This is a genomic window from Methanothrix soehngenii GP6 (assembly GCF_000204415.1).
In the GTDB taxonomy this organism is placed as follows: domain Archaea; phylum Halobacteriota; class Methanosarcinia; order Methanotrichales; family Methanotrichaceae; genus Methanothrix; species Methanothrix soehngenii.
Genome location: NC_015416.1, coordinates 57,672 through 115,342, shown reverse-complemented (window position 1 = coordinate 115,342; position 57,671 = coordinate 57,672). Strand labels below are relative to the sequence as shown.

Below are 57,671 nucleotides of genomic sequence, written 5' to 3'. Positions count from 1 at the left end.
ATATCCAGGGGAGCGAACATGCCTATCCCAACGTCCTTGCGGAGAAAGCCGATAATCAATGCAGTGGCAGCATCGCTGGGAAGACCCAGAAGCCCGGATACAACCGGCTTCAGCTCCTCGCCTATCAGATGCATCAGTCCGGTCAGATAGAAGAAGTTCATTATGATCATGCCTAGACCGATATAAGGCACTGCCTCTTTCAGGAACTCCCGCACCCGAATAAAGGTCTTCTTCAAAAGGGCTTGTAGATTTGGCATGCGGTAGGGAGGGATCTCCAGGAAGATCTCCGGCGACTCACCGCCAATGAACCTGTGGAGCAGATAGCCTGTGATCACAAAGGAGAGAAATAAGGTGGCATAGACTATGAAGATATACCTCAGGCCATAGGGAGCGAGTATGCCGAATATCATGGCGCTCTGAGAGGCGCAGGGAATGGCCATGGTCATCAGAGTCGCAGCTAGATACCTCTGCTTGGCCGACTCCAGTATTCTGACCGAGAGAACAGCAGGAACGCTGCAGCCCATTCCCAATACACAAGGCAGGATAGCAGCACCATGAAGGCCTATCCTGTGCATGAAGGCATCCAGGATGACGCTCAGCCTGGGAAGGTAGCCGATATCCTCCAGTATGCCCAGCAGCAGATAAAAGGGAATTAAAAATGGCAAGACTATCCCTAAAGGAATATAGAGGCCGGTGGTCAGAATTCCAAAGGACTTTAAGAGCTCTGGACTGCTGCCAATCAATATCTCCCTTAAGAGCTCTGAGCTGACGTATCTATGCACTAAATCGGTTATGAAATTGGAATATGCGATGAATAGGGGATCGGTGACCTTCAACTGCAGAGTTTCGCCCACCTCGATTACCAGACTGAAGGAGAGATATAAAAGCAACAAGGCAATGGGAATGCCCGTTAGGGGCTTGAGCGAGATGTCCTCCAGCCGGTCAAAGAGGGATGGATGCCGATGCAGAACCTTCTGACTCTTCTCAGCTATCTCCCCAATCCGCGCCCAGCGCTGGTCAGAGGATTCAAACTGCACTGGCGGAGGGGTTTTAGCTTTTCCAATGGCCTCCACCAGATCGTAGATTCCCTGACCGCTGACAGCTACTGTGGGAATCACATCCACCCCCAGCGCCTCTGCTAGGATGGCGGTATCGATCTCGATTCCTTTGCGGGTGGCCACATCCCAGAGGTTGAGGGCCACTACGGTGGGAAGGCCTTTCTCCAGGATTTTAAGGGTTAGGTTGAGATTTCTCTCCAGATTGGTGGAATCGATCACATTAACCACCACATCTGCCCCTTGCTCCAGAATGTGGCCTGTCACCTCCTCTACCTTGGATGTGGGCTCGAGCGAGTATACGCCAGGCGGATCGATGAGGGTGGCCATCTTCTCTCCCAGCTTCATTCGTCCCTCCGTATACTCGATCGTGGTTCCGGGGTAATTGGCTGAGACCACCTCAATTCCTGTAAGCCGGGAAAAGATAACGCTCTTTCCCACATTTGGGTTTCCCATCAAAAGGATCTTCAAGATCTATTGCTCCCTTTCTATCGCATCATATGATCTAAAGACTGCAATTAGCAGCCAATTGTAGTTGTCAGCCAAGTCATTCATACCTCATACCTAAGATATACCATTCTTGGATGGCTCTAAGGTATTATATTCATTTAGTTCTTGGGCGATTTGAATTCACCTTATCCCGCTCCCATCTATAACCAGCCATTATAAAAACCTGGTTTGCCATCAAAAAGAATCACTTCTGGAATTTGTCTTATGGCATGAACCCTTGTTGTCGCCTCCAATGACATATGAATTATCAAAAGATAATGCATTGATCAAAATAATAAACGCAAAGTTCAAATAGTATAAAATCTTAATATTCTCAAAAAAATTAGAGAGATATATGCTTGGATCCGGATCCTTTCACTCTAATAAGGGTATGACCCTATTAAGATGTGAAATCTGTTCGGAATTCTGCTGATATGAGGGAGGACGCAAATGCCGATGACGATGTTAGTACCTATTGGAGTTATCATGCTGAGTGGTGCGGTGGGAGGAATTGTGAATGCGCTTGTAAGCGACAATGGCTTCATCAAGCCCAGCGAGGAGAGTGCGGGAGAGGTCACAATAATCCGTCCAGGATTTGCCGGCAACGTCCTCCTGGGAGCAGTTGCCGCCTTCGTCTCCTGGGGCCTCTATGGAGCCTTTGCCAATACCGCTCTATTCGGCACGGTCACGGGAATTGGAACCGAAGAGATCTCCGTTTCCATCTCCTCCATCGCCGGCGCTCTATTGGTGGGAATAGGAGGGGCTCGCTGGCTGACAAATGAGGTGGACAAGAAGCTGCTCCGCACAGCCGCCACCGCTGCCGCCGCCTCCAAAGCGAACTTCGAGGAATCCCGGAAGATCGCCATAGCCACTCCCGCCCAGGCCTTCAATATCGCCAAGAAGATGTACCAGAATGAGCAACCTCGGTCCTGATGGGCCCTTACGATCACAGAGCGCATGTAGGCAATGCAGGCGATGTCTGGAAGCATTTCCTGTTGCTGGAGGTGGCAAATTGCCTCCTCACCCCCGATAGCAGCCTGGTTTATGCAGAAAGCCATGTAGGACGCCCGAAATATGCCTTAAAGCCATCTGGTGATTGGGAGAGCGGAATCGGCAGAATCTGGCCGGCTCTGCCTCTCCTAAAAGATTTTCCTTATTTCAATATTCTAGCGGAATTCAATTCCATCGAATCGCTTAGCTCTCTGCAGATAGAATTCTATCCTGGATCTGCCCTATTGGTGGCAGAACTAGCGAAGAGAAAGAAGGCGGATCTCTTGATCAATATCTGGGATATCGATCCTGCAGTCGGGGCGGCCTGGAATGAATGCCTCGATCATTCTCCTATATCGTTTCATCTGGATGATGGCTTTTCTGGTGTTATGTCCCTATTGAAGAGTTCTTCTCCCGGTCTTCTCTTTATAGATCCTCCTTTCACTTCTCCAGAAGAAAAGGATGCGGCAGAGGAGATCTTCTGCACTGCGAAAAGTCTCGGCTGGACGGTATTATGCTGGCACATGATGGCCACCATCCCTAAAGAGATTCCTTCGTCCTTTAGCGATCAATCCATCGAGTTTTTCGTCAAGTTCTCCCGGATTGGATTGGAGTATGCCGGAGCGGAGGGATGCAGCATTCGAGTAGCGTCTCCAGATGAGACAATGATCCCCCGCATATCTGCCCGGATCAAGGCCTTTCTGCAGATCATCGGATAATAAATAGCTTTCAAATCAAATAATAACATCGGGGTGTAGGGGCAGAGAAGACCCCTCTCCTTCAGGGGAGGGGATGAATCGTGCCCCACCGTTGTGCAGAAAACTATAAACACAATCAACCGCATAAAAAGTATCTATGCTCAAGGCATATAAATTTAGGATCTATCCAACAAAGTCCCAAAGGACGAAGATGGAGAGGACCATAGATCTATGCCGGTGGACATACAATCAGACCTTAGCATACCGAAAAGATGCTTGGGAGAAAGAAGGCAAATCCGTATCCAAGTACGAGACGCACAATCTTCTTCCAGCTTGGAAAGAAGAGAAGCCTGAACTTAACGATGTCTTTTCCCAAACCCTTCAGAATGCCCAGGAAAGGGTGGATCTTGGCTTGAAGGCGTTCTTCCGAAGAGTCAAAGCCGGAGAGAATCCTGGATATCCAAGATTTCGGGGAAGAGGTTGGTACGATTCTTTTACCTATCCTCAGAAGGGGTTCAAGCTAAATGCTGGTAAGCTCTATCTTTCCAAGATTGGTAATATCAAGATCAAGCTCCATAGATCCATAGAAGGCAAAATCAAACGGCTGACCGTAAGGAGAGCTGCGACAGGTAAATGGTTTGCCTGCTTTTCTGTGGAGATCGAAGATCAACTTAAGCCTCCCTGGAAAGTCGGTTCTCTCGTTGGTGTAGATGTTGGTCTGGAAAGCTTTGCGACTCTTTCCAATGGTGAGACTTTCCGAGAAGAGGAAAAGGAACTCGCCAGAGTCCAAAGGAAGCTCTCAAAAGCACCGAAAGGCACTCCAGAAAGAAAGAAAGCTCTTCGGATGGTTGAGCGGGTCCATGAAAGGATCGCTAACAAGCGATACGATTTTGCCCATAAGGTTAGTCGATATCTGGTTAACAGGTTCGGATTGATCGCTTTTGAAGATCTTAGTATTCAAAATATGCTCAAAAACCATTGCCTGGCAAAATCCATCTCAGACGTGGCTTGGAATATGCTTGTGACTCTGACCTCGTACAAGGCTGAGAGTGCCGGTTCGATGGTTGTCTTAGTAGATCCAAGAAATACGTCAAAGATGTGTTCTAGGTGTGGTATCCTAGTCGGAAAGACGCTTTCAGATCGAGTCCACAATTGCCCTCAATGCGGTCTTTCAATGGATCGAGACTGGAATGCTGCAATCAACATACTCAGATTGGGACTACAATCTGTCGGCATCAAATCCGTAGAAGCCCCGGTCTTCTAGGCAGGGGAGTAGTCACCAGATATAATAATCAATACCAAGGAGCTCGAAATGCAGGAATCACTCAATTCAGAATCATATGATAGAGAAGCCTTCTGGCATGATATCAAGGAAAAGTGGCCGGGCAAGTTCAGAGATCTGGAGCGCTTCATCTTCCAGGAAATTCGCCCCGGCAACAGGATATTCGTGGGAACAGGTTGCGGGGAGCCCCAGCATCTGGTCAGATCGCTTCTTGAATTCGTCAAAGAGCGACCCAAAGCCTTTCTTGACGCTGAGCTCATAAACATAGTCACCCTTGGGGTGGCACCATACACGGACGAGAAGTTCCAGAGCAACTTTCGGCTCAACTCCTTTTTCATAGGCGACCATACTAGAAACGCCGTCAATCGGGGCGAAGCTGATTATACCCCCATATTCCTCTCCAATCTTCCCCAGCTGATCCGATCGGAGAGAATACCGCTGGATGTGGCCCTCATCCAGACCACCCTGCCGGACAAGGATGGCAGATTGAACCTGGGAGTGAGCGTCGATATCGTCCGCACGGCGGTGGAGAAAGCGGGAATAGTCATCGCCCAGCCCAACTCTCATATGCCCGCCATTAATGGCGATGGCTGGATCCGGATGGACGACGTGGACTATCTGATCCCCTGGGATGAGCCCCTTCTGGAGTACATAGAGGATGTCCCAGGTGAGATCGCCCAGAGAATAGGAAAATATGTGGCTAGAATAGTGGAAGACGGCTCGACCATCCAGGTGGGATACGGCAGCATTCCCAATGCCATCGTCTCCAGCCTGAAGAAGAAAAAGCATCTAGGGGTGCATTCTGAGCTACTGAGCGATGGCATAGCCGGGCTCATAAGGGATGGGGTGGTGGACAACAGCAATAAAAGCATCAATCCTGGAAAGACCATCGCCACCTTCTGCATGGGCCACCGCTCGACATATGATTTTCTGCGAAATAACGATAGCATAGAGTTCAGGACCATCGACTACACCAACAACCCCCTGATCATCGCCCAGAACAGCAAAATGATAGCTATCAACAGCGCCCTGGAGATCGATCTCACCGGCCAGGCCACAGCAGAGTCTTTGGGCCATAGCTTCTATAGCGGTATTGGCGGCCAGGCCGATTTCATGAGGGGCACGGCTATTGCACCAGGAGGAAAGACCGTCCTCGCTCTGCCCTCTACCGCTCTAGTCACCTGCGCTGATTCCTCAGATGATGAGGCTTCCCAGAAAGGGGGACGAGTCTCCCGAATAGTTCCATTCCTTGGGGAGGGGGCAGGGGTCACATTGACTAGGGGAGATATTCATTATGTGGTAACTGAATACGGTATCGCCTATCTACATGGAAAGAGCATCCGAGAGAGAGCCATGGCCCTAATCGCCATCGCTCATCCCTTATTCCGCCTCTGGTTGATTGAGGAGGCTAAGAGGATGCATCTGATCTATCCGGACCAAGCCTTCATTCCCGGAGTGCAGGGAGAGTATCCGGAAGAGCTGGAGGCATGGAAGACCACCAGGACGGGTCTCGGAATCCTGTTGCGGCCGGTGAAGATCAGCGATGAGCCCCTTCTCAAAGACTTCTTCTACTCCCTGTCCGACGAGAGCATGTACCAGAGGTTCATCTCCGCCCGGAGAGATATTCCCCACCAGGAGCTTCAGAAGTTTGCTGCGGTGGATTACTTCCAGAAGATGGTTCTGGTGGCAACTGTAGAAGAGGATGGTATCGAGTCCATCTGCGGCCTGGGCCAGTATGGCATTAACAGCGATATGTTCACCGCAGATGTGGCTTTGGTAGTAAGGGATGACTGCCAGAACCATGGAATAGGAGGCGAGCTCTTGGCATATCTGACATACCTCGCGAAAAGGCAGGGGCTCCTCGGATTTACCGCTGAGGTCCTGGCAGGAAATGATCCCGTATTCCATCTATTTAAAAAAATGGGTTTTGCAGTCAGCAAGAGGCGCGATTCCGGGGTCTATGAGCTGGTGGCCATGTTTCCCTGACAACTGGTGATGGACCTTTAAAGGATCTTCATAAGGTTCATACAAAACATACTTTTTTACATCATGAGAGCGATCGAAATATTATCCATCGGGATAGTCGATGGAGATCAAGAATCAAAGGGGAGTGTAATATCATATTAAAATCGAGGTGAAGTGGATGAAAAAAGACATTTTTCTAGCAATGTTGAGCATTTTTGTCATATTCATGGCGATATCTGCCCATGGCCAGCAGGGCTTTGACCAGGCTTATACGGACAGTCCGTCTGCGATGGTACCATATATCTCAGAAGGCCAGTATTATGTCGATGGAAGCCTGAATCAATACTCCGAGTTCGATGGATTCGAATTAACTGAGACAGGCTCAAGCTCCAAGGAGAGCACAGTCTACCAGACCGCGGCTCCTTCTGGCGCTCCTGTTCCTGTTGCTCCCAGCAGCCCGGACATCCTGGGGCTGGATATACCTCCAGAATCATCTATAGTGGACTATAAAGAGGCGCCCAGTTCTGCCGGGGCTGAAGACTCACTGATCGCCGCAACTGACTTTGCTCCGACCGACTTCGCTAAAGCAGGCATCGATAGGGCTGACACTTCTGCAACTGGATTCTCTTCCGGCCAGCAGAGAAGAGCGACATCAAGCGAAAAGTCCACTTATCCATCCAGTATCAGCGCCGCAGTCCCAGGTGGAGTGATAGCAAGAAATGAGCTCTATTTGAGCTATGTTCCTCAGACGACAGGAGCTTGCAGGTTATTTGGCTGGCAGCCTATGTGGCTGCAGATTTCCTCTTCCGGCCCATTATGGATCTATGAGTGGTACCCCAATGGAGAGCTGAGTGTAAAATATCTGGGCTATTCCTCTGCCGGATGGAATAAGAAATGGTTCAATGGAGATGTTCCTGGCTGGCATATCCTCCAGTATTACTGCAATGGATGGAGCAACTATATCTACGTATATGTCTACGGCCAGGGCTCCGGCACCTGGACAGATCGGAATTCATATGTTCCAGTGCCGCTCAGCGGGACAGCTGCTGTGACCCTCAGGTCAAGCTGGCTTTTAGGCTATGATGTATACCTTGATGGAGAATATATAGGCACAGAGGGATTCGGAAAGGATCTTTCCGATGGCATTTACAGATTTAATGTGCCTGGGAATATGTGGCATACCATAGTGATCAGCAAGGATGGCGAGAGCTATTGGGAGACAGGGACATTCTTAAGTGGTGCAGCATACAGGTTTACCATTTGATCTGACGATCTGAGCATTTTTTTCATTTTTTTGTTTATTTTTCATTTTTTTGTTTATTTTTCATTTTTTTGTGTAGCATTTCACGCAATCATCCCGCCAACAAGGAGAGAACCTTTTTATCCTCTTTGGCTGCAAATATCCTCTTCCCTATGGATAATAGCATCCTTCTCCTCAGCATGGTGATCGCAGCCATGCTCGTCCTCTTTATAAGCAACCGTATACGGCTCGATCTTGTCGCCATAGTGGCCTGCCTCGCTTTAGCCTGGCTGAGCCTTATCAGCCCATTGGAAGCGATATCAGGCTTCGCCTCAAATGCCGTGGTGGCAATGGCATCGGTGATGATCCTGGGATACGGAATCGAGAGAACCGGGGTAACATCCCGCCTGGCCAGCACTATTATCAAATATGCTGGGACGAATGAGAAAAGGATCATCTCTACTGTATCCATGACCGTGGGCTTGCTCTCCTCAGTGATGCAAAATATCGGAGCAGCCGCCCTATTCCTGCCGGCGATAAGAAGGATAGGTCAGCAGACCTCAATCCCCACTTCCCACCTGATGATGCCCATGGGCTTTGCCGCCATCCTGGGTGGCACAGTAACAATGATCGGCTCTGGACCTCTTATCGTCCTCAATGATCTCTTGCGCCAGAACGGGATGGAGCCCTTCTCCATGTTTGCCGTAACTCCGGTAGGACTGCCTCTGCTCATAGCCGGGGTCGCCCTCTTCGCCCTGGCTGGATCTCGCATCTTCCCGAATAAAAAGGAAAAGAAATGCCAGCTTACAGTGGCTGAGATCTGGGGCATCGACTACGCTATCAAGACTTGCATTCTCCCCCGATCATCCAATCTCTCTGGAAAGACAAGGGAAGAGGCATCATTCAAGATCAAATATGACCTCAATCTGCTTGCCATCCGGAAGAATACTGAGGTGACTGTAGCCCCTTCCCGATATGCTCGCCTGGAGTCCGGCCAGGAGCTGGCCTTCCTCGGATCCAAAGAGGATTTTAATGATTTTATTTCGGCTTCCGGCTGTGTGCCCACTGAAAACCGGAGCAGATTGAAGTCCATCCTGGATAGCGGAGGATTTGGCCTGGCTGAGCTGATCGTCCGGCCAAAGGCCTCGATCATAGACAAAACCCTGCGGGAGATCGGATTTCGCCAGAAGTTCTCCATAGAACCGATCGTTCACTATAGCAAAATGAGGGAGTCAAGATCGGATTTCTATGATACCCCTCTTGCAGCCGGCGATACCATCATCGCCTTTGGATCATGGGACACCCTGAGGCTTCTTGCCAGCCACCAGGATCTTCTGCTGCTCACTCATCCCGAAGGAGAGGAGATTCGCTATAAGAAGGGGCCTTTGGCCGTCATGATATTCATTGCTTCCCTGGCCCTTACCTTTACAGGAATGCCGATCTCTATCGCTCTTCTCACTGGAGCTGTGGCCATGATTCTGGCGGAGATTCTCACTCCGGACGAGGCTTATCACGCCATAGACTGGAAGAGCGTAATTCTCATAGGCGGCCTGATTCCCTTCGGAATAGCGATGGAGAACACTGGAGCTTCCAGGCTCATCGCCAGCTCTTTTGTCGATCTTCTGGCTGGCGCCCACCCAATTGCAGTCATGCTCTCCCTAGCCATCCTCACAACCGCTCTCTCTTTGATCATATCCAATGTGGCGGCAACAGTCCTCTTAGTTCCTCTGGTGCTACTTTTGAGCGCAGGCATAGGGGCGGATCCCAGGGCTCTGGCTCTGCTGGTGGCAGTCTCATCTCAGAACTCCTTTATCCTTCCCACCCATCAGGTGAACGCTCTGCTGATGGATCCCGGTGGATATACCATCAGGGATTACCTCAAGGCGGGAGGCGTTATGACCGTTCTTTTCATATGCATTGAAACAACATTCATCTATTTGTTAATCTGATAAGAGGTGAGAATGATGATCATCCATCAATTTTTCGTCCCCGGCATCGCCCATAGCTCCTACATGGTAGCCGGGAATAACATCTGTGCAGTCATCGACCCAGAACGAAACATCCGTCCCTATCTGGATTCTGCCAAGAAGATGGGTCTTAAGATAACTCATATCCTGGAGACGCACCTGCATGCTGATTTCATCTCCGGCCACCTCGATCTGGAAGAAGCGACTGGAGCCAGGATTTATGCTCCAGCATCTGCGAACTGCGCTTTTCCCCATGAACCCCTAAAAGAAGGGGACAGGATAAAGCTGGAGGATATCATATTCTCGGTGATCGAGACCCCAGGCCACACCCCAGAGCACATCTCCTACATAGCTGCTGACACCAGCAGGGCAGATGACCCTGTATCCCTCTTTTGCGGTGACACTCTCTTTGTAGGAGACGTTGGCAGGCCGGACCTCTTTCCGGGCAGAGCAGAGGAGCTTGCATCATCCCTCTATGATAGCCTGCACGAGAAGATCCTTAAGCTTCCGGACCACTGCGAGGTCTATCCTGCTCATAGCATGGGATCGCTCTGCGGACGGGCGATAAGCGCAAAGAGGAGCAGCACCATTGGCTTTGAAAGAAAATACAACTATGCCCTGCAGATATCCGATCGCCAGGAGTTCATACATTCCCTCACCTCGGATATGCCAGCTGCCCCGGACCATTTCGCTCGCTGCTCAGAGATCAACAGGGTGGGGCCCAATCTCATGAGGAGCCTCAAAACTCCTAAACCTTTGGATCCGAAGGCCTTTTCCAATAGCATAAAATCCGAAAAGGCGGCGATCTTGGACGTACGAAGCTATCCGGCATTCTCCGGCCTGCATATACCTGGATCCTGGCATATCGATCTTGCCGGCAGCTTCGCCACCCAGGCAGGCTGGGTCATACCCCCGAAAAAGGACATCTTCCTGGTGGTTGAAGGGAATGAACAGGTGGACGAGGCTGCTATGCAGCTGCGCCGGGTAGGTCTGGATAGCGTGGAAGCGTTCCTCGAAAGGGGCATGCTGGCCTGGGGAGTGAACGCTATGCCAGTAGATACTGTTCCAATAATAACCCCCAATATGGCAAATGATCTGGTTGCATCGGAAAAGGCGGTTATCATCGATGTCCGGTCAGCGGAGGAGAAGACTGACGATTGCGTCATCGGATCGATTCAGATCCCCTGGCACGACCTCAGAACCAGACATAAAGAGCTATCCAGGGATAGGAAGTACATTGTGATGTGCAGAGGAGGACAGAGGGCGAGCATTGCGGCATCCATCCTGAAGATGAACGGATTTAATAACGTCTTTAATATGGCGGGCGGATTCACCGCGTACCAGAAGCTGGGTATCTGCGCCCTTAACGACTGATCTCTTATGATCGATTGGATAACGATGGATTCATGGTCGCCGTATGTTGTGGGAGCGGGGATAGGGGTCCTCTCCTGGATCGCCTTCCTTCTCTCCGATCGCCCCCTGGGTGCCTCGACGGCGTTTGCCAAGTCTGCCGGTATGATCGAATCGGCGATTAACCGGGAAAATGCGGACCAGATGTCCTACTACCAGAAGATCAAGCCCAAAATTGATTGGCAGTGGATGATCGTCTTCGGCATGATAATTGGATCGCTTCTGTCATCATTCCTCTCTGGCCGTCTTGCGGTTCTGATTGTGCCCCCGATATTCGCTGAGGCCTTCGGAGCTGATGCGCTATTCCGGTTCGCCATAGCTCTGATCGGGGGGATTCTGATCGGTCTGGGGGCCCGTTGGGCTGATGGCTGCACCTCCGGTCATGGCATATCCGGCACTCTTCAGCTATCGCTGGTAAGCTGGATTGCGGTGGTATGCTTTTTTGTCTCAGGGATTGCAGTCGCCGCACTGATCTTTGGATTGGGGATCAAATGAGGGGTGATAAAGATGCCTTTTGAGACGATCAGGTCAAATGGAAGGGCACAGGTCGCCCTCGGTTTCTTATTCGGCGTTATCTTCGGATTCCTCCTCCAAAAGGGAGGGCTGACCGACTATGGGGTGATAGTTGGCCAGCTCCAGCTCACCGACTTCACCGTGGTCAGGGTTATGCTCACAGCCATTCTGGTAGGGATGATAGGGATCCATATCATGAGGTATGCGGGGCTTGTCCGTCTGCACATCAAACCCGGATCGATCGGATCTACCGTTATCGGCGGGCTGATATTCGGGGCGGGGTTTGCTATTCTGGGCTACTGTCCAGGAACCGCTGCTGCTGCATTTGGGTCAGGAGCGATTGATGCCCTGGTGGGGATGGTTGGCATCATTATTGGAGCGGGGATGTTCGCCCGCCTCTATCCTGTCCTGAACCGGTCGGTGCTGAAATGGGGCCCCCTTCCAGAGGGCACAATACCGGAGCTTATAGGCATCAGGCCGATAATCGTCATTGCTGCCGTGGCAGTCTTGATAGTCGCCGTGCTGCGCTGGCTAAGCTTTTAAATAACAATATAACCTAAGCCCGATTGGGCCAAAGGACTTAAAGCATGTACGTCTTGCACTCTCTCTGGGATACCGAGGCATTTTATATCTGGGCTGAATCCTCAGCTCTACCTCTGGTCAATCAGGGCTATTCAGTTAGCAGCGAAGGGATTCCAGCTCATCCATTCTCCTTGCCGGGAAAGGAGCTGAAAACGCAAATTTCCAGGGCATTTCATCTGAATGGCGCCAAGACTCGAGCACTGATTCTCAGGATTCCTTCCGGCAAAAATGGACCTCTTCCCTCGCCCTGGCTATTGAGAGAGGATTATATCTCACAAAAGCCTGCTGGGCTGATCGAATGCGCTGTTGATGTTCTAGCCCTTGCGCCTGACCTGGCAGCCAAATTTCTTCTGGATCTTCCCATACATCCGCTCAAGGGAGTTGTTTATGCTGATTCAATGCGGTTTTGGTCCAGGCTCGCCCTCTATTCCCTGGAGCTGGTGGCAAAAGAGCAGTTTGTGCCTGCGGTCAGAGAAAGATACTCTCTATGGAAGGCGGTGATGGATGAGACCGATCTGGAACGGCTTGATCGCTTCTCAAAAGCCATGCCACCAAGCTGCCAGGCTCTCAGATTGTTCCCCACAGATAAATCCTCTCCAAAAGATCTGGCGAGAAGCTTCGTGGATGAAATGGCCGACTCTCTGGTGCGCGGCAGCCTGGAACAGCTTACACTCCTCCCACCCAAGAGAGGGCGCAGACCGCGAGTGATTCCTCTGCCCCAGCAGTTCTTGCTGTCTCTTACCTCAAAGGACCCAACGCTTGAAGCCTCGACTGAGGAGGTCGCCGCCTTCGCCAAGAAGATGAACTCCTGGATCAGTGAACTCGAGCCGAAAGCGGTGTCTGTACCATTTCGCACCTGCTTCCGGCTGCAAGCCCCGGCGGAAGAGGAGACCTGGAGATTGAGCTTCTTCCTCCAGGCAAAAGACGACCGCAGCCTGATGGTCCCGGCGGGAGAGGTATGGAGGACAAAGTCGGATGCTCTCACCCTCTTGAAAAAGAGCATAAAGAATCCGCAAGAGCAGCTTCTCGCTGACCTGGGCAGAGCAGCGCGACTCTTTCCCCAGCTGGAAAAGAGCCTGGAGACGGCCAGGCCTGCAGAACTGGAGATGGAAACCACAGAAGCTTATTCATTCCTGCGCCAATCGGCTCCTCTTTTAGAGCAGAATGGCTTCGGAGTAATGCTGCCCGCCTGGTGGCAGCGACCCGGCACACGCCTGGGTGTGAAGCTGCAGCTGAGGGACGCACCCAGAAAAGAGGGCAATGCTGGTTCTGCTTTCTTCGGCCTGAACTCGGTTGTGGAATACGACTGGCAGCTATCTTTAGGCGACTATGTTATCTCTCGAGAGGAGTTCGCACAGCTCTCTCACCTCAAGATCCCTCTCATTCAAATAAGGGGAGAGTGGATGGAGCTGAGGCCTCAGGATATCGAGGCGGCCATTGATTTTTTCCATAAGAACAGAAACCATGAGATGACCCTGGCTGAGGCTCTGCAGCTGGGCTTGAATCCAGCCGGCCATCCTTTGCCTGAAGCGAAAACCACCCTTCCCGTGCACGGCATTGAGGCCGAGGGCAAGATCAAAGAGATGCTTTCCGCCCTTTCTGACCCCAGCGGCCATATGGAGCAACTCCCTTCACCCCGAGATTTCCAGGGCACACTGCGGCCCTATCAGCTACGGGGCGTATCCTGGCTCATGTACCTGAACCGGCTCGGCCTGGGAGCCTGTCTGGCGGATGATATGGGTCTGGGAAAAACGATAGAGTTGATTGCATTCCTTCTGCATGAGAGAGAGACTATGAAGGGCCCCGGCCCCACTCTTCTCATCTGTCCCATGTCTGTTGCCGGCAACTGGGAGCGAGAGATCGAGCGCTTTGCCCCCGGGCTGAAGGTCCTCATGCATCACGGCCTGGGACGCCTCTCCGGCCAGGACTTCGAGAAGGCGGCGGAAAAGGCAGATGTGGTTATCACCACCTACTCCCTTGCCCAGAGGGATGAAGAAGAGCTTAATGCCGTATCCTGGGGTCACATAGTACTGGACGAGGCGCAGAGCATCAAGAACCAGTCTGCCCGGCAGACCCAGTCCATAAAGCGCCTGAAAGCCACCCAAAAGATCGCTCTGACAGGAACGCCCGTGGAGAACAGGCTCTCTGAGCTATGGTCGATCATGGATTTCCTCAATCCCGGCTATCTGGGCTCATTCGAATCCTTCCGCAGGGATTTCGTGCTGCCCATAGAAAGATACAATAATAGAGCTCATTCCGAGGCCCTGCGATCTCTCATCCAGCCCTTTGTCCTGCGCCGGCTAAAAACCGACACCACAGTGATAAAGGACCTCCCAGAAAAGACGGAGATGAAGGTGGGCTATAATTTGACGCCGGAGCAGGCGAGCCTTTATGCTGCGGTGGTGGAGGATATGTTATCCAGGATCGAGTCTTCTGAAGGCATGAAGCGCAGAGGTCAGATTCTGGCTGCACTGACCAAGCTCAAGCAGATCTGCAACCACCCGGCGCTCTTCCTGCAGGACGGAAGCCCGCTGGAGGGCCGCTCTGGAAAGCTGTCCCGTCTGGAGGAGATGCTCGACGAGGCCATTTCTGTTGGTGACAGGGCCTTGATATTCACTCAGTTCGCCGGCATGGGGGCGATGCTCAGACATCAGCTGCAGGAAAAGCTCGGGGTTGAAGTCCTCTTCCTGCACGGCAAGACCAGCCGGAAGCAGAGAGAGGAGATGATCCAAAGGTTCCAGCAGGGAAGCTCTCCAATATTCATACTATCACTAAAGGCCGGAGGCTTCGGCCTTAATCTGACTGCTGCCAACCATGTATTCCACTTCGATCGCTGGTGGAATCCTGCGGTGGAGAATCAGGCTACTGACCGCGCCTTCCGCATCGGCCAGAAGAAGAACGTCTTTGTGCATAAGTTCGTCTGTGCTGGAACGCTTGAGGAGAGAATAGACCAGATGATAGAACAGAAGAAAGCGCTGGCAGAATCGGTGATAGGGACAGGCGAAGCCTGGCTGACTGAGCTGTCTGATGATAGCTTGAGAGAGCTGCTTGTTCTGAGGCAGGAGGCAGTGAGCAATGGGAGCGATAGCAGCGATCGGAGCGATAGAAAATGAGCCCCTACTGGAGCTACTATGAACCAGCCAAGCCAAAAGAGGTCAAGAACGGGCTAAAAGCCAAGAGTAAACGAGGATGCATAGGAGAAACATGGTGGTCCAAGCGCTGGGTCAAGACCCTTGAATCCTTCAATCTGGGAGCCAGGCTCACTCGAGGAAAAAGCTATGCTCGAAAAGGGCAGGTTATATCCATAGATGTCAATCCCGGCATAGTGAGGGCCAGGGTGCAGGGGACCGGATCGGAGCCTTATGATGTGGTGATAAAGCTGAAGCCACTGTCGGATGCTGAGTGGGATAAGGCTGCCTCGACTATGGCCTCAAAAGCAGTATTTGCAGCCCGGCTGCTGGGCGGGGAGATGCCGCAGAACATCGAAGAGGCCTTCTCCGAGTCAGGTCTATCCCTCTTTCCCAGTAAGGGCAGGGACCTGAAGACAGATTGCTCCTGCCCGGACTGGTCTAATCCCTGCAAGCATATAGCTGCGGTCTACTATCTTCTGGCAGAGCAGTTTGACTGCGATCCTTTCCTGATCTTCAAGCTTCGAGGGCGAAGCAAAGAGCAGATCATGGAAGCGATGCGCAAGATGCGTTCCGCTGAGGCTGTTGAGGAGGCAGATGGGATTTCGAGATCAAGCCAGGACGCACGGGAGCAATTCAAGCCCTTGGAGGAGTGTTTGGATTGCTACTGGCGGGGAGGTGGCGAGCTTGATCTGCTGGAGATCAATCCAAGAGCCCCTGATGTAAAGGGGGCAGTTTTGGAGAGACTGGGGCCGAGCCCTTTTTACATAGCAGGCGTCAATTTGGCAGCATTGCTCCCCAAGGCCTATGAAAAAGCAGGCAAAGCAGCACTTCAGAGGGCAACTGGCGAGACTGAAAGCAAAGAGATGCAGTAGTAAAGATGGCACTGGCTATGCCACACTTCACGAGCTGGATGCTGGAAGGCAAAAGACTGCTGAAAGCTATTGCCGAAACCTTGATGAGTGCATTATTGACTGAAAGAGCTTGCTCATCCAGTTAACAAATCCCTTAAATGGACTTGTCTTCATATACCTGGACGCGTCCAGGCACCTTCCATAGCTATCGTAGACCTCGAATTTTCCATCTTCACTATGGATGATGCACTCAGCCTTCTCTTTCCTGCATATCTCTCGTGCCAGCCTGATCGCCTCGGCCTTGGTCTGAGCGTGACCACAAGGCCTCCATGCATGGGGCTTCTTGATATCCCATCCGTTTCGGGAATTCTTTACCACATGTCGCTCATTGCGAGCCATATTTTTCTATTAGTGTCTCTAAATATATAAAATGATTTGTTGGGTTTCTGCGAGGGGGCTTTCCCTGGCCATGAATGCTGCAGTGCGCCCAGGATAATTGCGGTGGAGATGAAAGGAGCTGGAGCGGCCGCGGCCATAGAACAGGGCCGGAAGCCAGGGAATTCCCACAAGATTCATGATGATCTGGAAGATATCAGATGTGGCCGCTGCCTTCATAATGGGATGGATCGGGACAGGCTGCCCCGTTCGCCATCAGCTAAAACCACTGGTTTGCGATTGTCTTCGTAATCGATCGGAAAGTTCAGTATTTTATTCATGCAGATTCTCCTTCTCTGGGCTTGTGGCAGCGAAGCTGGCGATGGTTATAGGGATCTGAAGATCAGTGTTACTAATTCGCTTCCTGGACAAATCTCATATTGCCTTTTCATTCTACATCCGGAGAACAATTGTGTCCCACCTCTCAAATCCTCAACGGCCTGCCCAATTGTATCCAAGCCTCCCCGGCGTTGAGGGGGCCAGGGCATTAGCGCGGGAGGCCCAGAGGGCCGACTCGCGGCGCCCACTGAAAAAAGAGATCGCATTTATTGATACTAACCTTTAATCCTGACAAGATTCTGGAAATCGACTAACAAAGATCACTTCTTTCCAATCTCGATGAGCAAATTTGTCCAAAGATTTAATAGTTGGGCAAACCAATCAACTGCAAAAAAGATATCAAATACGGCCAAGATACTCATGAAAATCTACCTGGACGTCTGCTGCATCAACCGGCCTTTTGATGACCAAACCGAAGAGATAATCAGGATGGAATCAGAAGCAGTCCTGGCCATATTAAAGAGGTGCCTCTTGGAGTGGACTCTCATAGGCAGCGAAGCCATAGATTACGAAATCTCCAGAATACCAGATGCCGAGAGGCGAAGCAAAGTGGAACAAATTGCCTCGATATCAAGAGAAAAGACCATTGTGGATGAGTCTATCGTCTCCAGAGTTCGGGAGATCGAGATGCAAGGGCTAATAAAGCCCATGGATGCTTTGCATCTGGCCTGTGCGGAGAGATCAGCGGATGTTATGCTGACCACGGATGATGAGATCTTGAGAGCAGCGATTAGGATGAGCGCGGACATCAAAGTCATAGTCATGAACCCTGCAAGGTGGTTGTTAGATGTCCTCTAAAGTAGATGTCAGAAGCATCAATGAGATCAGGAAGCTGGGGATAGATGCTCTAGCTGAAGCCCTGGGGCCTGTGGATATGGCCAGGTTCCTGCAAAGCTTTGATCTAGGGAGCGGCGATTATACGAAGGAGAGGGCGGGATGGCTGGACCAGAGCCTTGATGAGATCCTCGAAGAGATTAAGAGGAAAAGAAAGGAGTAGATCAAGAAGTCTGGTGATAGAATATCGAAATCTCAATCCTCACAAGTAAAGGGACGGCATTGCCCTGCATGCTGCCTTCTCCTACCGGAATCCAAAAGAAGAATAAAGGCAAAAAAAGAAAAGAGTGAGATGCCTGGAAGGCTTACGCATCAGATGCAGCCGCTGCTTTTGTGATGGGATGGATTTGGAACTGGCTGCCTATGTCGCCGTAGGCTAGAACGCTGGATTTGTGAATACCGAGCCTGGACAACTGGAACCGGCTCCTTAGAGACCTCGATGGTCTGGCCGCCTATTGGTGGAATGAGCAGGCCCCATTGCAGGCGAGCTGCGATCCACTCTTCCAGAGCCTCAATGAAATTTCTGCGTGCATCCTCAACGGTATGACCTGTGGCCCACACACCATCGAGTTCTGGGACATCTGCAAAATATGGCTCATCGCCATTATCTATGACCTTATACTGCACTTTCTCCAAGGCTGCCTGAATATACTCTGTAAACATGGAAAGACCTATAATGATGGATATGTATTTAGCGAGGAGCCTTTTTAAAATAATGCAAAGGAACACAAGTTACTTAAGCGCTCCAGAAAGCCCTGCTATGGAAATTGATCGAGGCGGATAAATGAAAAGCCATACGGACCTGCAATTGCCCTCAGGACTGGAAGGTCTTGCTGATCTGGCCTTAGATTTGCGCTGGACAGTTCGGTTGACGACAGACAGGGTCTGGGAGCTGCTGGATCCCGAGGCCTGGGAGAAGACCAAAAATCCCTATCTCATCCTGCAAAACATCTCAAAAAGCCGACTAAACGAGCTGGCACAAGACGATGCTCTGAGAACGGAGATAAGAGATTGGCAGGAGAGAAACACGAAATTTCTGGCACAGCCAGGATGGTGCGAGGAGCATTTCAATCTGGACTCTGTGGCCTACTTCAGTATGGAATTCGGCCTTTCTGAGGCCCTTCCCATCTACTCTGGAGGCCTGGGAATCCTGGCTGGAGACCACCTGAAGACGGCCAGCGACCTGGGAGTCCCACTGGTCGGAGTAGGCCTCCTCTACCAGCAGGGATACTTCCGTCAGGTTTTGGCCCAGGACGGATCTCAGATCGAGGCCTTTCCTTATAACGATCCAAACAGCCTTCCCATAGAGCCGGTCCAGGACGAGGAGGGAGGCAGGCTCAGAATCAAGATCAGCCTTCCGGGGAGACATCTGTACTTAAGGGTCTGGAGGGCTCAGGTGGGCCGGGTGAACCTCTTTCTCCTGGACTCCAACGATCCTCTAAACAGCCCATGGGATAGGGCGATCACCGCCAGCCTTTATGCTCCCGGACAGGAGCTGCGCCTCATCCAGGAGATCATCCTGGGCGTGGGCGGCTGGCTGGCCTTAAAAAAGATGGGAATAAAGCCTATTGTCTGCCATATGAACGAGGGCCATGCTGCATTTGTAGTCCTGGCCAGAGCCTATAGCTTCATGCATGAGGAAGGCTGCTCATTCCTGGAGGCTCTCTGGGCCACCCGGGCGGGAAATGTATTCACCACTCATACCCCGGTGGAGGCGGGTTTCGATCGATTTGATAGAGATCTTTTGAAAAAATATGCAAAGCATTATACAGACGCTCAAGGCCTCTTTCCGAATGATCTGGTTATAATGGGATTGAAGACCGAGAAGGATTACAGCAGCCCATTTAACATCGCCTTTCTCGCCATTAGCGGGAGCTGCTTTGTTAATGGAGTGAGCAGGCTTCATGCCCAGGTGAGCAAGAGGATCTTTCAGTCCCGCTATCCCCGCTGGCCGGAGAATGAGGTGCCAATTGATTATATTACCAACGGGGTCCATATTCCCACCTGGGATTCTCCTGTGGCCCAGAGATTGTGGTCTTTGAGCTGTCCGACCGGATGCGGTCCGGAAAGCATCGATTACGAGGCAGGAAAGATCGCCAGGCAGAGCGACCAGGATATCTGGAACTTCAGAGCTCTTGCCAGAAAAGACCTAATCGATTATGCTCGCAGGCGTCACGCCCGGCAGATGCAGGAGCACGGAGCCTCGCCTGAGGAGATCGAGGCCGCAAGGCATGTCTTGGACCCCAATACCCTCACCATAGGCTTTGCCAGAAGGGCAACCGCCTACAAGCGCACAAATCTTCTCCTCAGGGACGAGGAGAAGCTGGTCAGTATTCTGACCAATCATGATAGGCCGGTTCAGCTCTTGATGGCCGCCAAGGCTCATCCTGCCGATATCGCTGGGAAGGAGATGGTCAAGCAGATGGCCAACTTCGCCGATCGGCCGGATATAACGGATCGGGTGATATTTCTCGAGGATTACGATATCGATCTGGCCCAGCATCTGCAGGCGGGAGTGGATTTATGGATTAACACTCCACTCCGTCCCAATGAGGCCTGCGGGACGAGCGGCATGAAGGTTCTGGCCAATGGCGGGCTGAACCTCTCCACTCTCGACGGATGGTGGGATGAGGCCTATGAACCACGGGTGGGCTGGCTGCTGGGAGATGAGGGGGATGAGATTGAGTCCCCTGCAGGCTTTGGGCCGGAAAGAGATGATTTAGATGCCCGGAACCTTTACCGTCTGCTGGAGGAGGAGGTAATACCGCTCTTCTACCAGCGGGACGATCAGGGAGTTCCATCATCCTGGGTGGCAAAGATCAAGGCCAGCATGACTGAGCTAACCCCGCGCTATAGCGGCAACCGTATGATGAAAGAGTATGTAGAGAAGGTCTACCAGCCGGCGGCTGACGCCTATAGAAAGAGGGCAAAAGAGGGTGCAAAGCTGGCGAAGGAGCTGGTGGGTTGGCAGAAGCGGATCAACCAATGCTGGAGAGGCGTTCATTTTGGCCACCTGAAGGTGACCGGGGACGAGGAGGATCGGTGGCACTTCCAGATAGAGATATATTTAGGTGATGTCTATCCAGATGATATTCAGGTGGAGCTTTATGCCGATCCTCTGCCCCAATCCAGCCGGGGAGAGCAGATGAAGCCGGCGAGGATCCTTATGGATCAGAGAGGGACGCTTACTGGCTCGGTCAATGGGTTCGTTTACTGCGCTGATGTTCCGGCAAACAGGCATGCAGAGGATTATACACCTCGGATTGTGCCCTATCATCCGGATGCGTTTATTCCCCAGGAGGATTCGCATATCCTATGGATGCGCTGATCAGCCGTTTTGAGATCAAGATCTCTCAGAGATGGAGCCAGCTTGTAGACCTCATCCAAGGCCAATTGCTTTCCTTCCATGGAGATCGCATATCGCATTCCGGGCTCCGCAATCAGTAATGCAATCGGGCTTAATCTGAATCCCAGCAGCCGATCTCCAGCGGCGATGACCAGGATCTTGATGATGGGATAGAGCACTCTGGATCCTGCCCTGATCTCTGCTCCTGCCAGTATATGCGTCTGCATCTTGGGGATCCATTTATTTTTAGTATTTTTATTCATCTATGAGGCACCTCTCCATACAGCCCATTCTCATACAGCCCATTCTCATATAGCTCATTTGCATCCCGCATTTTCATTCAGCGCCCCCAGCCGATAGCATCCTTTAACAGCGATCTCATCTCCTTCTCCCGCAGGGCGGAGATAACCGCTGCTGGGATACGGATGGGACGCATTCTGGCCTCTGCCAGAAGCTCTCCCTCCAATCGCTCTTCTTCAAAGAATGGCTCGATCTGGATATCCGCTCCAAGATAACTGAGAAAAGCTGCTATAGACCAGAGCCTTCCAGTTAATATGGCAGTCTCGGAAGGATCATCAAGCCCTAACTGCAGGTGGCAGCGGATGGTCTTGAAGTGGAATGATCTGAAAAGATCCCGAATAAAATCGATAAAGGCGGGCATGGCTGCCAGCACAGACCGGATCCGGTGAACGCTTATTCCATCGGCATCGCCCTCTTCAATAACCTCCAATTCTCCGCCCTTTTCATCCGAGCCAGGATGGCTTTCATCTTGCCCTTCTTTATACTTTCTCTTGTCTGGTGATCCTCTTTTCGCTATTCCTGCGCTGCCTTTTTTAACTTTCTTAATCTCTTTTTCCTCATCTTTTTCCTTTTCACCCCCGGTTATCGATGCAATAAGATCGAGGGCTGATGGAGCGGAAGTCTCTCTATATAGCAGTCTGATGTTATGCCACGATATCCAGAGCCTTCCCAGAAGCTGGGTCTCCTTGCTTCTCAAGTCACCGCCTGCAGATATTCCCAGCCATGATCCTCTCAGCTTTCCCTCAACCAGTTGCCCCTCTTTGCAGAGGAACAGGCATAGACTTAAGGGAATTATCAGAAGGATTAGCAGGAGGGCGATAAAAAGCATTAGGATTAATGCGGCTGATGTCAAAAGGCTAGGGGACGATATCCCTGTCAGAATTTGTAGGGTCAGTGGCATCAAGAATGCCTCACGCTGAGTTAGATCCTGAAATTGTCCTTTGAAATCCATTATAAGGCATCTATCAATGGCCCTCTATTCGACGAGCACCGCAGTCTCTCGAGAGGATCTCTTCTCTTTCCTATCTTTTTCTTTTCTCTCCTGGGAGGCAGCAAATCTCTCCAGGATAGATTGGGCAGCACTGGCCATCTCAGCCAGGGGCTGGTTGCCTGAGATATGGCCGGATAAAGGAATCACCTTGACACCATCCTCACCGGGAATCCCTTTGAACACTACCACTATGGCGATGGGTATAACTCCCACCCCTCCGCCTGCCTTGACTTTAATGGCCTCGCTCTCCCCTGGTTCCTGGCCAGTGCCAAATCCCATCCCCATCTTGGTGATGGGTATGATGATCTTGTCCTCCAAGTCCATAGGCTCCCCAATTATGTTCCTGGCGGAGAGCACCCTTAGAAGCTCATCCACTGTAGCCCTTATGGCATCGGTGCTCGTCATCTATGTCTCCATTAATAAGATAGTATGCACTATATTTACATCTTCTGGATTGCTGGAAAAGGTATAATTAGACCAAAATCTCTTCAGAAGAGAATAATGTCGGAGGATCTCAGATCAGTCTACAGCCGAGCTCCGGAGATTTTCCAGAGGCTCCGAAAAGAGATCGATAAGGTGATCGTCGGCCAGGACAGGGCCATAGAGCAGCTTTTGGTGTCGATTATCGCCGGAGGTCATGCCCTTTTGGAGAGCAATCCGGGTCTGGCCAAGACTCTGCTTGTGAAGACCACTGCTTCTTGCATGGGCCTGGACTTCAGCAGAATTCAGTGCACGCCGGATTTGATGCCGGCGGATATCACCGGCACCACCATTATAGACGAGATCGGCGGGGGAAAGAAGTTCCGCTTCGAGCCGGGGCCAGTCTTCTCTAATATCGTCTTGGCGGACGAGATCAACCGGGCTTCGCCCAAGACTCAGAGCGCCCTTTTAGAGGCCATGCAGGAAAAACAGGTAACCGTGGGCAACAAAACCTATGCTCTGGACAGGCCCTTCTTCATTTTGGCCACCCAGAATCCCATAGAGATGGAAGGAACCTTCCCATTGCCCGAGGCTCAGCTGGACAGGTTCCTGCTCAAGATCTTCATGGAGTATCCCACGATGGATGAGGAGCTGGAGATCCTGGAGCGGTATACCATCCGGGCGGAGCCCAAGGTCTCACCTCAAGTGAGCAAGGAGGAGGTTATTGCCCTTCAGAAGCTCTGTCGCGATATACCGATCGCGGATGATCTGAAACGGGCGGTGGTTAACCTGGTCCTGGCCACACGTAACTGGGACGGGGTCCAGTATGGTGCAAGCCCCAGGGCCTCCATCGGCCTCATCTTATCGGCTAAGGCCAGAGCATTTCTGCAGGGGAGGAACTATGTATCCAAAGAAGACCTGCATGTAATGGCCTATCCTGTACTCAGGCATAGAATAATATTGGGATTCGAGGCGGAGAGGAAGGGCCTCACCCGCGATCAGGTGGTAGGTGACATCCTGAAGAGCCTATCGCTATGAGATGAATTATGGATACTGATTTCTTCAAAGAGCTGGAGCGATTCACTCTGCTCGTCCGGAAGCGCGTCTCCACGGCATATAGCGGTGGGAGGAAATCGATGCGATTTGGCCACGGCATCAGCCCGGTGGGCTATCGGGAGTATCGCAAGGGGGACGACTTCAAGCTGGTGGACTGGAAGGTCTACGGAAGGACGGAGAAGCTCTTCATCCGGGAGCATGAGGAGGAGAGAAGCCTTGTGGTCCATATCCTCTTAGACAGCAGCGCCAGCATGGGCTATGCCGGAAAGTATGCCTATTCCTCCCGCCTGGCTGCGGGCTTTGCCTATCTGGCCACCATGGAGAACGAGAAATACACTTTGTCGCGTTTCTGCCACCGGTTCTATCCCGGAGAGCCAAAGCGAGGGAGGAGGAACCTGATTTCATCCATTGCCATGCTTGATGATACTCTGCCCCGAGGAAGAACCAACCTGAAGCTGGTCTCAGAGCTTTTTGCCTCCCAGATCAAGACCACCAGCCTGGTGGTGCTGATATCCGACCTCCTGGAGGATACCGAGGATGTGATAACCAGCATCTTTCGCCTCTCCGGACATGAGCTGGTGGTCATTCAGGTCCTCTCCCCGGATGAGATGGGGATGGGATTCGGCGGGGATGTTAAATTCGTAGATATGGAGAGCGGCCTTTCCGTCATCACCCGGGTGACTGAGGGAGAGCGGGCGGACTACCAGACGAGACTGGCAGAGCATAACGAAAAGATCAGAGAAGCATGTGACCAGGTCGGTGCGAACTATTTCCTCTTCCAGACGGACCGGCCGATATTCGATGCCTTCTCTGAGATGCTCACCCGAGCGGTGGTCTGGAAGACATAGGTCATATATATATTCAAAACCATCTCTGGATAATATAAGATGAATAGCGGACTGCCACGCCAATGAAACCGAATAACAATACCATTAAGCTCAATTACGGCCAGGGTTGCCTCGATCTTCTTGCAGGCGAGGAGGCAAAGGTCGTCCTTCCCCAGGAGCTTCCGCCAGCCGGCTCCGGGGAGGTCGAGAGATCCTTAGATCAGGCGGTTGGAAGGAGGCTGGAGGATTTTGCAGGGGCAAGGTCGGCTTCCATTCTGGTCAGCGATATCACCCGCCCTGCTCCCAGCCACCTCATGCTTCCTCCGCTTGTCAAGAGGATCCGGGAGCTGGGTATCAGGAGTCTGTTTGTTGTCTTCGCTCTGGGCACCCATCGAAGGATGACCGTTGCCGAGGAGGAGTATCTCTTAAAGGACTGCATTTGCTTGCCTCATGTTCAGCACGACTCCAAAGGCTGCGTTCCCCTGGGATGGACTGAGCGGGGAACTCCGGTGGAGGTTCTGGAGGCGGTCGCCTCCTCTGACCTGATAGTGGCTACGGGAAATATCGAGTATCACTATTATGCCGGCTTCAGCGGCGGGGCAAAGGCCATTCTCCCCGGGGTTAGCTCCGAGCCCTCTGTGGTCAGGAATCACGAGCTGATGAGGGATCCTGCGGCAACTACCGGGAACCTGAAAAGCCCCGTCCGCCTGGATATGGAGGATGCTGCCCGAATCGCGGATCTGGATTTCATACTTAACACTGTCTTGAATAGCCAAAAGGAGATCGTCCTGTCTACCGCTGGAGACTTCATAAAGGCGCATAGAGTGGGGGCGGCGGCAGTTGACCGGATGTATCGCCGTTATGTGGAGCCGGCGGAGATCGTAGTCAGCTGCGCCGGAGGCAGGCCCAAGGACCTCAATTTATTCCAGGCCCAGAAGGCTTTGGACAATGCCAAGAATGCCGCCCTTCCCGGCGGTACCATCATCCTCTTAGCGGAATGTTGCGAGGGGCTGGGCCATCCGGCATTCGAGCGCTGGGCCTGCGAGGCCTCGTCTGCCGAGGACTGCTGGGAGCGGTTCGGCAGGGAGTACGAGTTTGGAGGGCACAAGGCGGCCTTCCTGGCCAGGGAGTCGATGGAGCACCATCTGATTCTGGTCTCTTCCATGCCCAGGGATAAGGTCGAGATGTGCTTTATGAATCCGGCAAAGACTCTGGATGAGGCTTTGGCCATGGCCAAAGCGAGGCAGGGCAAGGATGCGAGGATGCTGGTCATGCCTTACGGGAACCTGACCCTGGCGGTGGGGAAACGGGCTTCTGCTCACGGATCTTGGCCTTGAGAGATTCATTCTCAAATCTTAATTGCTCATTTTGATCTTGAAGTTGCCGAATGATCTCAGATTTGCTCATGCACTCATTTAAAATATATATATCATTACTTAATATTTATGGTATAATTTATCTCAACATGACTGTACTTTCCAACTTTTTAACAGATTTATAATATTCTCCTGTTAACTCAAACCATAAATTTCCCATAGAAAATTAAAGCTTTTATACTTGGATCAGAATCCCTTCTTCGGGAGTAAAATGATCAAAATAGTAAAGGTACCGTTGCAATTGGAGCCGTTTTTAGATAAGTTTAGGGATCTCTTCACAAAACCGAGTTACGGATCATTTCGAGATCTGTGTGGCGCGTTGAGCGTATGTGATAAATCCAAGACCGTTTCTAACCTTTGTGATACTATGGCAGATTGCAGCAAAGGGAAAAAATCACGTTCTTCATATAATTGGTTCTTTAGCGATGCGAATTGGGATGAAAATGAAGTTGCACAACGCAAGGTGGATCTTTTCATCGATAGTTTATGTTTGAAAGAGAACGATAAACTATTATTAATAATTGATGATACATACAATGAGAAAGAAGGAAACCAAACAGATGGTGTGGGCAAATTTTACGATCATAGTAAAGAAGCCTATATTTGGGGTAACAATTTCGTTACCTCTGTTGTCCAATCAAAAGGACTATTTATTCCACATAAAGCTAAGATGTATATTAAGAATGATGACGAAAATGAGAATTTTAAAACAAAAATGGAGATTGCCTTTGAAGAGATCATCAAACCATTAGTTGTACCAAAAAGCATCGATCTTTATATCGTTTTCGATAGCTGGTGGTTTTCTTCTGATCTATTTAGCAAGTGCCTTAAGCTAGGGCATAATATCGTATGCCAAATCAAGTCTGATAAGAAAGTCGGAATAAATAGGGATATGTATTTCCAAGTCAGAGATCTAGCGAATCAAATTGAAGATAAATTTTTTATTAAGACAACAGTTAGTGTTCGTGGAAAAAAGAAGACCTATTATGCATTTGAAAAGAAGGTAATCATAGACAAGGTAGGTGGAGTGAACCCCTCCGAGTGGACAAAAAGTTAAGCAATGCCGACTCATGGAGGGAAGTGCATGAAGAAGACCAGGCGGCGTTACGACCGGGACTTCAAGATATCAGTATTAGCCGAACTTGAGGCAGGCAAGCCACTTGCTCAGATCGCCCGCGAATATGGCATCCATCCGAGTCTTCCTTGCCGATGGAAGGTAGAGCTGGCTGAAAATCCCGAAAAAGCATTCATGGGTAACGGAAACAAGTACAAAGATCAGGCGAAGATTGCAGAATTGGAGAGACTTCTGGGCCAGGCTCATGCTGAAATTGACCTTTTAAAAAAAGCCTTCGCCATGACCCAGAAGAAGGTCCGCGAGGAGAGACGAAAGCCGATGTTGAGGGACGACATATGATCATTCAGGAAGCTCAATCAGATGGCCTTCTGTTGCCAATATCTCACTCCTGCTTGGCGCTGGATGTGAGTCGCAGCGGTTACTACGAGTGGTTGAAGCGGTCCGAAAAGTTCACTGCGGAGAATAGCGAATCTTCGGATCTGGTTAACCAGATTCAAGAGATAGCTTTGGAGTTTCCTTATTACGGGTACAGGAGAATTACAGCAGAACTTCAAAATCGCGGCTATGCGGTCAACCATAAGCGCGTGCTGAGGCTCATGCGCCAGGAGAAGTTGCTTTGCTATAAGAAGAAGTTCAAGCCGGTAACAACCGATTCCACTCATGGTCTGCCGGTCTATCCTAACCTTCTAAAAGGCAGGGAAATCACGGGACTGAACCAGGCATGGGCTTCTGATATCACTTATGTCCAGCTGCAGCACGAGCATATCTTTCTCGCGGTTATCCTGGATCTCTACAGCAGAAAGTGCATCGGGTGGGAGCTGAGCAGGAGCATAAGAAGCGATCTGGCCATGAGTGCTCTGGCAAAGGCATTGAAGAACCGTTCCAAGGAATCCCTTGAGGGTCTTATTCATCATTCTGATCAAGGCGTTCAGTATGCGTCCAAGGATTATGTAGACTGTCTTAAGGCGCATGACATCCAGATCAGCATGTCGAGAAAAGGAAATCCTTATGACAATGCTTTTGCTGAGAGTTTTATAAAAACACTGAAGGTCGAGGAGGTATATCTCAATGAATATGAGACATTTGAAGATGCATTCAGGAACATATGCAACTTTATTGAAAATGTGTACAACCATAAGAGGCTGCATTCAGCTCTCAATTACAGATCTCCGGTTCAGTTCGAAGTGGAGGTTGCCTTAAATACCATTGCTTAACTATTTGTCCATTATCAGGGGTGCAGTCCATAGGCGAAGTTAAGCTTGTTATCTCCAAGAGAAAAAAAGATAGCACGACAAAATATATAATCAGCACTAATGGATCGCTTTCATTGAAAGAAATACTCTCAATTTACGAGGACAGATGGGATATAGAAACAGCTCATAGAGAGGCAAATCAAAAATTAGGATTTAAAGATTACCAATTAAGAGATAAACACTCAATTGAAAGATTTATTCAAATGGTTTTTTCAGTATGGACTGCAATTCTCTTATGGGAAATAGATAATCCGCCACCTAAAGATGGCTCAAAATCAAGAACGATGGGCGACATGGTCGATAGAGTAAAAATGCAAGCTGTTGGAGAAACATTTGAATTTGTCATGACATATTTTAATTTGCCTGTACCTGATGGGGGATTGCTATATATACTCAAGAGCCTTGGAATGAAGATATGAATAATAAGATAAATTAAAAATTATAAACAAAGGAGAAACTTGGAAAGTACAGAACATGATGTGAAAATTTTTAAACCAATAATCTTTTTCAACCGGATCAGGCGCATCGAAGGATGGAAGGGATAAAATAGGAATTCGTTTGCTCTATTATCGTTCAAGTAAGAGGTCGGGAAAGATGCCGAAGCGTGAAGATATAAACAAGATCATGATCATCGGGTCTGGCCCTATCGTAATCGGGCAGGCCTGCGAATTCGATTACTCTGGCACCCAGGCCTGCAAAGCGCTCAAGGCCCTGGGATACAAAATAGTCCTTGTCAACTCCAATCCGGCCACCATTATGACCGATCCGGGCATGGCAGATGCCACCTATATCGAGCCACTCAATGTCGAGAGGCTGGCCCAGATCATCGAAAAGGAGCGGCCTGATGCCCTGCTACCGAACCTGGGCGGGCAGAACGGCCTCAACCTGAGCCTTGAGCTCGCCCGCGCAGGCATCCTGGACAAGTTCAATGTTATGGTCATAGGGGTGAAGCTGGATGCCATTGAGCGGGGGGAAGACAGGATCATCTTCAAGGAGACTATGAACTCCCTGGGGATCGAGGTACCCAAGAGCACCGCGATCTATACGGTGGAGGACGCAGAAAAGGTAGCCCTGGATCTCGGCTACCCGGTGGTCGTCCGGCCGGCCTACACCATGGGGGGAACAGGAGGCGGTCTGGTCTATAACGCCGAAGAGCTGAGGACCGTGGTCAGCCGGGGAATTGCCGCCAGCCTGATCGGCCAGGTGCTCATCGAGGAGTCGGTCGCAGGATGGGAGGAGCTGGAGCTGGAGGTGGTCAGGGATTCCAAGAATCATATGATCACCGTCTGCTTCATAGAGAACGTGGACGCCATGGGAGTTCATACCGGCGATTCCTTCTGTACCGCCCCCATGCTAACCATATCCCAGGAGCTTCAGGATAAGCTGCAGGACTACTCCTACCGGATCGTTGAGGCCATCAAGGTCATCGGCGGGACCAATATCCAGTTCGCCCACGATCCGAAAACCGGAAGGGTGGTGGTTATAGAGATCAATCCAAGGACATCCCGCTCATCCGCCCTCGCCTCCAAGGCCACCGGCTTTCCCATCGCCTTGATCTCGGCAAAGCTTGCCTCTGGTCTGACCATGGATGAGATACCCTACTGGAAAGAGGGGACACTGGAAAAATACACGCCCTCGGGAGATTATGTTGTGGTCAAGTTCCCCCGCTGGGCCTTCGAGAAGTTCCGGGGCTCAAAGGACGTACTCGGCACCCAGATGAAGGCAGTGGGCGAGGCGATGAGCATCGGCAAGAGCTACAAGGAAGCCTTCCAGAAGGCCATACGCTCTTTGGAGAACAGCAGGTACGGCCTGGGCTTTGCCAGGGATTACAACAGCAGATCTCCGGAAGAGCTTATGATGCTTCTTAAGGAGACTTCAAGCGAGCGGCAGTTCATTCTCTATGAAGCGATCCGAAAGGGTGCCGACATCCAAAAGCTCTATCAGTTGACCCATATCAAGCCCTGGTTCCTCCAGCAGATGAAGGAATTGGTCCAGCTGGAAGAAGAGATATTGGCCTACAAGGGTAAACCACTGGTCGATCTCCCAGATGAGCTTCTCAGTCAGGCCAAAAAAGATGGCTTTGCAGACCGATACCTCTCGAAGCTTCTGGCCGTCCCAGAGGCTGAGATCCGGGCGCGGCGCAAGTCCCTGGGAATTGTTCAGGGCTGGGAGCCGGTACCTGTAAGCGGGGTGGAGAATGCCTTCTACTATTACTCTACATACAATGCTCCCGATAGGACCCCGAGCAGCAGCAGGCGCAAGGTCATGGTCTTGGGTGGAGGGCCCAACCGCATCGGCCAGGGCATTGAGTTCGACTACTGCTGCGTTCATGCCGCTTTTGCCCTGAGGGATATGGGCATTGAGACCATCATGGTCAACTGCAATCCAGAGACGGTCTCCACCGATTATGACACTTCGGATAAGCTGTACTTCGAGCCCTTGACGGTCGAGGATGTGCTCAGCATCTATGAGAAGGAGAAGCCTGAGGGGGTCATCGTCCAGTTCGGCGGCCAGACGCCTCTCAATATCTCCCGGGAGCTGGAGGATGCAGGGGTGAAGATCCTGGGGACATCTGTGGATGCCATAGACCTGGCCGAGGACAGAGATCGATTCAGGATGATGATGGAGGAGCTGGACATACCCATGCCGGAATCGGGAATGGCAAGCAACCTCGACCAGGCGCTGGAGGTTGCCAAGAGGATCGGCTATCCCCTCATGGTGCGGCCTTCATACGTCCTGGGGGGACGGGGGATGGAGGTGATATACGACGAGGAGATGCTGGAGCGGTACGTTGCCGCGGCAGTGGACGTCACCCCAGAGAGGCCCATTCTCATCGACCGATTCCTCGAGAATGCTCTGGAGACGGAGGCAGATGCCCTCTCCGACGGCAAAGAGGCCTTTGTGCCCGCAGTGATGGAGCATATCGAGCAGGCGGGCATTCATTCCGGCGATTCGGCTTGCGTAATTCCGCCAGTGAGCATCTCCGGCGAGCATCTGCAGACCATTGAGGAGTACACCCGCAAGATAGCTCAGAAGCTGCATGTGGTGGGCTTGATGAATATGCAGTATGCCATCAGCCACGATGTGGTCTATGTGCTGGAGGCCAATCCCCGTGCTTCCCGGACGGTGCCGCTGGTATCCAAAGTGTGCAATGTATCGATGGCCAGGATAGCCACCCAGATGATGATGAACAAAAGAATGGACGAGCTGGGGCTGAAGAAGAGAAATATCCCTCATTATGGTGTCAAAGAGTCTGTCTTCCCCTTCAATATGTTCCCTGAGGTCGACCCCCTCTTGGGCCCGGAGATGAGATCCACTGGAGAGGTCCTGGGGCTTGCCGACTCATTCGGCATGGCCTTCTATAAAGCGGAGGAGGCTGCCAAGCCCTCGCTTCCCCAGGAGGGGACGGTCATGATCACCGTGGCCGCCAAGGACAGATCTATGGAGCTGGTGGAGGTTGCGCGGGAGTTTCAGAAGCTCGGCTTTAGAATTATGGCCACCAGCGGGACCAGAGCGGTCCTGAAAGAGAATGGCATCCCGTCGGAGATGATCAAGAAGATCTATGAGGGCCGGCCCAATATCGATGATGCCATCAAAAACAAGGAGATTCAGCTGGTGATAAACACCCCCATCGGCAAGGCCAGCCAGTATGATGATTCTTATATCCGAAAGGCAGCAATCAAATACAAGGTGCCCTATATTACCACCATTGCTGCTGCTTCGGCGGCGGCAAAGGGGATTAGTGCCTCAAGAGCAGGCCATTCAGCAGCGAAATCGCTGCAGGAGTACCACAGTGATATAAAGTAGAATTGAGGAAGGATCTAGAATTCTATCCTTTTCTCAAGTCTTCCTTTTTTTTGGGCTGGATTGAGTAGAAGAAAATCCTGGCAGATCGTCAACATGAAGACGATTGGAAGGATTTGTCTCTGCAGCCTGCCATCAATCACAATATCATAGTCAGCATCTTTTCCCTATGCCACCGATGCACTATAGTAAGGAGATGGCAATGTGGGATAAGCCCAAAAGATGTGTCTGAATACATCTTCAGCCCTTTGTGCCACATCAGCTTCTGAATACAGGCCAACGGGAAGGCCTATATCTTCATTCCATAAAAAGTTATGAATAGTCACTCGCACAGCATCACGGGTCGCTTCCTTATCGCGCCATTGGTCAACTCGGAGCTTTTCCTCCTTAAGCGTTTTCAACAATTCAGCTGCAACTTTTTTGATGCGCTTGATATCAACGCCCTTAAGATCTGGCTTTTTCAGCAGGTCGAAGATGGCCAAAGATTCTTCATCGAGCCCCTCTCGTACTGCTCGGCTTTCTTCTTCGTCGAGTCCTTGGACGAGCTTGAGCAATGCCTCGAAGGTCTGTTCAATTGTTGCCCGGTCCTTCTCGCGGTTATACTCGGCAACGATCTTCTCGTAGTGTTGCTGGAAGTCTGTGCGCAAGGGATTCTGTTGTAGCAGTCTCTGCAATCGGATCTCCACTGCCTGACGCAAGTTCTGAACCACTGTGTTCTTGTATCTCTCGAACTCTTGTTTGAGCCGGACAAAGTCGATTTTACTGATATCGTACGGCTCCCCAGGCTTTGTCGCTGTGTCAGATTGGACATCGATTGCTTCATCCACTAGATGTTGGAGTTGCCTCATGATGTCTGTGATGTCAGCCTTTTCTCGATCCTGCTGGAGGCTCTTGTAAACGATGTTGACCGCATCCCGATCATCACGATAGGCGTTTATGTCCTGAAGGGTGATGCAAGCTCTGAATTTTTTGAAGACCTCCCGGCACATGATTTCAAAGCGCTTGCGCGTCTCATCATTTTCGTTGGCCGCCTCTTTGCAGGCCGCAATAGCGGCATTGCGCTCAAAGCCTGTCTTATGGATTATGTCATCCAGAGGAGCATTCCGCTCATCGAGGAAGGCCCGCACAAAGCTGATCGCCTCGGCCAGATCGGACAGTAGCTCCTCCTCTGGCCTGGCCGGATCGATCTCACCGCCCGGTTCACCATCATCTGGGCGGGGACCTGCAAAGGTTGCCAGCGCTCGACGCAAGTGCTTTAGGATGCCGCAGTAGTCGACGATCAAGCCGTTGTTCTTGCCCTCGTTCACGCGGTTGGCGCGAGCTATGGCCTGCATCAAAGTATGGGCCTTCAGAGGCTTGTCCAGGTAGAGAGTAGAGAGGCTCGGCACATCAAATCCTGTCAGCCACATGGCGCAGACTATGGCGATGCGAAACGGATGTTCATCGGTTTTGAAGGCGTCGTCAAGACTAATCCGCTGCATGTTATGGAACTGGGGCTTGCTGCGCATTGACTCAGACAGGTCGATGCCTTCCTTGATGAGTCTGCGATGGGGAGTTATGTCCAGGCCGCTCTTGCGGAACTTATCGACCTCACCCTGCTCTTCGCTAACCACTACAGCCGCCCGAGTCTCGCGCATCCATTCTATCTGACGCTTAAGATAGATCTCCTCCTGATCATCTGAGGTAGAAGAGAGTCCTGCCTCCAGCTCAGCTATCCGTTCTTCCCAGTGACTGTTGATCAGGTTATACATCCGCACACAGGTTATCTTGTCGATGCAGACCATCATCGACTTCCCATTTTCCCAGGCAGTGGAATAGTGCTGCACGAAGTCCCGAGCTACCTGATCCAGCCGCTTCTCCGCGGTGATAATATGATATTCACGCTTGAGCTCCTTTTCCAGACGCTGCTCGACGTTGATATCGTCTATCTCAAACTCCTCTAGTTTTTCTGCGACGCGCTCGTTGAGGTCGCCGATGGCCACGCCCAGCTTCTCGCCGCGGGCATCGTAGTATAGTGGAACGGTGGCCTTGTCCTCCACTGCCCGCTGGAAGTCATAGGTAGAAACATAATCGCCGAATACCTTTCGGGTGATCTGATCTTCTTTGAAGAGCGGGGTGCCTGTGAAACCGATGAAGCTGGCATGGGGCAGAGCGTTGCGCATATTTTCGGCCAGGGTGCCATACTGAGTTCGGTGCGCCTCATCGGTGATTACGATGATGTCGTCTCTTTGGGTATATCCCTCGCCGGGGTCAATTTTTTGATTAAATTTCTGTATCAGTGAGAAGATGAAGGCCTTGTGCTCGGCCAGCAGTCGGCTCAGGTGGCTGCCGCTGGAAGCGCGGCATTGAACCTGATCGTTGTCAACCACGCCGCAGCCGGCGAAGGTCTTGTAGATCTGAGTATCCAGGTCGTCTCGATCGGTGAGCACCAGAAAGGTGAAGTTGCCGCCGAGTTTGCGATGGACCTTGCGGGTGAACATCACCATGGAATAGCTCTTTCCTGCGCCCTGGGTGTGCCAGAAGACCCCCAGCTTTCCATGCAGCTCTTTGCGCTTACAGACCGCTTCAATGGCCCGGTTGACTCCGAGGAACTGGTGATTTTTGGCCAGGATCTTCTTAGGTTCGCCCCTGGACTCGTCAAAGAGTATGAAGTTTTCCAGTAGATCCAGGAAGTTGCCTTTGTCGCAGATGCCTTTGAGCAAAGTTTCCATGTCCACAGCTCCCGGCTCCTCTTCAGCCAGGCGTTTCCACTCGTGGAAGTGCTCCCATTTGCTGGTGATGGTGCCGATCTTTGCCTGCTGGCCGTTGCCGAACATCACAATGGCGTTATGATGGAAGATGTGAGGGATGGTGTCCAGGTAGTCGGAGAAGTTTTTCTCGAAGGCGGCTTTGAGGTTCTTGTGGATGTTCTTGCACTCGATGAACAAGAGCGGCAGGCCGTTTACGAAGCCGACGATATCCGCCCGGCGACGGTAGAGGTCGCCACGTATCCATAGCTCTCGTACAGCTAAAAAATGGTTGTTGCCCGGCTCGTTGAAATCGAAGAGCTGCATCCGCTCTTTCACCAGCTCGCCTTCATCGTTGCGGAATGCTACCTGCACGCCCTCTCTTATCTGGCCGTACTTCTCCCGGTTAGTGGATGCGAGAGTCTGGGAGGCGATGGTGGCGGTGATCTGGCGCACAGCGTCGTCATATGCTGCGCCGGGCAGGCCGGGGTTCAGCTCTGCCAGCTTCTGGCGCAGGATTCGGGTCAGCACCACCTCCCGATCGGAAGCCCGGCCCAGAAGGCTTTTTGGCCCGAAATCCTCGCTGTTATAAGCATAGACCGATTCCCAGCCGAGCTGCTGCTCCAGGTAATCGGCGGTGGTCTGCTGGACGAGGGTGTCTTCGGTGTAGGTGCTCATTATTGCTCGAATCCATTTCCTATCTGCTTCTCAAAGGCTTGGCGTACTAAGCCCATTACGTATGGCAACTCCTCTAGCTTAACGAGGCCGACTTCCACATCACCATTTCCCCACCGTCCGATGTTTGTTACATCTTTAGCTAGCCCTTTCGGATCGCTTAATTCATGAAATTGAAGGTTCAATGAAAGTCGAAGCCGTTTTGCCTGAGGCACTACATCCACAAAGTTCGTCTCGGCCTTGTAGGCCACATACAATTTGAGAAACTCCTCAGTCACGCATGGATCAAGCGCGAGCACTTCCTTGCGGAACGCATCGAAGAGTGGCCGGACAGGGCTGTTCTCAGCGAGATGGATGTGGTCATCGATAGTATAGACTTCTGGCTTCGGGACACTCGGACGATAGCTCGCCAAAACCTCAGAAGATATATTTGGTGCTCTCCATACATCGCATGCCAGAAATGCTAAGCGTTCCGCCCGCTGTTTGATCTTTGTCTCGTTCCAGCCATCAAGCGTACCCAACTCCTTATTAAGATGCAATGGGCTTTCTTTGAAACCGCCCTCCATGTCGCGCTTCTCAATAAAAGGGTGGTCGCTATACCGGGAGTTATATCCGGTCAGTGTAAGGTTGCCTAAAGTGTGCAGCCATGTTTCCCAGACCCGCTGACAATCCGGACCGAGGGACTCTCGCCATTTGACAGGGAGATTCTCATTCTGCGGCATGATGTGCTCAATAGTATATTCATCGACTGGCACGCGCTCATTTCGTCCGTGGTTCTCCAGGCGTCGCAGCCAGTAAGATCGGCTGCGGAAGTTATAGAGATCCCGCACCATTAGTTCGCGCTTGAACTCCTCATCACCTGGGAGGCGTCGATAGGACGGCAAGTTCAATAGATGCGCCTGGATGCTCTCTAGGTAATGGTCCTTCTTCAATGCTCGACCAAATGTGGCAAACGTCTTGTTGAGAGAGTTGGTGGGGATGGCACACACAACGCGGCGGAAAACATATGCCTCAACAAGACGCACCGCCTGAATGAAATCTGACTTGGGCAAAATGCCATTGGCATAGTCTTGGTAGAGTTCTAGCAGGAAGGGATAAGCGACATCCACCTTAAGCTCACGCAAATCTTGGAAGGCAATAGCTAGATGCTTGTCCTTTTCTTTGCCGAGCGCCATAGCACAAAAGTAGTCCGCGAAGGTATGGATATCGTTGACCAGTGAATCCACGCCAGCGGACTGCACTTTTGGGTCGCGAGCGTGGTCCTTGAAGGCCTCATAAACGGCCTTAACTTTAGGGATCTCGCCAGTCTTGAATGTCAAATAGTGACGCATGAAGCTATCAAATTGGATGCCATAGGCCTCCTGTCCGAAGGCGACTTCCATTGGCCTCCAGTGGTCCAGGTAGAGCCGGGTCTGGTCAGCAGGCTCCAGACCCATCAGGATGAAGTTGCGAATGAGGTCTGCCTGGCTCAGTTCGCGACCGGTGGAGTTCATGCTCTCGAAGATGAGCTGCGGGTTGTCCTTATCACGGCTAAGTGCAATGTCCACAACGACAAGCTTGGCAAGTCCATTACACAGGGGTGCAAGGTCTAAGCCCAATGCACGCACGTGTTCCTCGAAGAAAGCAAAGTTGTCTTGGATGCGCAAAGAAGGTTCTGTCGGCAGAGGTTTCTGCTGCAGAAGGGCGAGCAGACTCTGCTTGTCTGTCTGCCCAAGCAGCAATTTGAAAGCACGCTCCCCATCTTCTAGAGGATTAAGGAGGTAATAGTTACGCAGCTTCTTAGCAGAGAAGCCGTCCACAGGCTCGGTTTCACCAAGATTTCGAGCCAACGCCTCGATGATCAGCATCAAGGTTGTCAAGCGTTGCTGACCGTCGATAACTAGCAATGGCGACATACCGGAGATCTGGTAGAGACCTTTCTGGATATAGACTATGGAGCCGATGAAGTGCGCTGCAATGGCATCGTTGCTGCCAGTGCGCAGAATATCGTCCCAGAGCTGGAGGCACTCGCGCTCTGTCCAGCTGTAAGTGCGCTGGTATATCGGGATGACAAACTGCGGTGACTTCTTGAGAAAATCTAGTAGCTTGGCTTCGGTAGCTTTCATGTCTTTACTTCCTGTTTGTTATCTGCACTGAACGACTTCCAGCCGAGCCGAAGCTCCAGATAATCGGCGGTGGTTTGCTGGACGAGGGTGTCTTCAGTAAAGATGCTCATTCTGCCTTCCAGTGCTTCTGATAATTTGGTCCGTCGGACCGTGGCCGATAAGATGGCTTGTTTATCCGGATTGCAAGCGGAAAGGGGAAATCAATACCAATGATAGCTGCTTCACCAGGCTGGAGATTCGGCAAAAATGAGGATGCTGAGAGATCAATTTCTCCACATGCCCTCTCTACTATTTCTCGATCTCTATCATTTGTAAGTCGGTGGACGACCAAAGTTCCCATTTGACTTAGGACGCCTTCCGTAATATCACGAGGTCGTTGTGTAGCCAGGCAAATACACAAACCGAATTTTCGCCCTTCCTTGGCGATCAGCTCAAAGGCATCCAATCGCGAGAACATATCTTCAGATCCGATCTGACGACCAAGAAAATGATGAGCTTCATCCACGACAACCACCGCAGGATTTGCTTTGAAGTCACCTTTTCGCGCAAGGTATAAGAGATAACGGCCGATCGTATTTGCAATGATCTCTCTTGCATTGAATTCGTGCTGAATCCCGCTCAAACAAATACAAAGGAGTCTTTGGTCTTCTCTAAGAAATTCGGAGATTGCATCCGTGATTGCCTTATCAGTACTTCTTCCAAATACGCATTCATAGGCAGCCGATGAAATCACGGCATTTATTCGGATTATTAGCGAAAGACAATATGAATAACTACTACTGTCATAATTTCCCCATTTCTGCGAATTTTTTCCAAACTCGGTTGGATAGACACATTCTTGCTCGATTTGCCTTGCAAGAAGAGTCACATCAAACCCCTGGTTTGGATTGTCTACTCTCTCGCCAATAGCTTCTTCAGATAGCCTTTGGTTGATATCGATCTTGGATTTATTAGCCTTAAAAATTAGCCCCCCTTCCGCTAATTCAGGACATAGCATTGCCAGGCGAAGACTCCGGATTGCTTCCCTCAATTTTGGACCCTGGACTTTGCCGGAAGGCAGGAATAATGCCATAAAATCGGATTCCTGAAAGCTGGTTGGTGGTAAAGAACAGGCAATAGAAGTCTCTGGCTTATACACAGGCATTCCCAAATAGCAATGCATTACTTCATCACCACTAAACTCTCCATATTCCCCAGTTGCATCCAAGAGGATGATCTTACCCTTGTGTTTGATGCATTCTTCAATTATGCGTGCCGTTGTCCAACTCTTACCGCCACCTGTGGCGCCGAGGATGGCACAATGACGACCAAATAGCTTTTCCGGCGTGATGCTGACTTTGCTTTCATTCGCATCTCCCACAGCGCCCAACTCCAGCTGAACAGGAGTATCGCCATCCCCCGTTCTTATCATTAAATAGGGGATCAAGGCAATAAGTTGATGTGGGGCTGCATAAACTCGGTCCCCAAGACGCGGATAAGTATCGACACCTGCAGTAAAGTGAAAATCTACCATTGAAATAGATCCTAGCAGTTGAATATGGCCGATTGCATCCAACTCATTAGATCCAGCATAGTCCTGACCAATGATTTGGCGTTCCCCGTCAGGCAGCCGCACTTCCATAATCCTTCCCAAGAGAATGCTTCGCTGTCCCTCAACTAAAATAAACTCACCTACTTCACCTTTCCCGTAGCGCCCACCCTCGAAATGTGTCCCGCTTGGGTTTCCAGCATCACGAAGATTTATATGAGCGACATAGGACTTGACAAATGACACTACACCCACGCGCAGCTCCGGGCGTAGGATGCCTTTTTGAGCAAGTCTTCGGAGGCGTTCATCTAAATCACTCATTTGCGCCTCCTAAACTTCTCTTGATCACTTTCTCCAGCTGTTGCGCAGTAGTGAGTGATCGGAGGTCAGGGATAAGAGAGGCGAAATCCTTGAACGAAGCATTGATAAACCAAATGTCTTCCCCGTTTTTAGCGAGAGTGGAAAACTCTTTCCAATATCTGCTTGTCTCTTCAGATGGTTTTTCAATAGAATCCTCTGCCTTGAAATCGACTACAATCAGACGGAGTCGGGGATTAATCTTTACAGCCGCAAGGATGGGTTCAGACAAGTGATCATCATTGAATCCAAATCCCGTGACTATTAGGCACGTATTAGGCTCGCGTAGACTCGTCAGATATTGGGAGATAAGTTCTAGATGAGGCTGAATATACGATAATTGATACTTTCCTTTTGCAGGATAAATCAGGCAAGCTTCTGGTGGTTCCGGATTATTTTTCTCTTCGATCCTACCATTACTACTTCGCGCCCAATTGACCGATCCGTGAAGCTTTAGTAGATGAAAGACACCTTCTAAATAGTCGCCACGTTCAGCGGCTGCTAGCGAGCGTCTGACTGTATCATATCCAAAAAAACGAGGATCAAATATGCGTGGCTGGGTGTAAGAAAAACCATCATTTATAATAAGGCTTTGTAAGCTTGCAGCCCGTTCGAAACATAAGTCGTAATTGGTTGTAAATACCTTTAAACGTGGATCACGGACCCTGCGACGAGAAAGGCGGTGCAGAAAGGTGCAATGGCCTTCTAGTTTTTCGTCAAACCATACACCTGCATTTTCATCTTTCAAGAATTCACTGCATTTATCGAGTATGACTCTTTTGCAATGCTCGACAAAATCACGTACCTTCTTGTCCTCTTTTACCTGAAGATAGGCTTCACATTGAGATAGGAACGCTTCGATATTTTTACCTTCCTTCTCCTCAACAAAATTGACCTTATTCATAATTTTTATGGCTTTCTCATTAGGCCCATTTAACTCATTATTTATCGCATAATTCCATAAATCCTTCATGGAAGGGCCACCGACATCTCCAAGTGATGTTCCACTTCCAGATAATATCACTAAATTGGACATCTGGAGAGAAGAAAGAAGCATTTCGTCAAGAGTTCTTTTAGCTTCTTTGGCCTTACCATCTATTTCATTTTTCTTATTTTTATCAGAAATTCTAGCTGTGTCTGGGCGAATCTCCTGCCAATTGATTTGAGACGGGGCAAGGAACTTCAAGATACCAGCAGTCGATTTGGGTATCTGCTTCTCTGTTGCTTCTGAAGAACTTTTTATTGACGCTTTATTGGACTCAATCTGCATTATCTTACTCATATCTTGATCTCTCCATTCATCAAGCGTGGCAATAGCAAGTCGCGGGCTTGGGTAAGCATTCTTATCTCTGTCGATAGAACATCTATCTGCTTAATTATTGGGACTACATGCTCTGTGAATGATTGAATGATCTTGTCATCGGGAACAATGAATGGAATCTGATTGAATGTCTCGCGAATGATTGCATCAAACACCGCTCCAACCGCACGACTCCTGAATTGTTCCACTCCATCAACGAGTGCAAAATATAGGTAGTATTGATTGAGGGGAGGTTTCCCAATCAGAGCATAACACGATTGATTCATAGCCATTGCAGTCTGGGCGAGATTGATCTTTCCCACCGTCCCCCGTGCTGTGATAAATATGGTGTCTTTGGGGTATAACTTGCTGTTGCAGTTGCGAAGACCCTCCTCAGTTAATCGCTTTTCCGTGGCGAGAGCATATGCATAATCCATGGAGTCCTTTGGGGTGAAGAAAGGTATGTCGCCATTCCAATAGTCCGGTACGCCTGTCTTCGGTGTCCCGCCGCTCAGAATATCCATTTCATCAAATGCGGTCTTTCTCTCCCACCCCTCCGGCACCCCGTCCATAATCCTGACGTGCTCGTGGCCGGGGAAGCGCAGGTGCACGAACCACTCCCTGTAGAGCAGCCGCGCCGCCTGCTCCAGCAGCTGTATGCGCCGCCGGTTGTTCTCGATCAGGTCGTCGTAGGCGGAAAGGATGGAGGCGATTGACTTCTGGATCTCAAGTGGAGGAACCGGAATCTCAAAATTGCGAAGCACTGTCAAATTGATATGGGGAACACCAGATGAGGACGTAAAATTCGTAATCCTATCAATGACTTCACGGCTGGAAAAATAGTAGTACAGAAAGAATTGGTCTGCTTTGGTGTCGTCAACAGTCAGCTTCATTTGACTCTGGGAAACAACATATCGATCTGATATACCTTCTTTTGGAATGATTGCTACTTGGCCAAGGGTACCACGCTGTGTGAAAACTAAGTCACCTGGTTTAGCAAGATTGCCGGATAGGTCCTTGCGGACTTTTGAATCGGAGACGTAAACGAATTCGTTCATATCTAGGAAACGACCGTTGTTTAGATTGGATCCCCGAATCACAGGAATACCTTGATCAGAATAATCACGCGAAGTAAGTTTCGAGCCAAACGGACCCCCAACAAAAGAGTAAGGCTCATCAGCAGCAAGCAACTCAAGCTTCTTGCGAGGCCAGCTCATACCCCCAGCTCCTCGAAGTATTTCTTGATCTTCGAAGCTGGTCGCACTCCCCCTGGATTGTTCCTCTTCCATGAGGTCAGGCCCCTTCATTTTCATCCCAGGTCAGTTCAGCCTCGATCTCGGCCACGCTTGGCAGTTTGCTCTGCAGCTCTTCAGGCAGAGTCTTCACAAGCTTTGTCTCCCAGCCTGCAACACCCATCGGCTTTTGGATTCCACGCAGGGCGTATTCGACCTCGATCCTGCTTCCTTTGCGGCATAACAGGAGTCCAATGCTTGGTTTATCATCTGGGTGGCGGAGCAAATCATCAACCGCTGAAAGATACATGTTAAGAGTTCCCACAAATCCGGGATCAAAAGAAACAGATTTCAATTCAACCACTACGTAGGAGCGCAACTTCAGATGATAAAATAATAGGTCAAGGTAATAGTCCTTAGTTGCGAATTCGAGGTGAACCTGTCTTCCCACAAAGGCAAATCCTTCTCCAAGCTCCAGGAGGAAGCGCTGGATGTGGTCTATCAGCCCTTTTTCCACTTCTCGCTCCCGGCGTGGATCGGCAGTTCCAAGGAAGTCAAACAGATATGGATCTTTGAATATCTGAGCGGCCATATCGGAATCGCCAGGCAGCAGTGTGAGGTTAAAATTGTTTAGTGCCTTGCCCTGCCGGTCATGTAGCTTGCGTTCGATCTGCATTACCAGTACACTGCGGCTCCAGCCTTCTTCCAGTCCTTTCTTCGCATACCAGAGGCGGACTTGTGAATCTGCTACCTTTTCCAGAAGAGCAATATTATGATACCAAGTGATTTGTGCAAGCACCTCTTGCACAATCTCCCGGTCGGGCCACGCAGCAGCAAATGCGCGCATGTATTTCAGATTTCTTGGCGATAGCCCCTGCATGTCAGGAAATGCCTCTCGCAGATCTGCTGAAAGCCGGTCAATGACCTTTGCCCCCCATCCTTCCTTTTCCTGACGATCAATGATAGTCCGCCCGATGTCCCAATAAAGAAGCACCATCGAGGAGTTGGCGGACATGACCACGCGCAAACGTTCCTTCTGTATGCGTTCTTTGATCTCACCAATGAACACGGCATAGCTTTCTGGCATCTCTTTATGTCCTGCTGCCACCGGAAAAGATGCGTCGTCATGCAGTTGCCCACGATAACTTCGCTCCTCGTCCTTCAAATCCCCAGCTCCTCAAAGATTGAGTCTGTAATTATTACTATGAAGCTTTTGCTCCAATTGCCTTTCCTTCCCAGCTTGAACATCATCAGGGAATTCTGGCCGTTCCTGTTGTACTTCATGATTTCTGCGGCATCGCGGCCATAGTCTAGCTCGAAGTACATAAAGCGCATGGCCCGTCGGTGTGCCTGAAGAACACTCAACGGCCGGAGCAGAAATAGTTGAGATCCGATTCTTCGTTTGCCTTATTGAAGCTGTTCCGTGGGCGCTCTCCTCTACAAACAGATGCCACCTCCTTCGGATAAACTATTTCCGTTGAAAAATCTCAGGCAATGGTATAATGTGGCCAGAGGAGCTATTCGAAAGGCAGCATGATGACGGCATAAAAGAAGCGGTCCTGAAAGATGCGGTGATCATAAGGAGAATGAGTGCCAGTGATTTAAATGCAGCTCTAGAGATCGACCGAGAGGTCTTTGGAGGCTATGACCCGAACATATTCGCCGCTTTTTACGAGTACCATCCTGCCACAACACTTGCCGCAAAGGTGAACGGGGAACTGGCAGGCTTCGTCCTGGGATTCAAGCATGCTCCCTTCGAAGGTCGGGTCTTCTGGCTGGCAATAAGGCCGCGATATCAGGGCCGAGGGATAGGCATGAGGCTGATGCTGGCCGTCCTCAAGTCCTTCCGCAATTTAGGAGCACTGGGTGCTACTCTTGAGGTAAGAGTCAGCAACAGGAAGGCTCAATCTCTTTATTCCAACCTGGGATTTCAGATAAGAGGCATCTGTCCCTCTTACTACTCCGATGGAGAGGCAGCATTTATCATGAAGGCCCGCCTTTAGCCGCCTCTTGTCTGCTATCACTCCAGGCCCCGGGCGGTCAGACGAAACTCTGCAGTTCTATTTTCCGGCAGGGAGCGGTGCTTCATCAGCCGTGCTCTCCGCAGGCCCTCTCCGGCCTTTTCTAGAAATATTATCGCTTTGCACATGTGCTCCAGATATGTGCCGCCTAATGGCCGAAGGGAGTTGCTCTCGATATCGGTATAGACCTGATTGGTTATGACCACAGGAATCCTGTGCCTCCGGGCGATCTCCTGCAGCTCCGAGAGCTGGACGGTCAGAGCTCGACGGGCAGGCCGGCTGTCCTCCGCCTCCAGGAGCATGCGGTAAAGAGACGTCGCCGAATCAAGAATAACCAGCCCCAGATCCCTTCCTGCGATCTTTGATGCCTCCCTGATGGCCATTGCCTGCTGCTCGAGGCTCATGGGCTCGAAGATCATTATCTTGGCCGCTATATCTGCAGCACCAGGTCCGGCAATCTGCTTGAACCTCTCAGCGGAGAAGCCCTCCGTATCGATGAAGATCACCCGAAAGCCCCTGGCCACCGCAGCCACCGCCAGCTGCAGGACGATGTTGCTCTTCCCTGATCCCGATTCACCATAGAGCTCAGTGATTATGCCCGACTCAAATCCTCCGCCCAGAAGGAGGTCCAGGCTCTGACAGCCTACAGGCAAACGTTCAAGGGTACTCATAGAAATCGAATTTCTATCATTAATCGCCTATCTCTTATGGGCGAAGTTATCGATCCGGTCCATTAGCCTCTCCATCGCCTCTCTCTCTCTGGGGTTGCCGCAGCGGTTTATTATCCTCTGGGTCTTCATCAACTCCTCGAAATAATTATCGCTTCGAAGGGACATATATCTGGTGGCAGCTACCGCTGCTTCTACTACCAGGTTGGCTCCCCGGTTGACTGCCCGGAAGTCCTTTCTCAATAGCTCCCCTTTTACCGGCTCGATATTGGCGATTATGATATCCGAAGCGAAGGGATCGCACTTGAATAGCAGCCAGGCCTCAGTATCTTTTAGAATCGGCAGGCCATCGCAATGCGTGAAGTACTCCTGGGGCAGGTCCTCTAAAGCTGTCTCCGCGAAGATCCAGGCATCGTGGGTGACATTGGCCACAAACCATTTCCTGGTGAGGATATTCTCATAGGTGTGAGTTCCTAAAAATAAGCGGATATATAGGCTATCCTCACTCCTGATAATTCCTAAAGGAGCAGCATTTACTCTGCCACCTGTCTCTGTGGTGGCAATTATCTCGTTTATGCCCTCCAGTATTCCCAGCTCATCAAGAGCCTCTTTGCCATAGAACATGATCAAAACCGCAATCTCCTCAGAAGAGAGATAAATAAAGATGCCGCAATCAGGTCTGCTGTAGAGCCCGGATTCATATCCCTGTTGTTCAGTTCGCAATCCATCTTCCTGGCCTTATTCAGGGTGGAATCAAGGAGCGCATCTACAGCCATACGGGATACTTCCACCGCTCTTTCCCTTCCGAACTTGGCGGATATAAGGCTGTCTGGCACCTCGGCCAGGGCTTCAAGGAAGGTCCTGACCACGCCATCATTGAGGCCGTATATGGATACCATCTCCCGCAGCCTTCCGGCGAGCTGGAATGATCGCTCAAAGTCCGTGGCCCATTCGCGAGCAACGATATCATGATCCAGGGAAAGTCTCATCAGTTCGAGAAGGGATTGGTTGCCATCAATCAGCTTTCTTTCCCAGTCCGGATCCTTCAGGCTGAAATCATCGACCTGCACTACTCTTGCTCCCGCCAGATCGAAGGCCCGATAGAAGTCTAATGCATCCTGGACGGTGGTGCTCCTCAGAACTCTCGCCAACTCCTCCTCAAGCCCATCATCCACCCCATCATCCACCCCATCATCCGGTCCATTCTCCTGGCTCTCGTCCTGTTTCGTTTCTTGACCGTGTTCATGACCTGCTCGTTCATGACCCGCCATCCGGCCTGCAGCCAGGGCGAGAGGGATCAGTAGCACCAGCGAGCCGAAGTGGGTGTTGCTTCTCAGGTTCCAGTCCCCCCAGGCTGCCACCCCTTCCAGTATGAGCGACCCGGGGCTTCCTTCGCCACTCGCCGCCTTCCTGAAGACGGGATAAGCAGAGACTGCGCTGGTCAGGAAGTGATGAAACCGGATATCAGAAAAATCGTGGCAGCGGTCGACATTACCTGGCTTGGGACTGGAGGAGAGCTCGAAGAGCATGGCGAGAACTGCGCACTGAGCCACTCGATCCGATCTCTCTAATGACCCGCGCATATGTGATCAATGGATCTTTTGCAGGATCTTCTCTGCCAGCTTCTTTTTCAGTTCCATGTATTCCTTTTCGGAGAGCTTCGCCCTGGATAGCGCCTCGTCCCGCAGGTAGCAGGGCTTGCTGATCTTGCAGCACCAGACCAGGCTTCCAAAGCATGTGCCCTCTCCCTTCTCCAGAGGAGTTCCTTTGGCAAAAGCGAGCTTCCGGTTCACGAACTCCTCCGACGAGAGGCCCGCTCTCTTAAGGGCGCCGAACACCGCGCAGTTCTTGACTGGAGGACAGCAGAAGGTCAGGCCGCGCAGGTCTCCGCCCGCACAAATATGCTTGGGGGCGTTGCACCAGCCGCTGAGAAGATCATATTCGAGCATGGCCCCGGCGAGCCACTGGACGAACTCGGGATCCGCTCCGCGCAGAGATACCACATCTGCCCCCATCGCCAGGAGGGTCCTGGCATCCTCAAAATCTCCCACATCAGCCAGAGCCATTATCGCCGGACCGCGAATATCAGCTGCTTTCTTGACCAGCTTGGGGCTAACTCCATTAAGGCCGCGCAGGTCGAGGTGAATCAGGTCCAGATCGCTCTCGTTGAGCTTTTGCAGCAATGTATTGGAGAGATCCTCTGGCCTGATCCTGAGAGATAGGGTGACTCCAGAGCGCTTCAAAATAGGGATCAGCTCCAGCAACCGGATGGGATCGCGAATGCTTGACATCTTCAGCTCAAGCAGGCAGAGGTTCTGGGCAGCAATTCTCGCCGCATCCAAGAGAGGCCCATCCTCGGAGCATGTTGCACAAAGGCCGAGGGCGGCATCGCGCCTTAGTTCTTTTCCCTCTTTTTTTGCTGCTCGCTGTCCATCATGGATATCTGGGAAGTTAGCCCTGCCCTCCCTCCATTCCCTGAGCCTCTGCTTTACGTCGCTCAGACGGGATTGGATCTGAGAAGGGGAGACGACATCAAGGTCGAAACCATCCAGCAGGATCAAACCGACTGCATTGTCAGTCTCCGGACGGTTATTGGAAGAAATAACAGCAATGGGACTATCAATATGTAAATATCCTACTTCAACCATCAGTGGGAAGGTACTGTCGCATAAGATATCAGGCTTTCGCCTCCGGGGCCATTTATTCTGGCCATATTCCGGCTATTATCCATGGCTGTTGCCCTGAGCCATCGCCTGGGCCTATACCACCTTTATATCCGAGAAAATCCAATCACTTCCCGTGATATGATGGTGAGCTTCAAAGTAGATGCTGATGCAAGGGCTATTGTTCAGGGATCGGAGGACCAGGAAAAGTATCCCATAGTGGCCAAGGTCAAGGGCTCGGGAAAGGATGGAGCGTTGAGCATTCAGGTGGCTGGAGATGGCTCTAGCCCCATATCCGCCCGGATATCAGGCGACTCTCAAAACCCCATTGCGGTCGAGCCCATCAAGCTGGCTCCAATCACTGTGGTCCCGGATCTCAAGGAGGTCGCCCGGACGGTGGACTTTGAATCCATTATCGGCGCTCTCACCCGGCTATCTCAGGGTGTGAAGGTGAATGTGGCCACCTCGGATGCGCCCCTTTCCATTGCTCTGGGGAAGGTACCCGTGGACCTGAGCATCTCAGTCTCCTCACCCACCCAGGAGACCGTCTTCAAGGTGGAGATCAAAGGAACTATAGGAGAGTAAGAGGACCATCAGCAGCATGCAGCCTGAGCAGGGAAAAGATATCGGTGAGGCCGACGCTATTGGCATTGCCAATCTTTTAAGGAAATACGGATGGTTCTCATAATTCCCTCGTGGCTGGTCACTCTCATGGTGGCCGCTCTTCCAGTATCCGAGGTTCGGGGAGCCATACCTTTAGCCATTGGATATTACGGATACTCATGGTACCAGGCATTTCTCATATCCGTCCTGGGAAACCTCCTTCCCGTGGTTCCTCTGCTTCTATTTCTGGGTCCTGTATCCGATTACCTGCGGCGTTATACCATTGGAGATAGATTCTTCACCTGGCTATTCGCTCGCACCCGCAGCAAGTATATTCAAAAGCATGAGAACTTTGGATTGATCGCCCTGATCATCTTCGTGGCCATACCCCTTCCTATGACTGGGGCCTGGACTGGCTGTGCTATTGCCTTCCTCCTGGGCTTCCGGTTCCTGCCCGCCCTTGCTGCCGTTGCGACAGGAATATTGATCGCAGCCAGTATTGTGACTGCTACGGTTATGGGGATAAAAATACTGATCTTTTGAAGATGAAGGGAGGATGAAGATCCTATCTCTCACTAGCTTATCCTTACCTCCACTAAATGCTCTTTTTTATCGTCAACGAGGTGTACAGTCCCATCGGTCTGTATAATCCCATCCACAGTCACTTCTTCCGCGGATCCAATCCGCATAACAGTGATATGATAGAATGTCTCACGATAATGATAATGTACTTTGAAGGATTTCCAGTCGTCGGGAATGCAGGGCTGAAATCGCAGCCTGTCCACTTCCAAGGTTATACCGAGCAGTGATTCCAATATGAGGCGGTACATCCAGCCAGAAGCACCTGTGTACCATGTCCATCCTCCCCTCCCTGCATTCGGAGGGAGAGCACAGATATCTGCTGCCACGATATAAGGCTCAACCCGGTAAATTGCCACCTGATTTGGGGTCGAGCCATGCATCACCGGATTGATCAGATCCAACAGCTCCCAGGCCCGGGCGCTGTCGCCCAAAGAGGCAAAAGCCATAATCACCCATATGGCGGCATGGGTATACTGCCCGCCATTCTCTCTCACACCTGGAAGATATCCTTTGATATATCCGGGATTCAAGCTGGACCTATCAAATGGTGGCTGCAAAAGCTGTATCACAGAATTGTCCCTGTTGACCAGTCTATGATCCACTTCCTCCATTGCTTCCCTTGATCTTTCTGGGTCTCCCGCCCCGGATAGAACCGACCAGCTCTGGGGGATTGAATCTATCTGGCACTCCTCATTGGCAATGGACCCGAGTGGATCTCCATTGTCGAAGTATGCCCGCAGGTACCAATGGCCATCCCAGCCGCTCTGCCTGATATTCTCCCGCAGAGTTGCAGCCTCGCTTGCACAAAGCTCAGCAAAGGCGGAATCGCCAAAGAGATGGGCAATATCCTTGAACTTTGCGAGCACATCGTATAGGAAGAAAGCATTCCAGACGCTTTCGCCCAATCCCTGGTAGCCTACGTGATTCATGCCATCGTTCCAGTCGCCCGTTCCCATTAGAGGCAGGCCGTGCCGGCCAAACTGCAGACTGCGCTTGATGGATCTGACGCAGTGCTCATAAAGAGTGCCCGATTCCGCAGACCTGGCAGGCAGGTGGTAGCAGGAGTCTTCATCGGGAGCTAAGAGCCCACCCGTAATGAAGTGGGTGCTTTCGTTAAGCACACCAACATCTCCTGTTGTCGTTACGTAGCGATGAGCTGCCAGCGGCAGCCAGAGGCGATCATCAGAACTGTGCGTGCGCACTCCCCGTTCAAATGGTGGGTGCCACCAGTGCAAAACATCTCCTTCCACGAACTGATGGGAAGCACAGCGCAGTAGATGCTCACGGAAAATTTCCGGCTCTGCATAGATGAGAGCCATTGAATCCTGAAGCTGATCCCGGAAGCCATAGGCTCCGCTCGACTGGTAGTATCCGGTTCGCGCCCACATGCGGCAAGATAGTGTCTGGTAGAGGAGCCAGCCATTGGTGAGCACATCAAGAGCTTTATCTTCCGTCTCCACGTGCACCACGCCAAGGGTATGATTCCAGTAGCTCCAAACCTGCTCGAGAGCGGTGCGAGCGGAAGCCGATCCTCGAAAACGTTTGACCAGACTGCGTGCATCTTCCACATTCTGCCCAGCTCCACAGGTAAATATGATCTCGACATCCTCTTTATCCTGCAGATCTATTCTGACCTGAATTGCTGCACAGGGGTCCATGGCCGCACCAATCCGGTTAGATAGCGTCTCTCTGTCTAACGCAGCTGGCCTGGTCATGCTGCCGTTCTTTCCCAGGAACTCAGTCCGGTCGCCAGTGAAGCTGTTGATTTTCGTATTCACATCCGAGAAGACGATTCTTCCCGGGAAATCCGTATTGAACGGGTTTCTAGAAAATAGGGCACCGGTCCTTGGATCGATCTCTGTGACCACATGCATTCCGGTCTTGGAACGCAGGTCTCCCAAGACCTGCTCGATGTAACAGGTCAGGGAAAGCTGGCGGAAGATGCCGGATTCATTGCGAACAACAAGCCGGCAAAACTTGACTGGTGCGTCCATTGCCACATATACCCACAGCTCGGATGCAATTCCGAACTCTTTATGCTCGAAGACGCTGTAGCCAAAGCCGTGCCTGCAGGTATAAGGCGTCTTGCCCCGGGCAGGAAGTGCGGAAGGAGACCAGAAATCTCCACTCAACTCATCTCGAATGTATAGCGCTTCGCCGCTATGATCGCTTACAGGATCGTTGTACCAGGGGGTCAGACGGAACTGCTGAGAGTTTTCTGACCAGGTATAAGAGCTGCCGCACTCGGATATTACCGTTCCAAAATTGTGATTTGCTATCACATTCGACCAGGGGGCAGGTGTGACTTCCCCCGGAGCTAAGCGGATTATATATTCGCGTCCATCCTTTGTGAAACCACCAAGACCATTAAAGAAGATGAGGTCTTGGCCTGTAGATTCAATCGGCCTGTAGGTCTCGACCTTCAAGGTTTTTTCTGGCTTTAAGAGAGGCACCGGCGCGCGTGGTCTCCTTTCGCGTTTGAGCTGCTCTTCGAATGTTCCCCGATAATCGGTGAATATGGCACTGGCCACGGCCTCCATCAGGACTCCGGCCTCTTCAGATACCTGGTCATCTTGTATTACATAAACTCCACCAAATCGCTTCGGATCAAATGCACTTGTGCTGACGGAGATCAGACCCATAATTTCATCATAAAGCTCCTGCCGATATCCCGAGCTATCCTCATTCCAGATCACCAGATCCACGACAATCCCCATCATCTGCCAGTAGGCATGAGCCCTCAGGAACTCACGGGCGAGATTGATATTAGACCGATCTGTGATCCGAAGGAGGACAATTGGGAAATCGCCTGATATGCCAAAAGCCCACAGGCCTGACTGGCCAAGCTGGTTTTTCATGAGAACGCCCGAGCCTGCCCGCCAGTTTGAGTTGGGATAGATTATTGCGCTGGCAAGGCGCATATAAAGGTGAACATCGCCATCTGATATGTTGAGCTGCTGCATGATCATTTGATTGTGGGTCCAGGCCAGATTATGTACGCGCTCGGCCATTCGTACGTCATGGTATTTTTCGATCAGCTTAATGGCTTCATCTTCCGTCTCTGCAATTCCGGTGATGAAGTTCACCCGCATTGTCTCGCCTGGATCTATCGAAACTATGCACCTGATGGAGACTATCGGATCCAGGACGGGGCCCTCGCTATTTGATAGACTCGCCGTTCCTGTCATTGCCACAGGATCGGCGACGTCTCTTCCTCTGCCTATGAACCTGGACCTATCCGTCTCAAAAGAGATTGAATCATCGGCAACATTCTTCGACGCCATCATATGCAACATCCAGGGCGTCTTCTCATCCTCAGACCTCGGTCGTCGAGTGCACAGGATAGCAGAATTTTTGGGCAGGATCTTCGTCTCCACGAATAGGTTGCTGAAAGCAGGATGAGTCGCGTCAGCGGCTAGGGCCGTAAGAACGACCTCTGCATAGCTTGTCAGCTCAATCTTCCGCTTTGCAGATGAACGGTTGGTGAGACTTATGGTCCTTAACTCAACGTCGTCCTCAGGCGAGACTACAATTTCGCTACGGGCATCAATCCCCCAAATCATTGACCGAATCTCTGCCTTCGATCCCTCGAATATGACCTGATAAGTCCTTGAATCTCTGCATGCAGGCTGATATCCTGCCGACCAGAAATCATTGTTCTCCAGGTCACGGATATAGAAGAACTGTCCCTCATTATCCAGGGTAGCATCGCCATGCCAGCGGGTGACTGCAATATCCTTCCACCGGCTAATGCCTGCGCCAGAACCGGTGATCATCACGTTGTAGTTGCCATTGGAGAGAAGATGCACATTGGGAAAGGCACTGCTCGGATCACTGAAGACGCGCACAGAGCCTTTGCGCTCAAGCATGCCCGCCCTCCAGATTGATGACGATGCCTCTGCAGCATGAGGATAAAATGCCTTGGCCAGAGGAATCTTTTCCTGAAGAAGCAGATCTGCAGCCTGGAAGATGGGATTGGCCATGAATCTTCTTTGCATTGGCCGGTCCAACAGGACATAAGCCAAAGAGAGAAGGCTCATCCCTTGATGGTGAGACATGAAGGACTGGACTATTGCGCTTCTCTGATGCTGGGCCAGACGGGATGGGGTATAATCGATAGCTTCATAAAAGCCATATTCTCCCAGATAACCCTCATCTGCCAAACGCTTCAGATTGACGCAGCTCTCTTGAGGAAGGACCATCAGAGCCATGGCGGAGGCATAAGGCGCTACTACCAGGTCGTTGGCCAGCCCACGTTTCAGTCCAAGGCCCGGGACTCCGAAAGCCCTGTATTGATAGATCTGATTGACATCTACGACACTATAGCCAGATTCTGAGATGCCCCAGGGAACTTTTCGTTGTTGTCCATATTCGATCTGCCGCTTGACTATCGATATGCAGGTCTGATCAAGAAGGGTGTTTCCATAAGTTGGCATAATCAGTAGCGGCATGAGATACTCAAACATTGTCCCACCCCAGGAAAGCAGAGCGAAATCTCCCCCTGCTATGGTGAGCATGCGACCCAGAGCAAACCAGTGCTCCTGTCGGAGCTGACCCTGGGCAATGGCCACATAGCTGCATAGTCTGGCCTCGGATGCTAAGAGGTCGTAGCAGCTCTCATCAAGCTCTAAGTTCTCGATATTATAGCCGATAGAAAGAAGCCGACGCGAGTTATTGAAGAGGAAATCATATTTTATTTCTGCCAGTTCGCCGCAGGTCTGAGCAAGCCATTCAATAGACGCAATTCTCTCGTCTGCACGCCTCCTGGCGTCAGTTGTCTTTGACCTCAGCTCCTCTAGCCAATCTCGTTCCTCCTGGCAGTCTTCTACAAAGCACCTGCTGATCTGATCTATAACGCCTGCCACCTTTTCTGACACTTCTGGGACCTCTCCTAAAGATGGAATATAGTTATGTCCGAGAAGCTCAGCTTCCAGCTCGCTTCTCTTTCCCGCCAGCTCATTTGATTCATGCTCCGGGATTTCCCCGGGAATTGGATGCTCCAGTATCCAGATGGGCAGCATGAGCCAGGGGGCAAGATAGATCAGATCACTCTTATGATCCCGGAGCTGCCGCTTGTAAGCTCTAGCCCACCACAACAGATCGCTATTCTCTTCTCGCTCAATAAGGCTTATCATCGATGCCGTTGCTTTTGCTTGCCGGTCCAGCAACTGCCAGGCCGCAGAAAGGTTCTCTGGGGGCGAATGAATCTCAGATTTGAATCGATCAATCTGTTCGAGCACTTGGAATGGTGCAATTCGCTTCTGGTCCTCTGCTGACTCGCCGCCCCTGGTGGCTGCATCCTTCAATATCTGCAGAGTATCCTCCAGACCGCAAAATGCACGATCTGACAGAATTTTCTGATCTATTAGCTCGAGCTGGCCCTGCTCTAAGGTCAAGAGATGACCCGCCAGGTTACCGCTATCAACAGTTGAGATATATCTGGGCATCATCGGCTTTAATTTTTTAATATCATACCAATTATAAAAATGACCCTGAAACCGTTCCAGGTTTTTCATTGTATTCAGGGCACTAGCATTCCGCCTTATCAGCCTTCCCGCAGAGATATAGCCGAAATCGTATGCTGTCAGGTTCGCTAGCAGTGACAATCCCATATTCGTAGGCGAGGTGCCATTCGCCACCACAGAGCGCGGATTCTCTTGATAGTTGTCCGGCGGAAGCCAGTGGCTTTTAGGCGTAACGAATGTCTCAAAGAACCTCCACGTCCTTCTGGAAAGCTTGCGCAAAAAGAGCGTCTGATCTGGGCTCAATTCTGCCCTGGGCGTATCCAGGGGTAGGCTTATCCACCAGGCAACAACAGGGGCGAGGATCCAGGATGCCAGCAGCGGCCAGCTAGTGCTCAGCAGACCAGGACGCCAAAACGCGAGATAAGATATCAGGCTGATAGCTACTGCCGGGGCTATCCACATCGATCTGTAGAATCCACTCAAATTGCTCTGGCTGCGGTTTTGGGCGCTGCCTGAGGTGTTCCATTCCAGGAGTCGCTTATGGGTGAATAGCATCCGCCCTCCGGTGCGCACAACAGCATCAAGGCTGAAGTATGCCTCAAAAGGCAGAAATATCAGGCTGAGAGTTGCCTGTGCCAGATATCTGGCAATTGCCCTCCCCGCATAATGCAGATGCTTGTATAAAAAGAGCCCTTCTGACTTGCTCAATATAGTTCTGATGGAAGCCAGCACAGGCAGAGCAAGAACTGCTCCTACTACCATAGAGGTCCAGAAGATGGGGTGCTGAAGGGCTACCCATGCCAAGAGCAGCAAAGAGATCTGGGCAGGCGCCACCAGACTTCGCCTGAGGTTATCGAAGATCTTCCATCGGGATAGCCCTGAGATTGGATTGTCCATGACCATGCCACCTGGACCTGGCACGCGCGTGAGAAGCCAGCTGGCAATCTGCCAGTCTCCCCGGATCCATCTATGCCGCCGGCTAACGTCTGAGGCGTAATGGTAAGGATAGTCCTCATAGAACTGGACGTCGCTGACCAGTGCCGCTCTGGCGTAGCTTCCCTCCAGAAGATCATGGCTCAGGATCAGATTCTCTGGAAAGCGTCCGCCTAGTGACTGGGAGAAAGCATCCACGTCGTAGATCCCCTTTCCAGTAAATGATCCTTCCCCGAAGATGTCCTGGTAGACGTCCGAGACCTCTCGGGTGTAGGGATCAATTCCCGGCTCTCCTCCAAAGAGCTTCACAAACCGCGATTTTTCTGCTTCATTCATGCCTGAGCTCAGGCGAGGATGGAGTATACTGTAGCCTTCGACGACATATCGCTTATCCTTATCGAATCTGGGGTGGTTGAGGGGATGGGCCATGGTCTCCACAAGAATCCGGGCGGATTCGAATGGCATCATGGTATCTTCATCAACTGTAATGACATATTTTACTCCGGGGAGGATTGATACGTCGCCTGTTATCACAGAAAAGCTGTTTTCGGATCCGCCTCGCAATAAAAAGTTTAGCTCCTCGAGTATGCCTCTCTTTCTCTCATAGCCCCGCCAGATCTCCTCCTCAGAGTCCCACCTGCGCAAACGGGGAAAGAGAAAGAAGATGCTCTCATGGTACCTTTCATTGAGCGCCTCGATTCCCTGGCGGGCCCTCTGCAGCAGGTGCTCATCCTCTGGCATAATCTCCTGCTTGGCATCGACCAGGTCGGTCAAGAGGCCGAAGTGAAGGTTGTGATCCCGGTTTGCCAGGTATCTGATCTCAAGCCCCTCCAGCAGGTCATCGATCTTTTCAGGACTGGACAGAACTGATGGTACCACCACCAGTGTCCGCATCTCATCGGGAATTGCTGAGGAGAAGTCCATTCTAGGCAGAGCATGTGGACGGACAACCATTGTTGCCAGCCAGTTAACCAGCCCTACTACAGGACTGCTTATGCAGATCACCAGCAGAATAAAAGCCAGGATTTGCAGCCATCCGAGTGATCCAAGGGTATGAGCATGTGTCAGTACTGTGATCATGATGAGTGCAGTAATAAGAGCTATGGCGCCGATATAGAAGAGCAGAGGGAACCTGAGCATGGTACTGTTGAAGGACTCGATTAAGGACAGGCTCAAATCCGCCTCTCTCTCCAGATAAGGCAGGCCCTTGTCGATCAGATAGAAGCCAACATGCGCACTTCTATCGTCGATACCCCTGGCCGTGGCACTCTCCCGGGCCAGATTTGCTGCTTTATTGGCGACATCTTCTTCAGTCAGCAGGCTGCGCTTTGCAATGCTCTCCACTGCATGACGGTAGCGATCCCGCGTAGCAAAATCCATCTTGTCATATGTGCCTGCAGGATCGGAGCGGAGTGCCTTCTCGACAACGCTCGTTCCCTCTACAAATCGTTTCCAGTCCATGGAGTCAAGAAAACGAAAGCTTGCGATGCTATTAGCAATGGAGACCTTATCAGCAGGCGCCTGCTTTATATCCTCCTGGACCAGATGTCCGATTGACTTTCCTGTTTCGGAGAGACGCTCTTCAATCCAGAATAGAGGGAGAGTCATAGCCTGTCCCTGTCCCTCCAGCCTTCGGGCAAATTCGGTTACAAATGCACTGGACAAAGGAGGATCCGACTGGGCCAGATCAGCCACTGCAATAATCAAGCCCTTAGGCTCTATCTCTGCCGTCTTGATGATCTGAACCGCCCAGCGATTGGCCAGATCGCGGTCGATCCTGTCTTGAATGATTCGCAAAGAAATATTCCGCAGGTTCTCGATCAATGCCAGGCGGAGCATGATCGCAACTGCCCAGAGCTCGCCCAGATTTAGAACTGATTTTGTCTGATAAGCATCCACAAAGCGCTTCAGGCTTTCTGCATCCACCCGGCCATCGGTACGAGCAATTAGCTCTTTGGCAATATCATAAATGCGCGGGTAGCCTGCCAGCGATCCATTAAGCATATGTGGCAGCTCTTTGCTATAACCCTTGGGCAGATGCTGCCTGGCCATGAGAATCTGCTCTTCCATCATATAGAAGTTGTCCAGAAACTCCTCTGAGGCAGGCGTAATCCTGAGATTCGCCGCCACCGCTCCGGTCAGCAGCTCGTTTGCCTTGAGAAGGATCGCTTCGTTCTCAGCCAGCCTTGGCAAGAGCAAATCCTTGCCAGGCATGGGGTCAACCTCATGGCGTTCTGCGAGCTCCGCTGCATGGCCTTCCAGCTGGCGGGTGCTTGACAGCTCGGATCGTTGTTGCTGCTCAGAATTAAGCAGAAGTGGTGCAGTAGTGCTGTCGAAGCGCGCTCTAAGGCGACTTACTGTTCTATAAATTCGATTTTTGCTCTGAATCAATTCTTGACACCTGGTTTGGTTTGCGGAAGCTCGATTCTGTTTATTGCATTGCAGTCTGGATATACCTGGAGAGAAGATCTCAGAATTCTAAATGAATAAATGGGTTCAATTAGAGTCCCGGATGGGAGTGCTGGCGATTTATCGAATGCCCATTTTGCATAGATATTTGCGCATTATTGCATTAGTATGTTTC

39 protein-coding genes and 3 pseudogenes (1 of these 42 only partly in view) are annotated in these 57,671 nt (G+C 51.1%); 24 read left to right on the top strand and 18 right to left on the bottom strand.

The genetic code is table 11. From position 1 onward, the window contains the following. Nucleotides 1-1,526: the 5' portion of a ferrous iron transporter B gene (locus MCON_RS00480; RefSeq protein WP_013718089.1), read on the bottom strand. 175 nt of this gene lie to the left of the window's left edge; the window shows 1,526 of its 1,701 coding nt (coding positions 1-1,526); it begins with the start codon at nt 1,524-1,526; its stop codon lies beyond the left edge, outside the window. A 474-nt stretch (nt 1,527-2,000) separates the two neighbouring features. Between MCON_RS00480 and MCON_RS00475 the strand changes: the two genes are divergently transcribed. The 11 genes from MCON_RS00475 (at nt 2,001) to MCON_RS00425 (ending at nt 16,194) form a co-directional block, all read left to right on the top strand. Then, complete coding sequence (locus MCON_RS00475; protein ID WP_157863595.1) at nt 2,001-2,477, top strand: hypothetical protein; 477 nt, start codon at nt 2,001-2,003, stop codon at nt 2,475-2,477. After that, nucleotides 2,477-3,253 carry a 23S rRNA (adenine(2030)-N(6))-methyltransferase RlmJ gene (gene rlmJ / locus MCON_RS00470; protein WP_013718087.1) on the top strand — a complete coding sequence of 259 codons (777 nt, stop codon included), beginning with the start codon at nt 2,477-2,479 and terminating at the stop codon, nt 3,251-3,253. Before MCON_RS00475 ends, rlmJ begins: the two co-directional genes overlap by 1 nt. 136 nt (nt 3,254-3,389) lie before the next feature. Then, nucleotides 3,390-4,496 (top strand): RNA-guided endonuclease InsQ/TnpB family protein, encoded by a 1,107-nt coding sequence (locus MCON_RS00465; RefSeq protein ID WP_013718086.1) that lies wholly within the window; start codon nt 3,390-3,392, stop codon nt 4,494-4,496. 48 nt (nt 4,497-4,544) lie between these two features. Further along, on the top strand, nt 4,545-6,500 hold the full coding sequence (locus MCON_RS00460; RefSeq protein ID WP_013718085.1) for a GNAT family N-acetyltransferase: 1,956 nt from the start codon (nt 4,545-4,547) through the stop codon (nt 6,498-6,500). A gap of 181 nt (nt 6,501-6,681) precedes the next feature. Beyond that, nucleotides 6,682-7,743, top strand: coding sequence for a hypothetical protein (locus tag MCON_RS00455; protein ID WP_048131574.1), 1,062 nt, complete (start codon nt 6,682-6,684; stop codon nt 7,741-7,743). A gap of 125 nt (nt 7,744-7,868) precedes the next feature. Further along, the gene (locus MCON_RS00450) at nt 7,869-9,668 is read left to right on the top strand and encodes an SLC13 family permease (protein ID WP_202795811.1); all 1,800 of its coding nucleotides are present in this window, start codon (nt 7,869-7,871) and stop codon (nt 9,666-9,668) included. A gap of 12 nt (nt 9,669-9,680) precedes the next feature. Then, the gene (locus MCON_RS00445; RefSeq protein ID WP_013718082.1) at nt 9,681-11,060 is read left to right on the top strand and encodes an MBL fold metallo-hydrolase; all 1,380 of its coding nucleotides are present in this window, start codon (nt 9,681-9,683) and stop codon (nt 11,058-11,060) included. Between the two features lie 6 nt (nt 11,061-11,066). Further along, nucleotides 11,067-11,591, top strand: a complete 525-nt coding sequence (locus tag MCON_RS00440; protein ID WP_013718081.1) for a YeeE/YedE thiosulfate transporter family protein — start codon at nt 11,067-11,069, stop codon at nt 11,589-11,591. Between the two features lie 12 nt (nt 11,592-11,603). Further along, complete coding sequence (locus tag MCON_RS00435) at nt 11,604-12,152, top strand: DUF6691 family protein (RefSeq protein ID WP_013718080.1); 549 nt, start codon at nt 11,604-11,606, stop codon at nt 12,150-12,152. Between the two features lie 44 nt (nt 12,153-12,196). Next, complete coding sequence (locus MCON_RS00430; protein WP_013718079.1) at nt 12,197-15,304, top strand: DEAD/DEAH box helicase; 3,108 nt, start codon at nt 12,197-12,199, stop codon at nt 15,302-15,304. Continuing rightward, a complete protein-coding gene (locus MCON_RS00425) occupies nt 15,301-16,194 on the top strand; it encodes an SWIM zinc finger family protein (RefSeq protein WP_013718078.1) in 894 nt (297 codons plus the stop codon). The genes MCON_RS00430 and MCON_RS00425 overlap by 4 nt, the downstream gene beginning before the upstream one ends. A gap of 66 nt (nt 16,195-16,260) precedes the next feature. Here the strand turns inward: MCON_RS00425 and MCON_RS14975 are convergent, their stop codons facing one another. After that, nucleotides 16,261-16,572 (bottom strand): DUF2188 domain-containing protein, encoded by a 312-nt coding sequence (locus tag MCON_RS14975; RefSeq protein WP_083804627.1) that lies wholly within the window; start codon nt 16,570-16,572, stop codon nt 16,261-16,263. 735 nt (nt 16,573-17,307) lie between these two features. Here MCON_RS14975 and MCON_RS00410 point away from each other — a divergent pair. Together MCON_RS00410 and MCON_RS00405 are read left to right on the top strand one after the other, a co-directional pair. Beyond that, the gene (locus MCON_RS00410; RefSeq protein ID WP_048131573.1) at nt 17,308-17,745 is read left to right on the top strand and encodes a PIN domain-containing protein; all 438 of its coding nucleotides are present in this window, start codon (nt 17,308-17,310) and stop codon (nt 17,743-17,745) included. Then, complete coding sequence (locus MCON_RS00405) at nt 17,735-17,944, top strand: hypothetical protein (RefSeq protein ID WP_013718073.1); 210 nt, start codon at nt 17,735-17,737, stop codon at nt 17,942-17,944. Before MCON_RS00410 ends, MCON_RS00405 begins: the two co-directional genes overlap by 11 nt. Before the next feature lie 149 nt (nt 17,945-18,093). Here MCON_RS00405 and MCON_RS17005 read toward each other — a convergent pair whose 3' ends face one another. Then, nucleotides 18,094-18,510 (bottom strand): type II toxin-antitoxin system HicB family antitoxin, encoded by a 417-nt coding sequence (locus tag MCON_RS17005; RefSeq protein WP_320354226.1) that lies wholly within the window; start codon nt 18,508-18,510, stop codon nt 18,094-18,096. 55 nt (nt 18,511-18,565) lie between these two features. On the opposite strand from MCON_RS17005, the gene glgP reads away from it, so the two are divergent. Beyond that, nucleotides 18,566-21,109, top strand: a complete 2,544-nt coding sequence (gene glgP, locus MCON_RS00395) for an alpha-glucan family phosphorylase (protein ID WP_013718071.1) — start codon at nt 18,566-18,568, stop codon at nt 21,107-21,109. Here glgP and MCON_RS00390 read toward each other — a convergent pair. The 3 genes from MCON_RS00390 to MCON_RS00380 form a co-directional block, all read right to left on the bottom strand. Continuing rightward, on the bottom strand, nt 21,055-21,354 hold the full coding sequence (locus MCON_RS00390) for a hypothetical protein (RefSeq protein ID WP_157863594.1): 300 nt from the start codon (nt 21,352-21,354) through the stop codon (nt 21,055-21,057). The two genes, glgP and MCON_RS00390, sit on opposite strands and share 55 nt — an antisense overlap. 113 nt (nt 21,355-21,467) lie before the next feature. Continuing rightward, nucleotides 21,468-22,124, bottom strand: a complete 657-nt coding sequence (locus tag MCON_RS00385; RefSeq protein ID WP_157863593.1) for a DUF2953 domain-containing protein — start codon at nt 22,122-22,124, stop codon at nt 21,468-21,470. A 279-nt stretch (nt 22,125-22,403) separates the two neighbouring features. After that, entirely contained in the window at nt 22,404-22,823 is a 420-nt protein-coding gene (locus MCON_RS00380; protein ID WP_052297495.1) for a GerW family sporulation protein, read from the bottom strand. Nucleotides 22,824-22,919: 96 nt separating this feature from the next. On the opposite strand from MCON_RS00380, the gene MCON_RS00375 reads away from it, so the two are divergent. The 7 genes and pseudogenes from MCON_RS00375 to carB all read left to right on the top strand — a co-directional run bounded on the left by MCON_RS00375 (nt 22,920) and on the right by carB (nt 32,232). Then, the gene (locus MCON_RS00375; RefSeq protein WP_013718068.1) at nt 22,920-23,876 is read left to right on the top strand and encodes an AAA family ATPase; all 957 of its coding nucleotides are present in this window, start codon (nt 22,920-22,922) and stop codon (nt 23,874-23,876) included. 8 nt (nt 23,877-23,884) lie between these two features. Next, complete coding sequence (locus MCON_RS00370; protein ID WP_013718067.1) at nt 23,885-24,742, top strand: DUF58 domain-containing protein; 858 nt, start codon at nt 23,885-23,887, stop codon at nt 24,740-24,742. A gap of 62 nt (nt 24,743-24,804) precedes the next feature. Continuing rightward, a complete protein-coding gene (locus MCON_RS00365) occupies nt 24,805-26,058 on the top strand; it encodes a nickel-dependent lactate racemase family protein (RefSeq protein ID WP_013718066.1) in 1,254 nt (417 codons plus the stop codon). A gap of 250 nt (nt 26,059-26,308) precedes the next feature. Beyond that, nucleotides 26,309-27,127: pseudogene (locus tag MCON_RS00360) on the top strand (IS701-like element ISMco3 family transposase); the annotation flags it as partial. Nucleotides 27,128-27,181: 54 nt separating this feature from the next. Continuing rightward, a pseudogene (locus MCON_RS00350) lies at nt 27,182-28,386 on the top strand (IS3 family transposase). A gap of 20 nt (nt 28,387-28,406) precedes the next feature. Next, nucleotides 28,407-28,844: pseudogene (locus tag MCON_RS00345) on the top strand (IS701 family transposase); the annotation flags it as partial. A gap of 175 nt (nt 28,845-29,019) precedes the next feature. Then, on the top strand, nt 29,020-32,232 hold the full coding sequence (carB, locus tag MCON_RS00340; RefSeq protein ID WP_013718061.1) for a carbamoyl-phosphate synthase large subunit: 3,213 nt from the start codon (nt 29,020-29,022) through the stop codon (nt 32,230-32,232). Between the two features lie 164 nt (nt 32,233-32,396). On the opposite strand, the gene MCON_RS00335 is transcribed toward carB, so the two are convergent. From MCON_RS00335 to MCON_RS15860, 7 genes are all read right to left on the bottom strand, one after another. Next, nucleotides 32,397-35,633, bottom strand: coding sequence for a type I restriction endonuclease subunit R (locus MCON_RS00335; RefSeq protein ID WP_013718060.1), 3,237 nt, complete (start codon nt 35,631-35,633; stop codon nt 32,397-32,399). Further along, complete coding sequence (locus MCON_RS00330; RefSeq protein ID WP_013718059.1) at nt 35,633-37,735, bottom strand: GmrSD restriction endonuclease domain-containing protein; 2,103 nt, start codon at nt 37,733-37,735, stop codon at nt 35,633-35,635. Before MCON_RS00330 ends, MCON_RS00335 begins: the two co-directional genes overlap by 1 nt. Before the next feature lie 106 nt (nt 37,736-37,841). Continuing rightward, a complete protein-coding gene (locus MCON_RS00325; protein WP_013718058.1) occupies nt 37,842-39,584 on the bottom strand; it encodes an ATP-binding protein in 1,743 nt (580 codons plus the stop codon). Then, on the bottom strand, nt 39,577-40,902 hold the full coding sequence (locus tag MCON_RS00320; protein ID WP_013718057.1) for an SIR2 family protein: 1,326 nt from the start codon (nt 40,900-40,902) through the stop codon (nt 39,577-39,579). Before MCON_RS00320 ends, MCON_RS00325 begins: the two co-directional genes overlap by 8 nt. Continuing rightward, nucleotides 40,899-42,209, bottom strand: a complete 1,311-nt coding sequence (locus MCON_RS00315) for a restriction endonuclease subunit S (protein WP_013718056.1) — start codon at nt 42,207-42,209, stop codon at nt 40,899-40,901. The genes MCON_RS00320 and MCON_RS00315 overlap by 4 nt, the downstream gene beginning before the upstream one ends. A gap of 4 nt (nt 42,210-42,213) precedes the next feature. After that, nucleotides 42,214-43,317 carry a PDDEXK nuclease domain-containing protein gene (locus tag MCON_RS00310; protein WP_013718055.1) on the bottom strand — a complete coding sequence of 368 codons (1,104 nt, stop codon included), beginning with the start codon at nt 43,315-43,317 and terminating at the stop codon, nt 42,214-42,216. Next, nucleotides 43,314-43,478 (bottom strand): hypothetical protein, encoded by a 165-nt coding sequence (locus MCON_RS15860; RefSeq protein ID WP_157863592.1) that lies wholly within the window; start codon nt 43,476-43,478, stop codon nt 43,314-43,316. The genes MCON_RS00310 and MCON_RS15860 overlap by 4 nt, the downstream gene beginning before the upstream one ends. Nucleotides 43,479-43,654: 176 nt before the next feature. On the opposite strand from MCON_RS15860, the gene rimI reads away from it, so the two are divergent. Further along, nucleotides 43,655-44,155, top strand: a complete 501-nt coding sequence (gene rimI, locus MCON_RS00305; protein WP_013718053.1) for a ribosomal protein S18-alanine N-acetyltransferase — start codon at nt 43,655-43,657, stop codon at nt 44,153-44,155. A gap of 17 nt (nt 44,156-44,172) precedes the next feature. On the opposite strand, the gene radB is transcribed toward rimI, so the two are convergent. From radB to MCON_RS00285, 4 genes are read right to left on the bottom strand one after another with little or no spacing between them, the layout of a single operon-like run. Beyond that, nucleotides 44,173-44,844, bottom strand: coding sequence for a DNA repair and recombination protein RadB (gene radB / locus MCON_RS00300; protein WP_013718052.1), 672 nt, complete (start codon nt 44,842-44,844; stop codon nt 44,173-44,175). A gap of 27 nt (nt 44,845-44,871) precedes the next feature. Further along, nucleotides 44,872-45,465, bottom strand: a complete 594-nt coding sequence (locus MCON_RS00295) for a DUF447 domain-containing protein (protein ID WP_048131566.1) — start codon at nt 45,463-45,465, stop codon at nt 44,872-44,874. A 2-nt stretch (nt 45,466-45,467) separates the two neighbouring features. Next, on the bottom strand, nt 45,468-46,424 hold the full coding sequence (locus MCON_RS00290) for a triphosphoribosyl-dephospho-CoA synthase (RefSeq protein WP_048131565.1): 957 nt from the start codon (nt 46,422-46,424) through the stop codon (nt 45,468-45,470). Between the two features lie 6 nt (nt 46,425-46,430). Next, entirely contained in the window at nt 46,431-47,489 is a 1,059-nt protein-coding gene (locus tag MCON_RS00285; RefSeq protein ID WP_013718049.1) for a methanogenesis marker 9 domain-containing protein, read from the bottom strand. 81 nt (nt 47,490-47,570) lie between these two features. Here MCON_RS00285 and MCON_RS00280 point away from each other — a divergent pair, with 81 nt between their 5' ends. Beyond that, nucleotides 47,571-48,089 (top strand): hypothetical protein, encoded by a 519-nt coding sequence (locus MCON_RS00280; protein ID WP_013718048.1) that lies wholly within the window; start codon nt 47,571-47,573, stop codon nt 48,087-48,089. A 90-nt stretch (nt 48,090-48,179) separates the two neighbouring features. Continuing rightward, complete coding sequence (locus MCON_RS00275; RefSeq protein WP_013718047.1) at nt 48,180-48,650, top strand: COG2426 family protein; 471 nt, start codon at nt 48,180-48,182, stop codon at nt 48,648-48,650. A gap of 32 nt (nt 48,651-48,682) precedes the next feature. Here the strand turns inward: MCON_RS00275 and MCON_RS00270 are convergent, their stop codons facing one another. Beyond that, nucleotides 48,683-57,301 (bottom strand): GH36-type glycosyl hydrolase domain-containing protein, encoded by an 8,619-nt coding sequence (locus MCON_RS00270; protein WP_013718046.1) that lies wholly within the window; start codon nt 57,299-57,301, stop codon nt 48,683-48,685. Nucleotides 57,302-57,671 lie beyond the last annotated feature (370 nt).

Coding starts and splice junctions, on each gene's coding strand:
- MCON_RS00465 (WP_013718086.1), top strand. CDS start 3,390: ATGCTCAAGGCATATAAATTTAGGATCTATCCAACAAAGTCCCAAAGG.
- MCON_RS00335 (WP_013718060.1), bottom strand. CDS start 35,633: ATGAGCACCTACACCGAAGACACCCTCGTCCAGCAGACCACCGCCGAT.
- MCON_RS00430 (WP_013718079.1), top strand. CDS start 12,197: ATGTACGTCTTGCACTCTCTCTGGGATACCGAGGCATTTTATATCTGG.
- MCON_RS00445 (WP_013718082.1), top strand. CDS start 9,681: ATGATGATCATCCATCAATTTTTCGTCCCCGGCATCGCCCATAGCTCC.
- MCON_RS00365 (WP_013718066.1), top strand. CDS start 24,805: ATGAAACCGAATAACAATACCATTAAGCTCAATTACGGCCAGGGTTGC.
- rimI (WP_013718053.1), top strand. CDS start 43,655: ATGTGGCCAGAGGAGCTATTCGAAAGGCAGCATGATGACGGCATAAAA.
- MCON_RS14975 (WP_083804627.1), bottom strand. CDS start 16,572: ATGGCTCGCAATGAGCGACATGTGGTAAAGAATTCCCGAAACGGATGG.
- MCON_RS00425 (WP_013718078.1), top strand. CDS start 15,301: ATGAGCCCCTACTGGAGCTACTATGAACCAGCCAAGCCAAAAGAGGTC.
- MCON_RS00290 (WP_048131565.1), bottom strand. CDS start 46,424: ATGCGCGGGTCATTAGAGAGATCGGATCGAGTGGCTCAGTGCGCAGTT.
- MCON_RS00315 (WP_013718056.1), bottom strand. CDS start 42,209: ATGGAAGAGGAACAATCCAGGGGGAGTGCGACCAGCTTCGAAGATCAA.
- MCON_RS00460 (WP_013718085.1), top strand. CDS start 4,545: ATGCAGGAATCACTCAATTCAGAATCATATGATAGAGAAGCCTTCTGG.
- MCON_RS00370 (WP_013718067.1), top strand. CDS start 23,885: ATGGATACTGATTTCTTCAAAGAGCTGGAGCGATTCACTCTGCTCGTC.
- MCON_RS00475 (WP_157863595.1), top strand. CDS start 2,001: ATGACGATGTTAGTACCTATTGGAGTTATCATGCTGAGTGGTGCGGTG.
- MCON_RS00320 (WP_013718057.1), bottom strand. CDS start 40,902: ATGAGTAAGATAATGCAGATTGAGTCCAATAAAGCGTCAATAAAAAGT.
- MCON_RS00405 (WP_013718073.1), top strand. CDS start 17,735: ATGTCCTCTAAAGTAGATGTCAGAAGCATCAATGAGATCAGGAAGCTG.
- rlmJ (WP_013718087.1), top strand. CDS start 2,477: ATGGGCCCTTACGATCACAGAGCGCATGTAGGCAATGCAGGCGATGTC.
- MCON_RS00295 (WP_048131566.1), bottom strand. CDS start 45,465: ATGTTCTATGGCAAAGAGGCTCTTGATGAGCTGGGAATACTGGAGGGC.
- glgP (WP_013718071.1), top strand. CDS start 18,566: ATGAAAAGCCATACGGACCTGCAATTGCCCTCAGGACTGGAAGGTCTT.
- MCON_RS00380 (WP_052297495.1), bottom strand. CDS start 22,823: ATGACGAGCACCGATGCCATAAGGGCTACAGTGGATGAGCTTCTAAGG.
- MCON_RS00325 (WP_013718058.1), bottom strand. CDS start 39,584: ATGAGTGATTTAGATGAACGCCTCCGAAGACTTGCTCAAAAAGGCATC.
- carB (WP_013718061.1), top strand. CDS start 29,020: ATGCCGAAGCGTGAAGATATAAACAAGATCATGATCATCGGGTCTGGC.
- MCON_RS00440 (WP_013718081.1), top strand. CDS start 11,067: ATGATCGATTGGATAACGATGGATTCATGGTCGCCGTATGTTGTGGGA.
- MCON_RS15860 (WP_157863592.1), bottom strand. CDS start 43,478: ATGTACTTCGAGCTAGACTATGGCCGCGATGCCGCAGAAATCATGAAG.
- MCON_RS00270 (WP_013718046.1), bottom strand. CDS start 57,301: ATGCCTGGCAAGGATTTGCTCTTGCCAAGGCTGGCTGAGAACGAAGCG.
- MCON_RS00275 (WP_013718047.1), top strand. CDS start 48,180: ATGGTTCTCATAATTCCCTCGTGGCTGGTCACTCTCATGGTGGCCGCT.
- radB (WP_013718052.1), bottom strand. CDS start 44,844: ATGAGTACCCTTGAACGTTTGCCTGTAGGCTGTCAGAGCCTGGACCTC.
- MCON_RS00280 (WP_013718048.1), top strand. CDS start 47,571: ATGGCTGTTGCCCTGAGCCATCGCCTGGGCCTATACCACCTTTATATC.
- MCON_RS00330 (WP_013718059.1), bottom strand. CDS start 37,735: ATGAAAGCTACCGAAGCCAAGCTACTAGATTTTCTCAAGAAGTCACCG.
- MCON_RS00390 (WP_157863594.1), bottom strand. CDS start 21,354: ATGCAGACGCATATACTGGCAGGAGCAGAGATCAGGGCAGGATCCAGA.
- MCON_RS00410 (WP_048131573.1), top strand. CDS start 17,308: ATGAAAATCTACCTGGACGTCTGCTGCATCAACCGGCCTTTTGATGAC.
- MCON_RS00375 (WP_013718068.1), top strand. CDS start 22,920: ATGTCGGAGGATCTCAGATCAGTCTACAGCCGAGCTCCGGAGATTTTC.
- MCON_RS00285 (WP_013718049.1), bottom strand. CDS start 47,489: ATGGTTGAAGTAGGATATTTACATATTGATAGTCCCATTGCTGTTATT.
- MCON_RS00455 (WP_048131574.1), top strand. CDS start 6,682: ATGTTGAGCATTTTTGTCATATTCATGGCGATATCTGCCCATGGCCAG.
- MCON_RS00435 (WP_013718080.1), top strand. CDS start 11,604: ATGCCTTTTGAGACGATCAGGTCAAATGGAAGGGCACAGGTCGCCCTC.